We start from the raw sequence: 56,668 nt of genomic DNA, 5'->3' as shown, positions 1-56,668 counted from the left end.
GGCGGCGGGGGACTCCCCGTAGAGCAGCGGGAGTTCGTCGGTCAGCGTCTGCCAGCCGATGCCGTCCACCGACAGCAGGTGCGCCACGAGCAGCAGCAGTCCGGGCTCGTCCGGTCCCGCGTCGAACCAGACGGCCCGCAGCACCCGGGCGCTGCCCGGATCCAGTTCACCGGCGGCCGTCCGGACGGCCGCCGCGACGAGCCGGTCGCGGTCCCCGGCCGGCATCCCGGCGACGGGCACCCGGCGCAGGGTGTCGGCGTCGGTGCAGGCGGGCGCCGCCGAGGCGGGCCGCACCTCCTGGCTCCAGACGCCGTCCGAGCGGTGCAGGGCCAGCCGCAGGGCCGGGTGCCGCCGGGCCAGCCCGGCCAGGGCCCGGCGCAGCGGGGCCGTGCCCAGCCCGGCGGGGACGCCGAGCAGGACGGCCTCGTGCGCCGAGTCCACCGGGCCGCCGGCCGCGCGCAGCCGGTGCGCGGAGGGCAGCAGGGGCAGGGGCCCGGCCTCGCCGTCGGCCGGGACCGGGGCCGGTACGGCCGACGCCGTCGCCGAGCGCCGGGCGGGCCGGTCGGGGGTACGGCCCAGGGCGGTCAGCATCGCGGCGAACCCCCGCGCGTGCTCCTCCAGAGAACCGGCGTCGTACAGGCCCGGGTTGCCGTCGACGTCGAGCCGCAGGCGGCCGTCCGGACCGCAGGACGCGGCCACCGAAAGGTCGTCCACGGGGCCGGAGGCCAGGCTGACCACGTGCCCCGCCGTGCCGCCGAAGTCCAGCTCGGTCTCGAAGGGGCGCAGGTTGACCAGCAGCCCCGGGACGCGCCCCCCGGGCAGGCGCCAGATGTGCCGGGCGAGGACCTCGCCCCGCACCCTCTGGTGGCGGCGCAGGAAGTCCAGTTCCGCCGAGGCTTGCCGGAGCAGGTCGCGGAAGGTGTCGTACGGGCCGGCCGTCAGGCCGGCCGGGAGGATGTTGACGGCGGTGCCGGGGACCCGCAGGGTGCCGGGCGCCGTACGGGCCGTCGTGTACAGGGCCATGGGCGTCCGGCCGCCCTCGCCGTACGGGGCGAGGTGGGCGGCGCACGCCGCGAGCACGGCCTCGCCCCACGTGCCTCCGGCGAGCCGTGCCGCGGCGGCCACGGCTGCGCTGTCCGCGCGGCCGAGGAGGACGGTGCGCCGCACGGTGGCATCGGAAGCGGGGGCCTCCCGCCCGGCGGGACGGACCGGCACGGGCGGTACGGGATGGCGGCGGGACCAGGCTTCCAGGTCGGCCGCGTGGGCGGCGGAGCGGAGGTAGGCCCGTTCCGCGCGGGCCAGTACGGACACCGGGGCGAAGGGTGAGGCGGGCGGACGGGAGCCCGTCACCAGGGCGGTGTAGTGCTCGCTGACGCGGCGGCTGAGCAGGGACACGCCGTAGCCGTCGACGGCGAGCTGGTGGAAGTACTGCACCAGCAGGTGGTGTTCGGGGCCGAGGGTGACGAGCACCGCGCCGACCAGGTCCGGGATGTGCTCCGGCGCGGGCGGGTCGAGCAGCAGGTCCAGGCGGGGCGGGCAGGCGAGCTGTCCGCGCACGAGGTCCAGGGCCGCGGCGACCGGGTCCGGGGCTCCGGAGGTGTCCAGCCGCGGCAGCCGCCGTCCGGCGGGCCGCGCGGTCACCGGGGCCTGGCCGTAGCGGCCGTCGTCGAGGGTGAGGCGGAACCGCAGCCAGGGGGCTTCGCCCAGGGTGAGGCCGAGGGCCTCCTCCAGGGCGGCGGCGTCGAGCGGGCCGACGAGTTCGATGTACTGGCCGACGTGGTGGCCGGCGTACGAGGGGTTCGCGCGCTGCGCGGCGAGTGCGTGGGCCTGGGCGGCCGTGAGTTCCTCGGGGGCCGGGCCCGCGGGGGCGGTCGCGGTGGCGGTGGTCGCGGACACGGGTCAGCTCCGGGAGGGCGCGGTGGGGTGCGCCGACGGGGTCGCCGTGACCGGCGGGCCGGTGCGGACGGCGCGGCCGGAGCCGTGGCCGGACCGGTCCCGTACGGCGGGGTCTTCGTTCCCGGTTCCGGGGTTCGCACGTGGTGCTGACATGCCCATCCTTCCTCTGTCCTGCCCAGGTCGTCAGGCAGGGCGTACCCAAGCTGACTTATGGGGTGATACGTGTCAAGTAGCCCTGAAATCGGCCTAATTGATCGCTCGGTGATTCCTTGGTGGTTCCTCGGTGGCCCCGCCCCGAGCGCCGTCGGGCCGGGTCCGGGCGTGCGGAGAGGACCCTGCGGCCCGTACGGGCGAGGGGGCTCCGGGGCGGGCTCCGGGCGCGCCGTCGCGGCGCGTACGGAACCCGTCGTGGGCAGGGGCGCGGGGGCTTACGGCGGGTCGTGCTCCGCGCCCTGGCCCGGGGTGTCGCGGGGGGAGGTGAAGGATCGTTCCGCCTCCCGGTCGTGACCCGAAGACGGCGACGGGCGTCCGACCAGCCGCGGAGACAGCAGGGGGTCGTCCATGTGCACGAGGCGGTATCCGGCCGAGGACCTGCCCCGGGCGGAACCCGGCCCCGGTCCGGACCCCCGCGCGCGCCTGGCCGTGCCGGCGCGGGCCTTCGGCCGGGCCCGCTGGGCCGCCTCCACCAGGGCGCCGACGGCCGGCGCCTCCTGGCGCAGCCGGTTGAAGCCGCGGATGGAGAACCCGGCGAGCTTCGCCGCGTACGGCCAGGGAGCACCCTGCCGGATGGTCCGCAGCACGAGGTGGATCATGGCCGGTGTGGGGTCGTGTCCCGCGTGCAGGCCGCGCGAGGCGGCCAGGGACCGGGCCGCGGACACGGCGTGCGCGAAGGCGGGATCCTTCTCCAGCCAGTCGTGCAGCATCCGTTCCGTCAGACCGGCCGCCGCTGCGGCCGCCTCGGCGGACAGGCCCTGGGCCGTGGCCTTCAGGGCCTCGGCCATCCGGCTCGCGATGTCCCACCGGTGGCTCGCCATCTCGGGCAGTGCCGCCCGCAGCCGGCCCTCCGCCTCGTCGTGGCCCTCCAGCCAGTCGACCAGGTCCTCCGCCCAGTCCTCAGGTCCGGGCGCCGTGTTCCGATCCGCGTGCACGGCCTACACCCCCACGGGAACGCGGCCGGAGCCGTCCCCGTACGCCCGCCCGCCCCGCTGCCGCCGGTCCGGCGGTGTGCTGTGAACCCTCATGCTTCCTGCCCCCTTCAGGTCCGTCCCGGGTGCCGCGGCGCGGAACCCGGGACGCCACGTCCTAGATGTCGCCGACGGCGGGCGCGAGCACCCACAGCCGGTGGTCCCAGCCGATGTCCCGGCAGTCGCGGACCCGCAGGCCCGCGCCCTCCGCCAGCTCGGTGATCTCCTCCTGCGAGCGCACCGCCGATCCGAACGCCGAGGCAAGGCGCAGGTGGTGCAGGGCGGCCTCGACGTCGTCGGCGTCCGCACCCGTCACCTGCTCGACCAGCAGCAGCGTTCCGCCGGCCGGCAGCGCGGCGCCGCTCTCGCGCAGCACGAGGGCCGCGTCCGCGTCCGGCAGCAGGTCGAGCAGCCGGCACAGCAGGACGGTCTCGTCGCCGGGCGGGACCGGGCCGCTCGTGCCCAGCAGCTCCACCCGGGGCAGCACGTCGGCGTCCAGCACGCGCTCCCCGAGGATCCGCAGGGCCGAGGGCTGGGCGGCGACGGTCACCTTGAGCCCGGGGAAGGCCCGGACCAGGGAGTTGACGACGGCTCCGGCCCCGTGTCCGCCGGCGGTCAGCGAGGCCGTCGACGCCCAGTCGTACCCGCCCACGACACCCGGCGCGATCCACAGCGCCTCGTCCTCGACGGCCGCCCGCGCCGACCCGGCCAGCCGCTCGTCCGATGCCATCGCCTCGGCCAGCGGCAGCCCCGACAGGGTCCGGTAACCCGCCCGCCCCGTCCACAGGCTCTCCGCCAGACCGGCGAGGGACAGGTCGAGCGCCGCCTGCGCCCCGCGCAGGTCGTACTCCTCCAAGGAGTGGTCGTCCTCGACGAGTTCCTCGCCGACCGGGGTCAGCGCGTAGCCGCCCCCGTCCTCGGCGAAGACGTCGAGCGCGACCAGGTACGTCAGCAGCGCGCCGAGCGTGCGCGGCGCCGCCCCGGTACGGGCGGCCAGCTCCGGCGCCGTCCGTACGCCCTGGTAGACCAGGTCCACCAGGCCGAGCGTGACGGCGGCGCGGACGGCCAGGCCCGGCGCGAGATCGGTGAGCTCGTGCAGCCGGTCGTGCGGGTCCTGCTCCTCCGCGGCCACGGCGGCGTCGGCCGGCCCCTGGACCGGGGCGGGCTCGGCGCGGCGCCAGTAGCCGGTGATGTGCGTCCGCTCGCGCGGCACCTGACGGTCCGCCGCGAGGTGGCGGCGGATGCCCTTGAGGGTGACGGCCTCCCCGGCGGCCCAGGCGAAGACCTCACCCGGCAGCCACCGCATGCCGCGCACGGCCCGCTCCAGCAGGTCGGTGCTGCCGGCCGGGGCGCCGTCACGCACCAGCCAGGTGATCTCGGCGTCGGCCCGCGTCGGGAGCTCCTGGCGGTGGCTCTCCTCGGCGACCTCGACGAACACGCGGGCCACCGTCCCGGCCGGCATCTCCTCCAGCCACCGCGCGATGGCGGGCAGGGCGGTCTCGTCCCCGATCACCAGCAGCCAGTCGGCGCCCTCGGGGTGGCCGTGCGACATCTTGGGCCCGGCGATCCAGGTGACGTCACCGGGCTTCGCCGCCTGGGCCCACGACGAGGCGACCCCGCCCTCGTGGTTGACGAAGTCGAAGTCGATCTCCCCGGCCTCCGGGTCGTACCGCACCGGGGTGTAGTCCTTGGTCAGCGGCCGGGCGTCGGGCCAGTCCAGGCTGGAGACGTTCTGCCCGGGCAGCACCGGGTGCTCCGCGCCCTCCTCCGCGAAGAAGAACTTCACGTGGTCGTCGAAGCCCTCGGAGCGCAGCGCCGGCAGGTCCAGGCCGTCCTTGGCGAACGCGCCCAGCTGGGGCCCGCCCAGGGTCAGGCGCCGCATGCCCGGAGTGACGTCCCGGACCCGGAGCACGGTGAGCTCGCGCAGCACGATGGGGAAGGTGACGACCGGACGGGGATTGCGGCTGGACATCGGGAGGGCTCCTCAGGGGTTCGGGAAGGCACGTGGAGTGCGGTGCGCTCGGGGCGACAGCCCCGGGCGCCTGGGGGTGGGGCCGGGCGTCGGCCCCCCGCACCCGCAGGGGTGCGGGGGCCGCCGTACCGCGGGCCGGCTACTGGCCGGCGACCGCCTTGGCGAGCAGCGGGGTCAGCTGCTGGGTGACCCACGGAGCGCTCAGCGGGTCGGGGTAGGCGATCGCCGAGGCGAGGGTGTTGTCCGACGGGACGACGGCGAAGTGCTTGTTCTTCACCGAGTTCAGCGACTGGAAGAGCTTGTTGCCCTCCAGCTCCTTCGGGCTGATGACACCGCGGTCACCGAACGGGTACGTCACCAGCAGGACGTCGGCGTCGAGCTGGTCGAGGTTCTCCAGGCTCACCCCGTTCTTGTCGGGGCCGTAGTTCTTCGCCTTGTCCGTCTTCGTGAAGCCGAGCTTCTCGAAGACGCCCGGGTCCTGGGCCTCGTACGACATGAAGCTGATCTGCTCCGGGTGGACCACCGTGTAGGTGTAGGTCTTCCCCTTGAACTCGGGGTGCGCGGCGGCCGCGTCGTTGGTGGTCTTCTCGTTCGCCGCGATCACCTCGGCGGCCTTGTCCTCCATCCCCAGGGCCTTCGCCGCCGTCTTCAGGCGGTCCTGCCACGTGAGGGTGTCGGCCTGGGCCTTGTCGGTGAAGGTGACGACCGGGGCGATCGGGGACAGCTTCGCGTAGTCCTTGTCCATCTCCCAGGTGTTCATGCCGAGGATGACGTCCGGGGCCTCGGCGGCGATCGCCTCGTAGGCGGTGCCGTCGGTGTCGTCGTACGTCTTGAGCTTGCTCGCGCCGAGCTTGGTGATCGCCGCCTGCTTGTACTCGGCGACCGGGGAGCCGTCCTCGACGTCCGGGGTGATGACCGGGACCAGCCCGAGGGCGAGCGCGATCGCGGTGTCGCCGTCCGAGACGGTGGCCACCTTGACCGGCTTCTTCTTGACCTCGGTGGTGCCCCAGGCGTTCTTGAGGCTGACGGGGGAGAAGGCCTTGCCGCCGTCGGCCGCGCCGCCGGAGGCGGCGGGCTTGCCCGCGGCGTCCCCGGAACCCTCGCCGCAGCCGGCGAGCAGACCGACGCAGACGGCGGTGGCCGCGAGGGCGGTGAGGGTACGGCGTCTGTTCACGCTGTGCACGGGATGTCTCTCCTACTGGATGGTGTGACGGCCCAGGGGGAAGATCTGGGGCCGGTCGGATCGGGGATGGGGGACGACGAGGCAGTCGAGGCCGAACACGTCGGCGACCGTCCGCTCGGTGAGGACCTCTGCCGGAGTGCCCTGCCGTACGATCCGGCCGTCGCGCATGGCGACGATCGTCGAGGCGTACAGGGCGGCCTGGTTGAGGTCGTGGGAAACCAGGACGATGGTCTTGCCGGACTGCTCGTTCAGTTCCGCGAGCAGGTCCATGACCTCGATCTGGTGGGCGATGTCCAGGTAGGTGGTCGGTTCGTCCAGGAGCAGCAGCGGGGTCTCCTGGGCCAGTGCCAGGGCGATCCACACCCGCTGGCGCTGGCCGCCGGAGAGCTGGTCCACCGGGCGGCCGACGAGTTCGGCGGTTCCGGTGGCGGCCAGCGCCCGGGCGATGACCTCGTCCTCGGCGGCCGTACGGCGCTGCCCGAACCGCTGGTGCGGATGGCGCCCCCGCCAGACCAGGTCGGCGACCGTGATCCCCTCGGGGGCGATCGGGGACTGCGGCAGGATGCCGAGCCGCCGCGCCACCTCCCGCGTCGGCAGGGAGTGGATGTCCCGCCCGTCCAGGAGGACGGAGCCGGCGGCCACCGGCAGCAGCCGGGCCATCGACTTCAGCAGGGTGGACTTGCCGCAGGCGTTCGGGCCGACGAGGGCCGTGATCCGGCCCGGCTCGATCGTCAGCGACAGTTCCTCGATCACGTGCCGCCGGTCGTAGCCGGCGCTGATCGCCCGGGCTTCCAGCCCGGGGGCGCAGGGGCCGGCGGCGGCGCGGCCGTGGGCGTCGGGGGTCATGAGGTCTTTCACGAGGGTGCTCCTTGCCGCCGCAGCAGCAGCCGGACGAAGTAGGGGGCGCCGATCAGCGCCGTCAGGGCGCCGGTGGGTACCGGGCTGATCAGCGGACCGTGCTGGGCGAGTACGTCCGCCGCCAGCACGATCACCGCGCCGACCGCGGGCGCCACCACCAGGGCGCGTTCACCGCCGACCAGCCGGACCGCTATCGGCCCGCTGATCAGCGAGACGAAACCGATCGGGCCGGTCACGCCCGTGGCCAGCGCCGCGGCCGCCGCACCGAGCAGCAGGGTGGCGGTACGGGTGGCCCGCACCCGGGATCCGAGTCCGTGGGCCAGCTGGTCCCCGAGGGACAGGGCGCCGAGCGCCCGGCTCAGCGGTACCGCGCAGACCGCGGCGCAGCCGAGGGCGACGGAGAGGACGCCCACTCCGGTCCAGTCGGCGCCCGAGACGCTCCCGACGAGCCAGCGGGTGACCTGCGCGATGCTGTGCTGCCCGGCCGAGGAGAAGAGGTAGTTGACGTACGCGGCGCACACCGCCGACAGGGCGATGCCGATCAGGACGAGCCGGTGGGTGTCCACCCGGCCTCCGCGCCGGCTGAGCAGCATGATGGCGCCGACCAGCAGGAACGATCCGGCGAGCGCGGCGCCCTCCACCCCGTACGGGATGGCCGGGGCGAACAGCAGCACGGTGACGGCTCCCGCGCCGGCCCCCGCGGAGATGCCCACGATGTCGGGGGTGGCCAGCGGGTTGCGGATCAGCCGCTGGTAAAGGGCGCCGGAGAGTCCGAACAGCGCCCCTGCCAGCAGCGCGGCCAGGGCTCTGGGAAGCCTGATGCGGTGGATGACGTAGTCGGCAAGGCCGGTGCGCATCCCGAACGCGGCGGGCAGTACGTCCCCGCCGGGGATCCCGCGCAGTCCGCCGAGCAGCACCGAGGCGACGAGCAGGCCGAGCGACAGGGCGACGAGCACGGCGAGGACGACCGCCGCGCGGCGCCCTGCGGCGAGCCGGTCGCGGCGCAGCCGGGCAGCCGTGGCCGCGAGGGCCTCGGGGCGGGGTGCGGCCGGAGCCGCCGGGGGACGTACGGTCGCGGCGACGGCCGCGTTCCCGGGGGTGAGTTCCGTGTCGCTCATGCCCGCTCCGTCCCGCGGCGCCGGGCCAGCCACACGAAGTACGGGGTGCCCACGACCGCGGTCATCACCGACACCTGGATCTCGCCGTGTTCCAGCACCAGCCGGCCCGCCGTGTCCGCCCCGACGACCAGGACGGCGCCGCAGAGCAGGGACAGCGGCAGCGACCAGCGGTGGTCGCTGCCGACCAGCAGCCGGGCCACGTGCGCCGCGACGAGGCCGACGAAGGCCACGGGCCCGACGGCGGCGGTCGCGCAGGCGCACAGGGTCACGGCGACGGCGGCGGTGGCGAGCTGGGCGCGCTCGACGCGCACCCCGAGCCCGCGCGCGGTCTCCTCGCCGAGGCCCAGCACGTTGAGGGTCCGGCCGAGCGGCAGAGCGAGCAGCAGTCCGACGATCGCGAACGGGGCGATCTCGTCCAGTACCTGGGCCCGTCCGGTGAGCTGCCCGACCGACCAGAAGCGCAGGGAGGAGTACACGGCCTCGTCCCGGACGACCAGGAGGGTGACGACCGAGGCGAGCACGGCGGCGGTGGCGACACCGGCCAGCACCAGCCCTAGGGCCGAACTCCCCGTGTCGGTACGGGTGCCGATCAGGTAGACGGCCACCGCGGTGAAGGCGGAGCCGGCCAGTGCCAGCCAGAAGAAGCCGCCCGCGTCCGAGACGTCGAGGAAGAGGATGCCCACCACCACGAAGAGCGCCGCGCCCTGTTGGATGCCCAGGATGCCCGGATCGGCGAGCGGGTTGAGCGTGAGCGCCTGCATGACGAGGCCCGAGGCGCCGAGCGCCGCTCCCACCAGGAGTCCCAGCAGGGTGCGGGGGATGCGCTCGGTCCACAGGACGTCGTGGTCGTAGCCGCTCGCTCCGGGGTGCAGCAGGATCTTGACGATCTCCAGGGCGGAGATGTCGCGGGCGCCGAGGCCGACGCTCGCGACGGTCACCGCCGCCAGGATCAGGCCGGCGGTCAGCAGGGCGACCGCACCGCGCGAGAACCGGGTTCTCGGCGGCTGCGGTGCGGCTGCGGCCACCGGCAGGGCCGTTTGAGTCATGGGGGTGTGAGAGCTCCTCAGTGCGAACTTGAACTTAGGTTAGCCTTATCTAAGTCCGTCGATCCCTTGTGGAGCTCACGGCGATCGCACTCAGCGGCCGGAATGACTCAATCCGACACCTCTGGTGCCCCGGTGTGAATGCCGGAGGGGTGCTGCCGGGCGCTGCCCGGACATGAACGTACGGCCGCCGCGGACGCGACGGCCGTACGTTTTTCGTGCCCGGTCAGCCGTGGCTGAAGTGCGGCGGGCGCTTGTCCACGAACGCGGACATGCCCTCCTTCTGGTCGGCCGTCGCGAACACCGCGTGGAACAGACGGCGTTCGAACCGGACGCCCTCGGTCAGCGTGGTCTCGAAAGCCCGGTTCACGGCCTCCTTCGCCATCATCGCGACCGGCTTCGACATGCCGGCGACGGTCTCGGCCACCGAGAGGGCCTCGGCGAGGAGCTCGTCGGCCGGCACGATCCGGGACACGAGCCCGGCGCGTTCGGCCTCCTCCGCGCCCATGGTGCGCCCGGTCAGGCACAGCTCCATCGCCTTGGCCTTGCCGACGGCCCGGGTGAGCCGCTGGGAGCCGCCGATGCCGGGGATGACGCCCAGCTTGATCTCGGGCTGCCCGAACTTCGCCGTGTCGGAGGCCAGCAGGATGTCGCAGAGCATGGCGAGCTCGCAGCCGCCGCCCAGGGCGTAGCCGGACACCGCGGCAAGCGTCGGCGTACGGACCTGGCCGAGCCGGTCCCAGGCGGTGAACCAGTCGGAGAGGTACATGTCCATGTAGCTCCGCGGCCGCATCTCCTTGATGTCGGCGCCCGCCGCGAAGGCCTTCGCGGAGCCGGTCAGGACGATGCAGCCGACCTCCGGATCCCGGTCCAGCTCCTCCGCCGCGGCCACCACCTCGGTCATGACCTGGAGGTTGAGGGCGTTGAGCGCCTGCGGCCGGTTGAGGGTCAGCAGGGCCACCCGGCCCTTGCGCTCCAGCAGGATCGTCTCGTAGGACGTGCCGGTGTTCTTCGTTCCGGTGACGGAGTCGGTGTCGGTGTCGATGTCGGCGTCGGTGTTGATGTCGGTGTCGGTCATGCGGTCGTTCCGTTCTGCGGTCGGAGGGTGCGGACGATCGCCGAGAAGTCCAGTCCGGCGCCCTCGCCCCCGGCGAACGCGGCGTACAGTTCGGCGGCCTTCAGGCCCAGCGGCGCGTCCACGCCGCCGGCCCGCAGGGCGTTGGCAGCCAGGCCGAGGTCCTTGGCCATGAGCGGAGCGGCGAACCCGGGCCGGTAGTCGCGGTTGGCGGGACTCGTCGGAACCGGCCCGGGCACGGGGCAGTTGACGGTGAGGGCCCAGCACTGACCGGAAGCCGTGGAGGCCACGTCGTACAGGGCCTGGTGGTCCAGGCCGAGGCTCTCGGCGAGGACGAAGGCCTCGCTGACACCGATCATCGACACGGCGAGGATCATGTTGTTGCAGATCTTCGCCGCCTGTCCGGCGCCCGCCGCCCCGCAGTGCACGGCCTTCTTGCCCATGGCGTCGAGCAGCGGCAGCGCCGCCGCGTACTCCGCCTCCCCGCCGCCCGCCATGAAGGTGAGCGTGCCCGCCTCGGCCCCCACCACCCCGCCGGACACGGGCGCGTCGAGCGCCCGGTGCCCGGCCGCGGCGACGGCCTCGTGGGCGGCCCGCGCGTCGGCCACGTCGATCGTCGAGCAGTCGACGAACAGGGTCCCCGGCCGGGCGGCCGCGAGCAGCCCCTGCTCCCCGTACAGGGCCAGGACGTGACGGCCGGCCGGCAGCATGGTGATCACCACGTCGGCCTCCCGCGCCGCGGCGACGGCCGAGGCGGCCGGCTCGACACCCGTCGCCGCGGCCGCGGCCAGCAGGTCCGGGACGAGGTCGAAGCCGAGCACGCGGTGGCCGGCCTTGACCAGGTTGGCGGCCATCGGGCCGCCCATGTGGCCGAGTCCGACGAATGCGACGGTGCTGCTCACCAGGGCACCTCCTGAGACGACGCGGGTGCGGCGAGGCGGAGTTCGCGCTCGCCGAGCGGGGCGAAGAAGCGGTCCACGTCCGCCGGGGCGACGGCCTCCAGCGTGGCGGGGGACCAGTGCGGATCACGGTCCTTGTCGATGACCTGGGCGCGGATCCCCTCGGCCAGGTCGGGGGAGGAGAGCGCGGCGCGCGAGACGCGGTACTCCTGCTCCAGGACCCGTTCCAGCGGCCCGAGCCCGCGGGCCCGGCGCAGCGCGGCGAGGGTGACCTTCACCGCGGTGGGGGACTTCGTCAGCAGCGTGGCGGCCGCGTCCTTCGCGGCGGGGACGCCCGCCGCCAGCCGCTCGACGATCTCCTCGGCGCCGCCGGCGGCGTAGCAGTGGTCGATCCACTCGCGCGCCCCGGCCAGTTCACCCGCCGGCGGCTCTTCCACGTACCGCTCCAGTACGGCGCGTACGGAGTCGCCCGCCAGGTCCCGCGCCAGCGCGGGCAGCGCCGCCGAGGGGACGAAGTGGTCGGCGAGCCCGCACAGCAGGGCGTCCGCGGCGCCCACGGCGCCGCCGGTCAGCGCCAGATGGGTGCCGAGCTCGCCGGGGGCCAGGCCCAGCAGGTAGGTGCCGCCGACGTCGGGGACGAAGCCGATGCCGGTCTCGGGCATCGCGACGCGGGAGCGTTCGGTGACGATCCGTACGCTGCCGTGGGCCGAGACGCCGACGCCGCCGCCCATGACGATGCCGTCCATGAGGGCCACGTACGGTTTGGGGTAGCGGGCGATGCGGGCGTTGAGCCGGTACTCGTCGCGCCAGAAGTCCAGCGAGGCGGTGCCGCCGCTCTTCGCGTCGGCGTGGATCGCCCGGATGTCGCCGCCCGCGCACAGGCCGCGTTCGCCCGCTCCCTCGATGACGACGGTCTCGACGGCCGGGTCCCGCTCCCAGGCGGCGAGTGCCGCGTCGATGCGGAGCACCATGGGGTGGGTGAGGGCGTTGAGGGCCTTGGGACGGTTGAGGGTCAGGTACGCGGCGTGCCCCTCGGTGCGCAGGAGGACGTGGTCGTCGTACTCGGGGTGTTGGTCGTTCATCGCATGCTCTCCGTCAGTCCGCGGGCGACGATCACGCGCATGACCTCGTTGGTGCCCTCCAGGATCTGGTGCACCCGCAGGTCGCGGACGATCTTCTCGATGCCGTACTCGGTGAGGTAGCCGTAACCGCCGTGGAGCTGGAGTGCGCGGTCGGCGACCGCGTACCCGGTGTCGGTGGCGAACCGTTTGGCCATCGCGCACAGGCGCGGGGCCAGCGGATCGCCCGCGTCCAGGGCCTCCGCCGCCTGGCGGAGCAGCGCACGGGCGGCGGCCAGTTCCGTGGCCATGTCGGCGAGGCGGAACTGGAGCGCCTGCGCGTCGAGGAGCCGGGCGCCGAAGGCCTCGCGGTCGGCGAGGTAGGCCACGCTGCGGTCCAGGGCGCTCTGCGCGCCGCCGAGGGAGCAGGCGGCGATGCCGAGCCGGCCGCCGTTGAGGCCGTTCATCGCGATGCGGAAGCCGTTGCCCTCGCCGCCGAGCCGCCGGTCGGCGGGCAGGCGCACGCCGTCGAGGACCACCTGGCGGGTGGGCTGTGCGTTCCACCCCATCTTGTGCTCGTTGGCCCCGAACGAGACCCCCGGGTCCTCGCGTTCGACGACGAAGGCCGAGATCCCGCCCGGCCCGGGAGCCCCGGTGCGGGCCATGACGACGTAGACGCCGGCGGCTCCCGCGCCGGAGATGAACTGCTTGACGCCCGTCAGGACGTAGTGGTCGCCGTCCCGTTCGGCGCGGGTGCGCAGGGCTGCGGCGTCGGAGCCGGCGCCCGGTTCGGTGAGGCAGTAGCTGCCCAGGGTGTCCGCCGAGCAGAGCGCCGGCAGCCACCGCGAGCGCTGGGCGGCGTCCCCGTAGCGGTCGATCATCCAGGCGACCATGTTGTGGATGGAGAGGTAGCCGGCGATGGAAGGGCAGCCCGTCGCGAGGGTCTCGAAGACGAGCACCCCGTCGCTGCGGCTGAGTCCCGAACCGCCGTGCTCCTCACGGACGTAGACGCCGCCGAGGCCGAGGGCCGCGGCCCTGCGGATGACGTCGACGGGGAAGTGCTTGTCCTGGTCCCAGGCGACGGCGTACGGGGCCAGGTGCTCCTGGGCGAAGTCGAGGGTGACCTCGGCGAGGGCGAGCTGGTCCTCGGTGAAGGTGGTCACGGCGCTCATCCCATCGTGGGGATGGTGAAGCTCGCGCCCTCCTTGACCCCGGAGGGCCAGCGCGAGGTGACGGTCTTGGTACGGGTGTAGAAGCGGATCGAGTCCGGCCCGTGCTGGTTGAGGTCGCCGAACCCGGACCGCTTCCAGCCGCCGAAGGTGTGGTACGCCACGGGCACGGGGATCGGGACGTTGACGCCGACCATGCCGGCGCCCACGCGCCGGGTGAAGTCCCGGGCCGTGTCCCCGTCGCGGGTGAAGATGGCCACGCCGTTGCCGTACGGGTGCTCGGTGGGCAGGCGCAGGGCCTCCTCGTAGTCGGCGGCCCGTACGACGCTCAGCACCGGGCCGAAGATCTCCTCGCGGTAGATCCGCATGCGCGGGGAGACCCGGTCGAAGAGGGAGGCGCCGGCGAAGAAGCCGTTCTCGTGCCCCGCGAGGGTGAACCCGCGTCCGTCGACGACGAGTTCGGCGCCCTCCGCCTCCCCGATGCCGACGTAGCGGTTCACCCGGTCGAGGGCGTCCCGGCTGACCAGCGGTCCGAAGTCGGCGTCGGGATCGTCCGAGCGGCCGATGCGCAGGGTCGCGATCCGCTCCCTCAGCTTCGCCACGAGCGCGTCCGCGGTCTCCTCGCCGACGGGCACGGCCACGGCGATGGCCATGCAGCGCTCGCCGGCGGAGCCGTACCCGGCGCCGATCAGGGCGTCGACGGCCTGGTCGAGGTCCGCGTCCGGCATCACGATCATGTGGTTCTTGGCGCCGCCGAAGCACTGGGCCCGCTTGCCGTGGGCGGCGGCGGTCGCGTAGATGTGCGCCGCGATCGGGGTCGATCCGACGAAGCCGAGGGCCTGGACCCGCGGGTCCTCCAGCAGGGTGTCGACGGCCTCCTTGCCCCCGTTGACCACGTTGAGCACGCCCGGCGGCAGGCCCGCCTCCAGGAACAGCTCCGCGAGGCGCAGCGGCACGGAGGGGTCCCGCTCGGAGGGCTTGAGGACGAAGGAGTTGCCGCAGGCCAGGGCGGGCGCGGCCTGCCACAGGGGGATCATGGCGGGGAAGTTGAAGGGGGTGATCCCGGCGACGACGCCCAGCGGCGCGCGCAGGGAGTGCACGTCGATGCCCGTCCCGGCGTTGTCGGTGAACTCGCCCTTGAGCAGGTGCGGGATGCCGGCGGCGAACTCGACCACCTCCAGGCCGCGTTGCAGGTCACCGTGGGCGTCGGCGACGGTCTTGCCGTGCTCGGCGGACAACAGCCGTGCCAGGGAATCCCGTTCGCCCTCCACCAGCTGGAGGAAACGCAGCATGACGCGGGCGCGCCGCTGGGGGTTCCACTGCCCCCAGTCGGCCTGGGCCGCCTCGGCGTCCGCGATGGCGGCCTCGGTGTCGGCGCGCCCGGCGAGCGGGACGCGGGCCTGGACGGAGCCGGTGCTGGGGTCGTACACGTCGGCGTGGAGGCCGGACGTTCCGGTGACGTGCTTGCCGCCGATGAAGTGGGTGAGTTCGCGGACCATGGGTGCCTGCTCTCGTCAGGTGCGGATCCGGGGATGGCACGGCGGACCGGCGGCCGCGCCCGGTCGGGCGCGTCGCTGGGGAAGGCCGTGGGACTACGAACGCGCGAAGGAGGTGTGCGCGCGCTCCGCCGGATCACCAGGGTCGTGGGTACAAACCGGTGCCATGCGTGTCTTCTCCATCCTCGTGGACAACACGGAACGTTCCGCGGCCGGTATCCTGACTCCCGGATCCCCGCGTGCCACCCGCCTTCCCGACAGCCCTCGTCAGTGGCGTTGGACGGCAGCACACTCCCCGGTCACAGTGGCGGGACCGTGCCGGTTTTTCACCGGCTTCCCTGCACCGCGGACCTTATGGGCACGAACATATAGTTGGACGTCCTAGTAAGTCCACCCCCGCCGGCCGCGCGCCTACAGTCGGTCCATGCGCATCGTCTCCCTCCTCCCCGCGGCCACGGACATCGTCGCGGACCTCGGTCTCGCCCCCGACCTGGTCGGACGCACCCACGAATGCGACTGGCCGGCCGAGGCGGTCGCCTCCGTACCCGTCGTCACGCGGGCCGAATGGGCGGCGGACGAACTCAGCAGCCGGGAGATCTCCGACGCCGTCGGCGGGGCCGCCCACTCCGGCTCCTCGCTCTACACCCTCGACACCGGGGCGCTCGCCGCCCTCGCGCCGGACGTCGTCCTCACCCAGGACCTCTGCGACGTCTGCGCCGTGTCCTACGCGGGCGTCTCCCGCGCCGTGCGCGTCCTCGACGCCGGACCGCGCGTCCTGAGCCTGGAGCCGCGCACCCTCGACGACGTACTGGACTGCCTGGTCACGGTCGGGGAGCTGCTCGGCGTACGGGAGCGGGCCGAGCGGCGCCGGGAGGAACTGCGGGCGCGGCTCGACGGGGTGCGGCGGCTGACCGCGGGCCGCGCCCGGCCCCGCGTGGTGACCGTCGAATGGCTCGACCCGCTCTGGCCCGCCGGCCACTGGGTCCCCGAGCAGATCTCCTGCGCGGGAGGCGAACCGCTCCTCGCCGCCCCGGGCGAGCACACCAAACCGATGACCTGGGACGCCGTCCGCGCCGCCCGCCCCGACGTCGTCCTGGTCATGCCGTGCGGCTTCCCTCCCGAACGCACCCTGCGGGAGCGCGAGTTGCTGACCTCCCTGCCCGGCTGGGAGGAACTTCCCGCCGTACGGGCCGGGGAGGTCTGGGTCCTGGACGGGCCCGCCTACTTCAACCGCCCCGGCCCGCGCGTGGTCCGCGGCGCCGAAGTCCTCGCCCACGTCCTGCACTCCGTACGGGCGGGGGAGCCGGTCACCCCGGCCGAGGCGCGGCGCCTGGACTGACCGGCCGGTCCCCGCTCAGCCACGCCCCGGCCCGGCGGGAGCGCCCGTGACCGGGTACGGGACGAAGGTGCTGCTGTTCTCGTCCACCGCCAGGGCCCGGCCCAGCGGCGGCACGGCCCGCTGCGGGCAGTCCAGCCGCTCACAGAGCCGGCACCCCATTCCGATCGGCGTCGCGGCCGCGGCGTTCCCGAGGTCGAGCCCGTCGGCGTACACGAGCCGCGACGCGTGCCGGATCTCGCAGCCGAGGCCGATGGCGAAGGTCTTCCCCGGCTCGCCCCAGCCGCCGCGGTGGCGGGTGACGGCCCGGGCGGTCCACAGGTGCCGCTGCCCGTCGGGCATGGCCGCCACCTGCACGTGGATCCGGCCGGGCGCGGCGAAGGCCTCGTACACGTTCCACAGCGGGCAGGTGCCGCCCGCGCGGGAGAAATGGAAGCCGGTCGCGGACTGCCGCTTGGACATGTTCCCCGCCCGGTCCACGCGCACGAAGGAGAAGGGCACCCCGCGCAGCCTGGGACGTTGCAGGGTGCTCAGGCGGTGGCAGACCGTCTCGTAGCCGAGACCGAAATGGTCGGTGAGCCGCTCGATGTCGTACCGGAACTCCTCGGCGGCGGTGTGGAAGGCCGTGTACGGAAGGATCAGCGCGGCCGCGAAGTAGTTGGCGATGCCGATCCGCGCCAGAGCGTGCACGGGGGAGCCGGCCGGGAAGTCCTCGGCCGCCAGCCGGTCCAGCTCGTCGCCGTACTCGATCAGCCCCAGCTGGGTCGCCATCCGGAAGGCCTGCTGTCCCGGCCGGAGCCGGTTCGACAGGTGCAGGACGCGCCCGGCGGCGTCGTAGTGGTGCAGCCGGTCGCAGTCCGCGGCGATCCTCACCCCGTGCCGGCCGGCGAGCCGGCGCGTCAGCGCGTGGACGACGTCCCCCGGGCGGATCCCGATCTCGCGGGCCAGCGCCTCGGCCGCGAGGTCGGCGTCGTGAAGGTAGTTCTGCCGCCGGTAGAAGAACTCGCGGATCTCCTCGTGGGGCGACCGGGGCGCGTCGGCCACCACGTCGCGGCCGTCGGCCGCGTCGGCGAGGCGCTCCGCCAGGAGCTGGCCGCGCCGCCCCAGGTCCAGCAGCACCGCGGCCACCGCCGGCATCCGCGTGGCCAGCTCCGCCAGGTCGGAGGAGGACACCCGGGCCTCGGCGACCTCCCCGGCCAGGGCCTCGCGCAGGTCCGCGACCAGCCGGCTCGTGTCCCGCTCGGAGAAGAAGCCCGGATCCACCCCGAAGACCTCGGTGAGCCGCAGCAGCACCGGAACGGTCAGCGGGCGCGAGTCGTGCTCCATCTGGTTGAGGTAGCTCGGCGAGATGGCGAGCACCCTGGCCAGGTCGGCCTGGGTCATCCGCCGCTCCTCGCGCAGCCGCCGCAGCCGCGCCCCCGCGTACGTCTTGCCCACCGTGCTCCCCCTCGCCCCGCATGCCCTCGACGTACGCGTCACCCTATGCGGAACCGCGCCCGCCGAGGCATTGGCAAACATGGCAAAACCGCCTCCGAAGATTCGCAAAGCTTGGCAGACGTACCTCCTTGATGGCACCCAGTGCCAGTGCCAGAGTCAGTCCTGCGGCCCGCCGGAACCGGTAGCCGGGATGGACCAAGGACCCCCGAATCACGCCCTGATGTCGAGGATCACCGCAGTCCCCTCCCGTAGAGCGGCAGCATTGCTCAGCTCCTTCCCGCGGGCGGGTTCGGCGGCCGCACCCCCTTCTCAGGCACAGAGTGCCAATGGCCGGACCGGAGTCCGGGCCCTTGGCAAGACAAGCGACGGATGGAAACGGTGACGGTCATGGCAGAGGCGAACACGACGGCGGCGGCCGAGCAGCTGGAGCAGCGGTGGGCCGACGACCCGCGCTGGGCGGGCATCGAGCGGACCTACACCGCGCAGGACGTGGTCCGGCTCTCCGGCAGCGTCCGCGAGGAGCACACCCTCGCCCGGCGCGGAGCCGAGCGCCTGTGGCGGCAGCTCCACGAGCGGGACTATGTCCACGCGCTGGGCGCCCTGACCGGCGGCCAGGCCGTCCAGCAGGTCCGGGCTGGACTCCAGGCGATCTACCTCTCCGGCTGGCAGGTCGCGGCCGACGCCAACCAGGCCGGTCACACCTACCCCGACCAGAGCCTCTACCCGGTCAACTCGGTCCCGCAGGTGGTCCGCCGCATCAACAACGCCCTCCTGCGCGCCGACCAGATCGCCACCGCCGAGGGCGGCGCCGACACCACCGACTGGCTCGCCCCGATCGTCGCCGACGCCGAGGCCGGCTTCGGCGGCCCGCTCAACGCCTTCGAGCTGACCAAGGCGATGATCGCCGCCGGCGCCGCCGGCATCCACTACGAGGACCAGCTGGCCTCCGAGAAGAAGTGCGGCCACCTCGGCGGCAAGGTCCTCGTCCCCACCTCGCAGCACATCCGCACCCTGAACGCGGCCCGCCTCGCGGCCGACATCGCCGACACCCCGACCGTGATCATCGCCCGTACGGACGCCCTCGCCGCGAACCTGCTGACGAGCGACGTCGACGAGCGCGACGCGCAGTTCGTGACGGGGGAGCGCACCGCCGAGGGCTTCTACCGCGTCCAGAACGGCATGGCCCCGGTCATCGCCCGCGGCCTGGCCTACGCCCCGTACGCGGACCTGATCTGGGTCGAGACCGGCACCCCGGACCTCGCCCAGGCCCGCGAGTTCGCCGAGGCGATCCACGCGCGGTACCCGGACCAGATGCTCGCCTACAACTGCTCGCCCTCCTTCAACTGGAAGGCGGCCCTGGACGACGACCAGATCGCCAAGTTCCAGCGCGAGCTCGGCGCCATGGGCTACCGCTTCCAGTTCATCACCCTCGCGGGCTTCCACTCCCTCAACCACGGCATGTTCGACCTGGCCCGCGGTTACGCCGAGCACGGCATGACCGCGTACGTCGACCTCCAGGAGCGGGAGTTCGCCGCGCAGGCGCAGGGCTTCACGGCCGTCAGGCACCAGCGCGAGGTCGGCACCGGCTACTTCGACCTGGTCTCCACCGCCGTCAACCCGGCCTCCTCCACCACGGCGCTCTCCGGCTCCACCGAGGAAGAGCAGTTCCACTGAGCCCACCCGGCCCACCCGACCTACCCAGCCCACCTGCCCCACCCGAGCCACCTGCCCCACCCGCGTCGCCGGCCCGGCCGGCCGCTCCCGACGGGTGCCCGGGGGACCTCCCCCCGGGCACCCACCGCCCCGCTGAGGAGAACCGCATGCCCCTCCCGCCCCTGACCAGCAGCGTCCAGGTCCTCGGTGCACCGGGTGAGCGCCACGAGGAGATCCTGACCCCCGCGGCCCTGGAGTTCATCGGCCGGCTCGACCACGCCTTCGCGGCCCGCCGCCTGGAGATCCTCAGGGAACGCCGCCGACGCTCGGGCCACCTCGCCGGCGGCACCCCGCTCGACTTCCCGCTCGCCACCCGCGCCGTCCGCGACGACCCCCACTGGCGGGTCGCGCCGCCCGCACCCGGCCTCACCGACCGCAGGGTCGAGATCACCGGCCCCCCGGAGCGCCGCATGGCGGTCAACGCCCTGAACTCCGGCGCCCGCGTATGGATGGCCGACTTCGAGGACGCCACCGCCCCGACCTGGGACAACGTCATCGGCGGTCAGCTCAACCTGCTCGACGCCATCGAACGCCGCATCGACTTCACCACCCCCGAGGGCAAGGAGTACCGCCTCGGCGACGACCTCGCCACCATCATGGTCCGCCCGCGCGGCTGGCACCTGACGGAGGAGCACCTGGAGATCGACGGCCGCCCCGTCCCCGCCTCCCTCGTCGACTTCGGCCTGTACTTCTTCCACTGCGCCCAGCGGCAGATCGACGCCGGACACGGCCCGTACTTCTACCTCCCCAAGCTGGAGAACCGGTACGAGGCCCGCCTCTGGAACGACATCTTCTGCTTCGCCCAGGAGCTGTTGGGCATCCCGCGCGGCACCGTCCGGGCCACCGTCCTCATCGAGACGATCACCGCCGCCTTCGAGATGGAGGAGATCCTCCACGAGCTGCGCGAGCACAGCGCCGGCCTCAACGCGGGCCGCTGGGACTACCTGTTCAGCCTCATCAAGACCTTCGGCCACCGCACCGACTTCCAGCTGCCCGACCGCGCCAAGGTCACCATGACCGCCCCGTTCCTGCGCGCCTACACCGAACTCCTCGTCCGCACCTGCCACAAGCGCGGCGCCCACGCGATCGGCGGCATGGCCGCCCACGTCCCCGGCCGGGACCCCGGAGCCGACGACGCCGCCCTCGCCAAGGTCCGGCTCGACAAGGAGCGGGAGGCCGAGGACGGCTTCGACGGCTCCTGGGTCGCCCACCCCGGCCTCGTCCCCGTCTGCCGCCAGGTCTTCGACGGCGTCCTCGGGGACCGGCCGGACCAGCGTGAGCGCACCCGCGAGGACGTCGAGGTCACCGCCGCCGACCTGCTGTCCGTCCGCAGGACCGCCGCCCCGCCCACCCACGAGGGCGTCCGCTCCAACATCGCCGTGTGCCTGCGCTACTTCGACGCCTGGCTGCGCGGCAGCGGAGCCGTCGCCCTGGGCGGGCTGATGGAGGACGCCGCCACCGCCGAGATCGCCCGCGTCCAGATCTGGCAGTGGATCCGCCACGAACGCGTGGACCGGGCCACCGTGACCGACCTCCTGGACGCCGAATGCGCCGCCCTGGAGGCCGAGGACCCGCGGGCCCGCGCCCTCGAAGCCAGGGAGGTCTTCGTGGACACCGCACTGTCGGTGCGGCTGCCCGCCTTCTTCACCCCCGAGGCCTACACGCGCCACCTGGTCCGCCACGTCACCGCGGGGGTGACCGCGTGAGCGCCCCCGCACGGCCGGCCGGCATCCGGCGCGTCGGAGTCGTCGGCGGCGGCCAGATGGGCGCCGGCATCGCCGAGGTGTGCGCCCGCGCCGGACTCGACACCGTCGTCGCCGAAGCGGACGCCGCCGCGGCCCGGGCCGCCCGCGAACGCGTCGCCGTCTCCCTGGAACGCGCCGTCCAGCGGGGCAAGCTCGACCGGATCTCCGCCGAGGACGCCCTCGCCCGGCTCGTCTTCACCGGAGACCTGGAGGACCTCGCCGACCGGCAGCTCGTCATCGAAGCGGTCACCGAGAACCCCGAGGCCAAGACCGAGGTGTTCACCCGCCTCGACAAGACCGTCGAGGACCCCGGGGCGATCCTCGCCACCAACACCTCCGCGATCCCCGTCATGCGGCTGGGGATGGCCACCGGCCGCGCCGACCGGGTGGTCGGCCTGCACTTCTTCAACCCGGTACCCGTCCTGCCCCTCGTGGAGGTCGTGACCTCCCTCCACACCTCGCAGGACACCCTCACCCGCGTCGAGGACTTCGCCCGCGACACCCTCGGCAAGACCACCGTCCGCTCCCAGGACCGGGCCGGCTTCGTCGTCAACGCCCTCCTGGTCCCCTACCTCCTCTCGGCCATCCGGATGGCCGAATCCGGGTACGCGAGCCCGGCCGACGTCGACGCCGGCATGGAACTCGGCTGCGCCCACCCGATGGGACCGCTCAAACTCGCCGACCTCATCGGCCTGGACACCGTCGCGGCCATCGCCGACTCGCTCTACGAGGAGTTCAAGGAACCCCTGTACGCCCCGCCCCCACTGCTCCAGCGGATGGTGCAGGCCGGGCTGCTGGGCCGCAAGAGCGGCCGCGGGTTCCACACCTACGGCCGGGGCTGAGGGGCCCCGGCACGTCCCCCGGGCAGAGGGTGCGCCGGGGACGCGGGAGTGCGGCGCGGGTACGGCGAGTGGTGTCGCCGCACCCGCGCCGCATCTCATTTCCCCGTCCGGCATGTGGACGGTTGGACCGGTTCTCGACCGGGTCCGCCTACGCTGGCGTCCGCAGCTGGTTCGCCCCGTCCGCCAGACGGGATGCGTCGTAAGAGGGAACCCGGTGGGAATCCGGGACTGCCCCGCAGCGGTGAGCGGGAACGACCGCCGTCATACGCACTGGGACCGGAACCGGTCCTGGGAAGCGACGGCCAGTAGGTGCCCGCCGGGAGACCGGCAGGCGCGCCCGCGAGTCCGAAGACCTGCCCGTTGCCCGTGCGCGAACGACCGCGCACGGTTTCCCGGTGACCTCGTGGGCGGGTCGGCGTGCACCTCAGGCGGATCCTCCCCGTCGCGTACCCCGTCGTACGCGGTCCCGGCGGTCCGCCCGTTCCGGCACCCCTTCGCACCCTCGGACCGCCACCGGGTCCATGGAGACACGCTCGCGAAGGAGAGTTCCGTGACCACCGAATCCGCAGCCGCGGCAGTACGGGCCACCGTGTACGGCTACCCCCGCCAGGGCCGCAACCGCGAACTGAAGAAGGCCGTCGAGGGCTACTGGAAGGGCCGCGTCAGCGCCGACGCCCTCCGGGAGACCGCCCGCGACCTGCGCCGCACCAACTGGGCCCAGCTGGCCGACGCCGGCATCACCGAGGTTCCGACCGGCGACTTCTCGTACTACGACCACGTCCTGGACACCACGGTCATGGTCGGCGCGATCCCCGCCCGCCACCGGGCGGCCGTCGAAACCGACGCCCTCGACGGGTACTTCGCGATGGCGCGCGGCACGCAGGACGTGGCCCCGCTGGAGATGACCAAGTGGTTCGACACCAACTACCACTACCTGGTCCCCGAACTCGGCCCCGACACCGTCTTCACGGCCGACTCCGCCCAGCAGGTCGCCGCGCTCCGCGAAGCCCTCGCCCTCGGCCACACCGCCCGCCCGGTCCTGGTCGGCCCGGTCACCTACCTGCTGCTCGCCAAGCCCGCCCCCGGCGTGGCCGACGACTTCGAACCGCTCACCCTCCTGGACCGGCTGCTGCCCGTCTACGCCCGGGTACTGGCCGACCTCAAGGCGGCCGGCGCCGCATGGGTCCAGCTCGACGAACCCGCCCTGGTCCAGGACCGCACCCCCGCCGAACTGAACGCCGCCGCCCGCACCTACCGGGAGCTCGGCGCGCTCACCGAACGCCCCAAGCTCCTCGTCGCCACCTACTTCGACCGGCTCGGCGACGCCCTGCCCGTCCTGGCGAAGGCGCCCGTCGAGGGCCTCGCCCTCGACTTCACCGACGCCGCCGACGCCAACCTCCGCGACCTCGCCGCCGTCGGCGGCCTGCCCGGCAAGCGCCTGGTCGCGGGCGTCGTCAACGGCCGCAACATCTGGATCAACGACCACAAGAAGTCGCTGGCCACCCTCGGCACCCTCCTCGGCCTCGCCGGCTCCGTCGACGTCGCCGCGTCCTGCTCCCTGCTCCACGTCCCGCTCGACGCCACCGCCGAACGCGACATCGACCCGCAGATCCGGCGCTGGCTCGCCTTCGCCCGCCAGAAGACCACCGAGATCACCACCCTCGCCCGCGGCCTCGCCCAGGGCCCCGGAGCGATCACCGCCGAACTCGCCGCCAACCAGGCCGACCTCGCCTCCCGGGCCACCTCCCCGATCACCCACGACCCGGCCGTCCGCGCCCGCACCGCCGCGATCACCGACGCCGACGGCCGCCGGGCCCAGCCCTACGCCGAACGCGCCGCCGCCCAGCACGCCCACCTGCGCCTGCCGCTGCTGCCCACCACCACCATCGGATCCTTCCCGCAGACCGACGAACTGCGCGTGGCCCGCGCCGACCTGCGCGCCGGACGCGTCGACACCGCCGGGTACGAGGAGCGCATCAAGGCAGAGATCCGCGAGGTCATCGCCTTCCAGGAGAAGACGGGCATCGACGTCCTGGTGCACGGCGAGCCCGAACGCAACGACATGGTCCAGTACTTCGCGGAACGGCTCACCGGCTACCTCGCCACCCAGCACGGCTGGGTGCAGTCCTACGGCACCCGCTACGTGCGCCCGCCGGTCCTCGCCGGGGACATCTCCCGCCCCGAACCGATGACCGTCCGCTGGACGGCGTACGCCCAGCAGCAGACCGCCAAGCCCGTCAAGGGCATGCTCACCGGCCCCGTCACCATGCTCGCCTGGTCCTTCGTCCGCGACGACCAGCCGCTCGGCGAGACCGCCCGCCAGGTCGGACTGGCCCTGCGCGACGAAGTGGCCGACCTCGAAGCGGCCGGGACCTCCGTCATCCAGGTCGACGAGCCCGCCCTGCGCGAAACCCTGCCGCTGCGGGCCGACGGCCACGCCGACTACCTCGCCTGGGCCACCGAGTCCTTCCGCCTCACCACCAGCGGCGTCCGTCCCTACACCCAGATCCACACGCACATGTGCTACGCCGAGTTCGGCGACGTCCTCCAGGCCATCGACGACCTCGACGCCGACGTCATCAGCCTGGAGGCGGCCCGCTCCCACATGCAGGTCGCCGGCGAACTCGCCACCGCCGGCTACCCCCGCGAGGTCGGACCCGGCGTCTGGGACATCCACTCCCCGCGCATCCCCTCGGCCGCCGAGGCGGCCGCGCTGCTGCGCAAGGGGCTGGAGGCCATCCCGGCCGAGCGGCTCTGGGTCAACCCCGACTGCGGCCTGAAGACCCGCGGCTGGACCGAGACCCGCACCTCCCTGGAACACCTGGTGGAGGCGGCCCGCGAGGTCCGCACCGAGACCGCCTGATCCGACCGCTCCGATCCGGCTGATCCGCCCGCCGGCCGGAACGGCCCTTCCCGGCCGTTCCGGCCCCCTCGCGCGCGGCCCCCGGCGCCGGTCGCGCCGGTCCGGGGGTCGCCGTAAGACTTCCGTCATCATGCCCGCCCTGTCGGCGCGGGCGCCGGCACCGTTGAATGGCGGGAGACGGAACACGAGGAAAGGCAGCATCCGGTGGCCATGAAGAAGCGGCGCACGACACTGATCGCGGCGGTACTGGTCGCCGCCACTGCCGCGCTGGGCGCGGGCCTGTACTGGTTCCAGCCGTGGAAGCTGTGGCAGGACGACACCGTCCGCGAAGCCCTGCCGGCCGTCGCGGCCGCCGCGCCCTCCCCGGCCCCCCGGGGTTCCGCGCCGTCCTCGCCCGCCGGCCCCCGCACGGTCGCCGAAGGCGCCCTGATCAGTCACGAGCACGCCACCACGGGCACGGCCAGGGTCATCCGCCTCCCCGACGGCACCCACACGCTGCGCCTGGAGGGCCTGGAGACGAGCAACGGCCCCGACCTGCGGGTCTGGATCACGGACGCGCCGGTGAAGGAGGGGGTGGCGGGCTGGCGCGTCTTCGACGACGGGAAACACCTCAGCCTCGGCAAGCTCAAGGGCAACAAGGGCGACCAGAACTACGAGATCCCCGCCGGAGTGAACCCGGCCGAGTACACCAGCGTCACCATCTGGTGCGACCGCTTCGACGTCTCCTTCGGCGCGGCCCCCCTCGCCGCCGTGTGACCGCGCCCTGACCGCTCCGGCGGGGGCGGCTCAGCCCAGACCGCGAGCCGCCTCACGGTGGACGTGCACCGACCGCTCCAGGTCCTGGACGAGCTGCGCGGCGGAGGGCATCCGGTGCACCTCGTCCCGCAGCCGCCCGGCCGCCTCGCGGTAGGACGGGTTCCCGAGGAGTTCCCCGACGGCGCCGGCGATGTTCCCGGTGGTGTTGTCCGCGGGCAGGATCTGCACGCCCGCCCCGTACGCGGAGATGCGCGCGCCGTGATCCTCCAGGCCCGGCATGTTGGGGACGAAGACCTGGGGAATGCCGTACGCCAGGCAGGTCAGGGTGATGTTCCCGCCCGCGTGATGGACCATCAGGTCACAGGTGGGGGCGAGGACGTCCACGGGGAGCCACCCGGCGCGGCTGCCCGCCGGGAGGAGGGGCTCCAGCTTGGCCGCCACGTCGTCCGGGGTCGCCACGAGCAGCTCGACGTCCAGGGAACCGACCTTCTCGACGAGGCCGCTCAAGGAGTCGAAGTCGTCGTCCGGCGTGACCCGGCTGCCCGCGCTGACGAGCACGCGGGGGCGGCTGCCCTTGGCGTACATCCAGGGCTCCAGCGGCAGTTGCGTGCTGCACGCGATGTGGCGCAACGACAGGGCCGCGGGCGCCGTGGCGGGCCGCACGCTCGACGGCATGACGCTGATGGAGAAGTCCGGGGCGGGCGGCGCCTGGAGACCGAGCGCTTCGAGCTCCGGCGCGAGTTCCGACACCGCGGCGAGGTCGACGGACAGGGGTTCGCCGATGTCGGTCGCGAAGCGGACCCAGGGCACGCCCGCGTGGTGGGCCGCGAGGGGGCCCGCGTACGCGAGGACGTTCGAGACGACCAGGTCCGGCTGCCACCGGTCCACGAGCTCCAGCAGCCCGGGAAGGGAACTCGCCGCCAGCCGGCCGAACATCCGGCCGATGGCGATGTTGCGCTCCGGGCCGTCCGCGGGCGTCTGGACCAGGTTGCCCTGACGGTCGTAGCGGCAGTCCTGGATGGTGCTCCGGGTCACGGAAACGGCGGGGATGCCTGAGTTGATGATGGCGGACATGGTGACTTCCGGGCCCGTCATGATGACCTCGTGGCCCGCGTTGCGCGCCGCCTGGGCCAACGGGATGTCGGGGAAAATGGTTCCGGCGCCGTTACCGCCTACAAAGAGAATCTTCATGTACCGAGGTTCGATCAGGAAGCTCGAGCCCGGCTAGAAGGAATCCTGATGTCCCGCCATTCGATCAGGAGACCGGCGGCCCGTACCTTTCTCAGGCTCGGGGCGGCGCGGTCCTTGTCGGAAATGAGCGGAGGCTCGGTGTACCCCCACGGGACCGCCAGTTCCGGATCCAGCGGGTCGATGTCGATCTGGGTACCGGGCACGTAGGTGCTGTCCACGGCGTAGCTGGTGCAGGCCTCCTCGCTGAGGGCGAGGAAGCCGTGCCCGACGCCTTCGGGGACGTACACCGACGTTCCAGAGGCGGCGTCGAGCACGGTGCTGTGCCAGCGGCCGAACGTGGGGGACCCGATCCGCAGGTCCACGACGAAATCGCGGATGATCCCGCGCACACAGGTGATGAATTTCGTCTGCCCGGGCGGACTGGTCACGCTGTGGATTCCCCGGAGGGTATTCTTCCGGGACACGGAGTAATTGATCTGACGGGTCACGAACCGTTCCCCCGTGACGCGCTCGAATTCATCGGTGCGCATCACTTCGTAGAACGATCCCCGTTCGTCCACGATGGCTTCGGGCGTGACTACGTAGGCCCCCGGTATGGGCGTCTCCTCGATGCGCACGCCGTCACCCCGCCCGTGTGGACAGTTCGGCGGACAGCAGGTCGCCCAGTGACTCGTCCAGGCTCCTGCGCGGGGACCAGCCCAGCACCCGGCGGGCCCGGGAGATGTCCGACTGCTGCCACTCGACGTCCGTGCGGCCGGTGTCGCCCGCCCGCTCCTCGACGATCCGCACGTCGAGCCCGCTGGAGGCCACGAGACGGTCCACGAGGTCCCGCACCGGCACCGCGGTCCCGCGTCCCACGTTGATCGTCGCGTCCTTCGGCCCGAGGGGTACGGAGGCCGCCGCCAGAACGGCGTCGCAGACGTCGCGCACGTCGACGTAGTCGCGGCGCGCCCGCAGGGGGGCCAGCCGCAGTTCGAGCTCCGGGGTACCGGCCCGCACGGCGTCGGCCAGCCGGGCCCCGACCGACCCCAGCAGACTGCCCCGGGCCGTACCCGGGCCGCAGACGTTGGCCACGCGCAGGACGACGGCGTCCAGCCGGCCGGCTTCCACGGCCCGCAGGACGGCCAGGGATCCGCGCAGCTTCGACTTCCCGTAGGGGGTGACCGGCGCGGGCTCGTGCTCTTCGGGGGTGCCGGATCCGACCGTGCCGGGACCGTACTCGTGGATGGTGCCCAGGTGGACGAGGCGGGGCCGGCCCGGCGCGGCGGCGAGCGCCTCGACCAGGTCCTCGACGGCCAGGGCGTTGGCCTCCAGCATGTCCTGTTCCGTGGCCTGCCAGGCGCGTCCGGCGGCGTTCACCACGAGGTCGGGCCGCAAGTCGTCCAGCAGGGCGGCGAGTTCGCCGGGCGCCGTCGCGGTGAGGTCGAGGCGGACCGGGCCGCCCGTGCGCGAGGCGGTGGTGACCCGGTCTCCCGCGGCGTCGAAGGCGGAGTGCAGACGGGTGCCCAGGAACCCGGTGCCGCCCAAGAGCAGGACATGTCGAGGTGCAGTCGTCATCACTGGTCCGTTCGCAGGGAGGGGAGGAATCACCAGACTTGGCCATTTCTCATCCCCTGCCAAGCAAGTTGACGGGCAAATGACGTTGCGTTCGCTGCGAATTGTGATGGGGAGTGGCGCGAAGCCATGAGACCGCCGTGTCCGGAACCCGACGTTCGCTCCAACGAATCTCCATCGGCGTGGCCAAGAGTCACGCCACGGGCGGGAAAGGTACCGCTCCGGTTTCGTGAGAGAGAGGAACTCCAGTGCAGAGCAAGTGGAAGCTGACGGGCGGAGCGGTCGGTTCGCTGGGTCTGGCCCTGACCGCGTTGATGGCCACGTCCGGCACCGCCGCCGCGACCACGGCCCCCGGGGTCACGACGACGAGCACCCTCCCGTACGTCTGCCAGACCCGGGTCTCCGGCCAGTGGATACCCGTCGAGTACAGCAGAAACTTCACCACCACGGCTCCGGCCAAGGTGGCGCCGTTCCACACCTTCAAGGTGACCTTCGACTCGGCGCCCATCAAGGCGATCGCCGACTACAACAAGCTGCTGAACACCATCTCGTTCAACTACAAGGTTCCGGCCAACGCCAAGATCGTCAGCTACAGGCTGACGGGCGGCAGCAACCTGGGCACCGCCCACCAGTGGGTCGAGCGCAACGGCAGCGACCTGCGCGTCAAGTCCGACGGCGAATGGGCCGGCGGCGTCGAGTTCGACTTCCCGAACCTGGAGGTCACCCTCCGCGCCCCGGGCAGCGGCACCCTGACCACGGGCGCCGGCGGTTCCAGCTTCACCGACACCGCGTTCGGCTGGAACCGGCTGCAGCCGGTCACCAACGAGTGGGACCCCTTCCAGTGCTACGCCGACCCGGCGAAGCCGGTCGCGTTCTCGACCACCACGGTCGGCTACTGACGGGTCCGGTCACACAGCCGTACGGGCCGGCCGGGGAACACCCGGCCGGCCCGTACGCGCACGGTCAGACGAGGTCGAACCGGTCCAGGTTCATGACCTTGTCCCAGGCGGCGACGAAGTCCTTCACGAACTTCGCCTTCGCGTCGTCGCTCGCGTAGACCTCCGCGAGCGCGCGCAGCTCGGAGTTCGAGCCGAAGACGAGGTCGGCGCGAGTGCCGGTCCACTTGACCTCGCCCGTGGCGGAGTCGCGGCCCTCGAAGGAGTTGCCGTCCCCGGCCGTGGCCGACCACGTCGTGCCCAGGTCCAGCAGGTTGACGAAGAAGTCGTTCGTCAGGGTCCCCGGAGCCGTGGTGAGGACCCCGTGGCGCGACTGCTGGTGGTTCGCGCCGAGGACGCGCAGGCCGCCGACGAGGACGGTCAGCTCGGGGGCGCTCAGGTTCAGCAGGTTCGCCCGGTCGATCAGCAGGTACTCGGCCGGCAGGCGGTTGCCCTTGCCGAGGTAGTTGCGGAAGCCGTCGGCGCCCGGCTCCAGCGCCGCGAACGACTCCACGTCGGTCTGCTCCTGCGTGGCGTCCACGCGGCCCGGGGTGAACGGGACCTCGACGTCGAAGCCCGCGTCCTTCGCCGCCTGTTCGACGGCGGCGGCTCCCGCGAGGACGATCAGGTCGGCGAGCGAGATCCGCTTGGCCCCCGACTGGGCGGAGTTGAAGGACTCCTGAATGCCCGTCAGGGTCCGCAGGACGGTCGCCAGCTGGTCCGGTTCGTTGACCTCCCAGCCGGCCTGCGGCTGGAGACGGATCCGCGCGCCGTTGGCACCGCCGCGCTTGTCGCTGCCGCGGAACGACGAGGCCGAGGCCCAGGCGGCGGAGACCAGCTGGGACACGGACAGTTCGGAGCCGAGGACCCGCGCCTTCAGGGAGGCCACGTCGTCGGCGTCCACGGTCTCGTGCGTCAGCGCGGGGAGGGGGTCCTGCCACAGCAGCGTCTCGGCCGGGACCTCCGGGCCGAGGTAGCGCACGACGGGCCCCAGGTCGCGGTGGGTCAGCTTGAACCAGGCGCGGGCGAAGGCGTCCGCGAACTCCGCCGGGTTCTCGTGGAAGCGCCGGGAGATCTGCTCGTAGGCCGGGTCGACGCGGAGCGAGAGGTCGGTCGTCAGCATCGTCGGCGCGTGGGTCTTGGACGCGTCGTGGGCGTCGGGCACGGTACCCGCCCCGGCGCCGTCCTTCGGCCGCCACTGGTGCGCGCCGGCCGGGCTCGTGAACAGCTCCCACTCGTAGCCGAAGAGGATGTCGAAGAAGCTGTTGTCCCAGGTGATCGGCGTGTTCGTCCAGATCCCCTCCAGACCGCTGGTGATCGCGTCGGCGCCCTTGCCGGTGCCGTACGAGTTCTTCCAGCCGAAGCCCTGCTGCTCGATCGGGGCGGCCTCGGGGTCGTCGCCGACGCTCTCCGCCGGGCCCGCGCCGTGGGTCTTGCCGAAGGTGTGGCCGCCCGCGATCAGGGCGACCGTCTCCTCGTCGTTCATCGCCATCCGGCGGAACGTCTCCCGGATGTCGCGCGCCGCGGCGAGCGGGTCCGGATTGCCGTTCGGGCCTTCCGGGTTGACGTAGATGAGGCCCATCTGGACCGCGCCGAGCGGGTTCTCCAGCTCGCGGTCGCCGGTGTAGCGCTCGTCGTCGAGCCAGGTGGTCTCCGGACCCCAGTAGACGTCCTCGTCGGGCTCCCACACGTCGGCCCGGCCGCCGGCGAAGCCGAAGGTCTCGAAGCCCATCTGCTCCAGGGCGACGTTGCCGGTGAGGATCATGAGGTCGGCCCAGGAGAGGCTCTGGCCGTACTTCTTCTTCACGGGCCACAGCAGGCGGCGGGCCTTGTCGAGGTTGCCGTTGTCCGGCCAGCTGTTGAGCGGGGCGAAGCGTTGCTGCCCGGCCCCGGCGCCGCCGCGGCCGTCGCTGATCCGGTAGGTGCCGGCGCTGTGCCAGGCCATCCGGATCATGAAGGGGCCGTAGTGGCCGAAGTCGGCCGGCCACCAGTCCTGCGAGGTCGTCAGCACCTCCGCGATGTCCCGCTTCACCGCCGGGAGGTCGAGGGTCTTGAACGCCTCGGCGTAGTCGAACTCCTCGCCGAGCGGGTTGGCGACGGCCGGGTTCTTGGCGAGGATCTTCAGGTTGAGCCGTTCCGGCCACCACTGGCGGTTCCCGCCACCCTGGGTCGGGTGCGGGGCCCGCTCGTGCGCGACCGGACAGCCACCGCCGCCCCCGTCCTTCGCGTCTACGACGATTGCATCATGGTTCTCAGACATGGGAATCCTTCCGGACCGAGCGGATCACGGTGCTAAGGAACTGCATGTACGGGGAACAGTCGGGGCACAGGACGCGGGCCCCTCTGGAATCGGCCTCGGCCGCGTCGGTCTCCTCGACGCCGAGGTGGTCACCGTCCCGGACGGCTCTCCTGCCGCTCTGGAATCTTCCTGTCCCTTGGCTGCCAACGAATCCGATCCTACGATGGACAGGGTCCAAGTCAAGATGAACACCAAGCTCCGTGCCGTGGGCCCGGCCGCCCTCCGGCGCCGTGCGGGCCTCCCGCCTCGACCCGAACAGGTGATCCGACATGAGTGACCTGCTGGAGCGGCTGCGAGGGCGCGGCTGGAGGATGACGTCCCAGCGGCGCGTGGTCGCGGAGGTCCTCGACGGCGATCACGTGCACCTCACGGCCGACGAGGTGCACGCCCGTGCGGTGCGCAGACTCCCGGAGATCTCCCGGGCGACCGTCTACAACGCCCTGGGCGAGCTGGTCTCCCTCGGCGAGATCGCCGAGGTCACCACCGACGGCCGGGCGAAGCGCTACGACCCGAACGCGCACCACCCGCACCAGCACCTGGTGTGTACGGGCTGCGGCCTGATCCGCGACGTCCACCCGGCCGGCGACCCGCTGGCCGGCCTGCCGGACGAGGAGCGGTTCGGCTTCGCGGTCGCCGAGGTCGAGGTCACGTACCGGGGGCTGTGCCCGGCCTGCGCGTAGGCCGGAGCCGGCGGGCGGGGGAGGGCGGGGCCGAGGTGTCCGGGGCGGCCTCCGCCGTCCCGGAACCGGCAACGATCTTTGCCGTACGCGCAGCCCCGCCCGCACGCTCCGCGCATGAACCCGCACAGCCGTACCCCGAACGCCCCGGTCCGCTCCGGCGCCGCCACCGGGCCGGGCCCGCGCTCGGTCCGCGGCGCCCTCGCAGGCCTGTCGCTGTCCGTCCTGCTGCCCTCGCTCGGCACGAGCGTCGTCCCCGTCGGACTCCCCGCGCTGGCCGGGGCCTTCGACGCCTCCTTCCGGGCGGTCCAGTGGATCGTCCTGGCCTACCTCCTCGCCCTCACCACCCTCGTCGTCGGCGCCGGCCGCCTCGGTGACCTCCTCGGCCGCCGCCGACTGCTCCTGGGCGGGACCGCCGTGTTCACGACGGCCTCGCTGCTGTGCGGCGCGGCGCCGACCCTGTGGCTGCTGATCGCCGCCCGGGCCGCGCAGGGCTTCGGGGCCGCCGTCATGACGGCCCTCGCCATGACCTTCGTCGCCGAGACGGTGCCGAAGGACCGGACCGGCGGCGCCATGGGTCTCCTCGGCACCGCCTCCGCGGTCGGCACCGCCCTCGGTCCCTCGCTGGGCGGCTTCCTGATCTCCGGATCCGGCTGGCAGGCGATCTTCCTCGTCAGTGTGCCGCCGGGCCTCCTCGCCCTGTTCCTCGCCCACCGCCACCTGCCCGCCGACCGGCCGCGGCCCGAGCCGGACCGCCCGGGCTTCGACCGCCCGGGCACGCTGCTCCTGGTACTGGCGCTCGCCGCGTACGCCCTCGCCATGACGCTCGGGCGCGGCTTCGGCCCGGTGAACGCGGCGCTGCTGCTGGCGGCCGTCTGCGGAGCGGCCCTGTTCGTACGCGTCGAGGCGCGGGCGGCGTCCCCGCTGATCCGGCTGTCCGCGTTCCGCGATCCGGCGCTGAGCGCGAGCCTCGTCACGAGCGCCCTCGTCTCGACGGTGATGATGACGACGCTGGTGGTCGGGCCGTTCTACCTCGCCCGCGGACTCGGCCTCGAACAGGCCCTCGTCGGACTGGTCCTGGCGGCCGGTCCGGTCGTCGCCGCGCTGACCGGCGTTCCGGCCGGCCGGGTCGTGGACCGTTTCGGCGCGGGGAGTACGACCCTCGCGGGCCTCGCGGCCATGGCGGCCGGCGCCACCGCCCTGTCCGTTCCCGGGAACCCGGGGGTGTTCGGCTACGTGGCCCCCCTCGTGGTGGTCACGGCCGGCTACGCGGTGTTCCAGACGGCCAACAACACCGCCGTCATGGCCGACGTCCCCCCGGACCGCAGGGGCGTCGTGTCCGGGGTGCTCAACCTGTCGCGCAACCTCGGGCTCGTCACCGGCGCGTCCGTCATGGGCGCCGTGTTCGCCCTCGCGACGGCGTCCGCCGACATCGCGACGGCGGACGCCGCCTCCGTCGCCGCCGGCACGCGGATCACGTACGCGGTGGCGGCCGGGGTGACCGTCGCCGCCCTCGCCGTCGCCGCCGCCGGCCGCGCCCTCGCACGGAGCGCCCGGCGCGCGTGAGGAGGTTCACCGGCACCTCGCGCGTTGCGCAGGATGCTCCGTCCGGTCACAGAGTGGTGGAGACCACTTGTCCCCGGGTTTGAAGTCGTTCTAGCCTCCTCCAAGTTGTGCAGTACGAAACAGGCGTTGCGCACAGTGCAACGCATTCGCACTCTCTCCCGGGGACCGCCCATGAAGCTCCGCTCCCGCATAGCCGCACCCCTCGCCGCGCTCGTCCTGGCCGGACTGACGTCCACCGCCTGCGCGCCCCAGACCTCCGTCAACTCCGCCTCGAAGGACGAGAAGTCCGGCACCCTGCGCGTCTGGCTGTTCCAGGAGGTCAACAACGACCCGAAGAAGAAGGTCGTGGACGGGGCCGTCGCCGCCTTCGCCCAGCAGCACCCGGGCGTCGAGGTCGAGGTCGAGTACATCCCGGTCGAGACCCGCGCCCAGCGCGTCAAGGCCGCCTTCAACGACCCGAAGAGCGCCCCCGACCTGATCGAGTACGGCAACACCGACACCGCCGGATACGTCAAGGACGGCGGACTCGCCGACATCGGCGCGGAGTTCGGCGACTGGGCCGAGGCGAAGGACACCGACCGGACCGCCGCCCGGTCCGTCACCGTCGGCGGAAAGGTGTACGGCGCCCCCTTCTTCGTCGGCGTGCGCGCCCTCTACTACCGCACCGACGTGTTCACCGAACTGGGACTGCGCCCGCCGAAGACCCAGGACGAACTGGTCGCCACGGCCAAGCAGATCCGCAAGGCCAGGCCCGAGCTGTACGGACTGGCCGTCGGAGGCGCGTACACCTACGGCGCGATGCCCTTCGTCTGGGCGAACGGCGGCGAACTCGCCGAAGAGGACGGAGCCACCTACAAGTCCGCGATCGACAGCCCCGCCGCACGCAAGGGCATCGAGACCTACACCTCGCTCTTCGGCGACGACAACTGTCCGGCCGCCAAGTGCGCGGCCATGGGCGGCAACGCCACCGTCACCGCGTTCGCCTCGGGCAACGCGGCCATGGCCATCGGCGGCGACTTCAGCCACCAGGCCGTGGAGGCGGGCGCCGTGAAGGGGAAGTACGCCGTCGTCCCGCTGCCCGGGCTCAAGGAGGGCGAGATCGCCCCGGCCTTCGCCGGCGGCAACAACATCGGCGTCCTGAAGAGCAGTTCCCACCGCACCCTCGCGGTCGGCCTGATGAAGCACCTCGCGGGCAAGGACACCCAGCGCAAGCTCTTCGACGCCATGGGCTTCCTGCCCACCTACACCGACGTCCGGGCCGAGGCGGCGAAGAAGGACCCGTTCGTCGAACCGTTCGTCCAGACGCTCGCGGCGGGCACCAAGTTCGTACCGGCCTCCCCGGGCTGGGGCCAGATCGACGCCTCGACCGTCCTGCCGACGATGTTCCAGGAGATCGTCAGCGGCAAGAAGGACGTGGCCGCGGCCGCCGGGGACGCGGCGAAGAAGATGGACGCGGCCTTCACCAGCGCCGGCTGACCGGCCCCCGTCACCATGACCGACACGACGCACGAACCGGCAGCCCGCGCGCCCCGCGCCACGACCTCCCCCGAGACCACCCCGGCCCGTACCCCCCGATCCGGACGGCCGGCACGGACCGGACGGGCCCCGCGCGGACGCCACGGAAGCCGCCGGACCCCCTGGCTCTACCTCGCACCCGCCCTCCTCGTCCTGGCCGCGCTGCTGGTCTACCCGATCTACCAGCTCGGCCTGATCTCCTTCCTCGAATACACCCAGGCCCAGGTCAGCGGCGGCGAACCCACCACCTTCAAGGGCCTCGGCAACTACCGGACCCTCTTCGAGGACGCCCAGTTCTGGCAGGTCCTCCTCGCCACGGTGCTCTTCGCCGCCGCCTGTGTGATCACCACCCTCGGCGTCGGCTGCGCCCTCGCCGTCCTCCTGACCAGGATCAGAGCCCTGCCCAGGCTCGCCCTGATGCTGGCCGCGCTCGGCGCCTGGGCGACCCCCGCCGTCACCGGGTCCACCGTCTGGGTCTTCCTCTTCGACCCGGACTACGGACCGGTCAACCGGCTGCTCGGCCTCGGGGACTTCTCCTGGACGTACGGGCGCTACAGCGCCTTCGCCCTCGTCCTCTTCGAGGTCGTCTGGTGCTCGTTCCCGTTCGTCATGGTGACCGTGTACGCGGGCATCAAGGCGATCCCCTCCGAGGTGCTGGAAGCCGCCTCACTGGACGGCGCCTCCCAGTGGCGCACCTGGCGCTCCGTCATCGCACCCATGCTCCGGCCCATCCTGATCGTCGTCACCATCCAGTCGATCATCTGGGACTTCAAGGTGTTCACCCAGATCTACGTGATGACCGCGGGCGGCGGCATCGCCGGACAGAACCTCGTCCTCAACGTCTACGCCTACCAGAAGGCCTTCGCCTCCTCGCAGTACAGCCTGGGCTCGGCGATCGGCGTCGTCATGCTGCTGATCCTGCTGACCGTCACCCTCGTCTATCTGCGCCTGATGCGACGGCAGGGAGAAGAACTGTGACCACCACCGGTAGGCTCCCCGCCGCCCGCTTCGGGATCCGCCGCCCCTGGCGGCTCGCGGCCGAGGCCTCCGCACTCGCCGTCGCCCTGATCGTGGCGTTCCCGCTCTACTGGATGGTGCTCTCCGCCCTCAAACCGGCGGGGGAGATCCAGTCGACGCAGGCCCGCCCGTGGACCCTGTCCCCGTCCCTCGACTCGTTCCGCCGCGTCTTCGAACAGCAGGAATTCGGGCGCTACTTCCTCAACAGCCTCGTCGTCGCGGGCACCGTCGTCCTCGCCTCCGCGCTGATCGCGTTCCTCGCGGCGACCGCCGTCACCCGCTTCCGGTTCCGCTTCCGTACGACGCTGCTCGTCATGTTCCTCGTGGCGCAGATGGTGCCGATCGAGGCCCTCACGATCCCGCTGTTCTTCCTGATGCGGGACGCGGGCCAGCTGAACACCCTGTGGTCGCTGGTCCTGCCCCACATCGCCTTCTCGCTGCCCTTCGCGATCTGGATGCTGCGCGGCTTCGTGAAGGCGGTTCCCGAGGCCCTGGAGGAGGCCGCGTACATCGACGGCGCGAGCCGGACGCGCTTCCTCTGGCAGATCCTCTTCCCCCTGGTCTTCCCGGGGCTGGTGGCGACGAGCGTCTTCTCCTTCATCTCCACCTGGAACGACTTCCTCTTCGCCAAGTCGTTCATCATCAGCGACACCTCGCAGTCCACCCTCCCGATGGCGCTGCTGGTGTTCTTCAAACCGGACGAGAACGACTGGGGCGGCATCATGGCCGGCTCGACGGTCATGACGGTCCCGGTGCTCGTCTTCTTCGTCCTCGTCCAACGCCGCCTGGTCTCGGGCCTCGGCGGCGCGGTAAAGGACTGACCACCCCAAGGCCCCTCCCGCCCCAGGCGGGAGGGGCCGCGTTCGTGCGTCTGCGCTCAGTCCAGCGGAAGCGCCTGGTGCGCGGCAACGATCGCGTCGATGCGGTGCGCGAGGTCGAAGTCCGCACGTGTCAGACGGTTCCCGGCATCGTGCGTCGTGATCGAGGCACGCAAGTGATCGATACGAAGGTCGAGATCCGCGTGGTGCTGGATACGCCGGGACCGATCGGCGATCGTGACGATCGCGGCCACCGCCGCGTGGTAGCGGATCGGGTAGGTACGGATGATCGCGTCGCCTTCCTGCGCCCAGCCCGGCAGGCCGGCCAAGTGCTCGGCGATCTCCTCGTGCGTCATCGGCGTCGGCACACCCATGTCATACCCCCTCGGTCACGGGCGCCAGGAGCTCGGCAAGGTCCCGGCCCACGGGCGCATCCTGCCACGGGCGCATGACCCGCTCCAGGGTGGCCAGTTCCCGGAGCATTCGGGCGGACCTGGTCACGGCTGCGATCTCCGCCGCCTCCCGGGCGATCTCCAGGGCCTGTTCCGGTTCCCGAGCTCCGGCTGCTGCGGTGGCGTACCGGGCGAGGTAGACCCCGCGGTCCCGGCGGGCGGTCGCGGGGACTTCGGCCAGGACTCGAGACCACAGCGATGCGGCTTCGCGGCCGAGACGGAGGCGGCCGTAGCAGGTGGCGCGCTGCACCTCCAGGTAGCCGGGAGTGCGGCGGCACGCGTTGCCCCAGGGCAGGTCGTCGTCGACCCGGGAGAGCAGGCCGCTCGCGGTGTCGATGAGCTGGTCGACGGCGGTGCGGTCGCCGGTGAGGCTGGCGCCGTGGGCCTGCTGCTGCATCGCCATGATGCGCACCTTCGGAAACAGGCGGTCATCGTCGAGGGCGGCTTCGCACAGGTCGATGACGCCGTGTCCGTCTCCGAGGTCGGTCCGCACGTGGGCGAGGTTGACGAGGCTGTAGCCGATGAGGTGCGGGTCTCGGGACCTGACGGCTGTTTCCTGCGTGATCCCCCGCCAGAATGCGGCGGCGCCGAGGTCTCCCGCATCTTGGTAGAGCCAGCCGACGAGCGCGGCGTAAGCGGCTCCGACGCGGAGGAGACCGCGGCGGGTCTCGCCCTGCGCGGACCGGACGAGCTTGTCGATGAGCTGGTACTGGGCGGACACGGTGCCGATGAGATCGTGCGGGCCGAGAAACATGTCGGCCCGGTAGTGCCCCTCCAGCTGCTGCTGGAAGTAGTCGATGAGCGCGGGGTCGACGTGCTGCCGGGCGGTAGGGCCGGGCATGAGCGCGGCGGCGGTGACGTTGGCGATGGTCCTGCGCTTCGCGTCTTCCTCTTCGTGCGCCTCGGGACGGATCCAGCCGGCGGGCGCCGTGAATCCCAGCTCCTCAGGCCACCGGCCGAGCGCATCGTGCAGCACGGTCGCGGTCTCTTCCGGCGGCCAGCCGGGCGCGCCGCCTTCCCACCGGCGCCACGTGCGCGCGCTGACGGTGAAATGGGGATCGTCAAGGAAGCGCTGGCCGTGCGCCTGTAGCGCGCCGGCGGCCTGATCGATGCTGCGCCAACCGACCCTGAGTCGGGCGGCCCTGAGCGCGTCGTTTCGGGGGCTCATGGCCCCAGTGTGAGGTGTCATCGCGTCTGTCCCCAGCCGTGGCCGCTACGCGGCCACCGATGGCCACGCGATGGCCTATCTGCCCCACTGCGTGTCAGCCCATCATCCTCGTGTGGCCCGGATCTCCGCAGCTGAACGGGCCCAACCCGCTGACGATGGTAGGGAGCCAGGCTGATGGCCGAGGTGTACGAGTACGTCCCGCACGCGCTCCTGCGCAAACAGGTTCGGGACATCGCGTCCGGAGCCGAGGGCGAGCTCATGGCAGTCATCCACGAGAACGTGTCGGACACGGCCATCGAGCACTGGATGGACCTCGCCTACATCCGCCTCCCGTCCGGCTGCGAGTTCTCGACCCTCGTCGACAACATCGAGGCGGCATGACCGCCCCCGCCGGCCGCATCTGCGCGCGCTGCCAGCGGCCGCTCGACGCCGACTTCGAGACGGTCACCGGCCACTCGATGTCCGGAGCCCGGCCGGATCAGCACCGGCACCGGGCGAACGACCCGAAGTGCAAGCCGATCCGCCAGGCCGAGCGCGAGCGCGGCCACTGAACTCCCGGCCGTCTGTGGTCACGGCGGAGCACAGACGGCCGGGTCCCCCACTCCGCACCGTCCTGCACACGACCAAGGGAGAAGCCTGTCCACGCCCGTACCGCCGCCCTGCCAGTCCGGCCCGAAAACCCCGTCCCTGAAAACGCTGGAGGCACCATGACCCTCACCATTCAGGACCCCCGCATCCTCATCACCCGCGCCGAGTTCGAGGCCGTCGCCGCGACGGTCGGCAGCAACAACCCGGACATCGGGCAGGCAGTGCTTCGCCGTCGACGCCGCGCTCTGGCGGGGGCCGACTGAGCTACGCTGACGGGTCATGACCTCGTGGGAGAGCCCCGATCACGGACCGCTGATCAACCACCTTCGGGAGCTGCGCCGCAAGGGCAACGTTCCGCGGCGCCGCACTGAGGTGAGAGGGTGCGCCGCGTGCCGCGGCATCCGGCGCACGATCCTCGTCGACGGCGAGCAGCGCGTCGTGTACAGCGAGCCGTGCCTGGCCTGCCAGGGCGGCGGCTCCACCGAGAAGACTCACACCCCGGCCTGACGCTCCGCAGGCCCAGCTGGAGCGCGACAACGCTGCGCCGGCGGTGATTTTGCGCCAGTACCCAAACGGTGGCGTCGGGCACGCCGAGGCCCCGGCCGGCGTTGGACGGTCGGGGCCTCGAGGTGGGCCGGCAGCGGCGGCTCAGGCGCTTTCGGCCTGGAACATCCAGTGGTGCTTTTCCAGGTCGCCCGTCAGGCCGATCAGGATGTCCTCGGTGACGGGGTCGGCGTCGCCGGTGGACTGGATGCGCTCGCGCATGCGGGTGATCACCGCGGCGAGGGCGTCCACGATGATCCGTACCGCGTCCACGTCCTTCACCCAGCCCTCCGGCACGCCGGCGATCGCGCTGGTCGACGCCACCGTGGCGGCGCGGCCGTCGGGGGCCACACCGAGGGCGGAGGCGCGTTCGGCCACCACGTCGGAGTGGGTGCGGGCCGAGGTGACGACCTCGTCGAGCTGGAGGTGGACCGAGCGGAAGCGCGGGCCCACGACGTTCCAGTGCACCTGCTTGGCGACGAGAGAGAGGTCGACGAGGTCCACCAGGGCGCCTTGCAGGGCTTCGCCCACGATCTTCAGGTCGGCGTCCTTGAGGGAGCTCTTCACGATGGCCACTGGGGGTCTCCACTTCGCGATGTCGCCGACGGCGGGCCCCCTGCCACTCCGGGGCGTGCCGTCGACGAGCACGTTGTCTCGGTCAGACCCTCGCCTACCCGTCTGAGTCGGGAGGAAACGGCCAGGATCCCGTCATTCGGTGTACGCCGGAGGCGCCTACGGTCCCGGCGGGTGATCCCCGCCGCGCTGGAGTTCCGCGTTGAACTGCGCGCCGACGAGCAGCGACAGGTTCGCGAGCCACAGCCAGACCAGGAAGACCACGAGCCCGGCCAGGGATCCGTACAGGCGGCTGTAGCCGCCCAGACCGCTCTCGCTGTACAGGGTGAACAGCAGGGACGCGCCCAGCCACAGCAGCGCGGCCAGTACACCCCCCGGCAGGCCCCGCCGGGTCCGGCCGGAGGCCGCCGGCTTCGGGCCCGTGCGGAACAGCACCAGGACGAGGGCCGTCACCACGACCAGCAGGGCCGGCCAGCGGGCGAACGTCCACGCACCGCTCACGTCGTGTCCCAGCATCCGCGACAGCCCGCGCGCCGCCGGGCCGGACAGCAGCAGCAGCGCGGCCCCCGCCAGCAGGAGGGCGAGCAGGGCCAGCGCGGTCAAGACGATGGTGTGCGCGGTGCGCAGGGGCGGCCGGGTGTCGGGCACGCGGTGCATGGCGTGCAGGGCCCGGCGGAACACCGCCAGGTAGCTGGACGCCGACCACAGCGCGCTGAGCAGTCCGCTGATCAGCAGGGCCCAGGTGGAGGTGTGCGAGTCGGCCAGGCCGGTCAGGACCTCGCGGAGCAGTTCCGCGGACTGGTGCGGCAGGTAGGAGGTCAGGCCCGAGACGACCCGCTCGCGGGTCGCCGCCCCCGCCAGGCCGTACAGGGAGACGGCCACCAGCAGGGCGGGCAGCAGCGCCAGGACGGAGTAGTAGGTGAGGGCGGCGGCGCAGTCGGCGAGGTTGTCGTTCCAGCCCCGGACGGCGGTGCCGCGCAGCACGGCGCGGAGCCGGCCGCCGAACGGGCCGGCGGAGCGGGCGGAGCCGGAGGGGGAAGAGGGAAGAGAGGAGAAGGAGGGAAAAGAGGACCGTGGGGAGCCGGGGGGCCGGGTCCGCGCCGCTGGAGGCACGGCCGTTCAGATCTCGCGCCAGCGGGCCGAGGCCCACGAGAACGCGCCGAACGCGACGAGCCCCACGGCCATGACGCCCAGCAGCCAGGGCCCGGCGGGCGTCTCGGCGAAGGACCGCAGGGTGTCGTCCATCCCCCTGGCCCGCCCGGGCTCGTGCCGGACCCCGGCGGCGACAGCGAACCCGCCGGCGGCGGCGAACGCCCCACCGCGGGCGACGCCGCCGACGACGCCGAGCACGTCGACGGCGCGCCGCGTCCCGGGCGTCATCCGCCCCGACTTCAGGTGCTTGCGGAAGCTCCGCCGGGCGGCCTGAACCATGATCCACACGCCCGCGCCCGCCAGGGCGGCGCCCGCCGCCACGACGATCCACTGGCCCGCCGGCCAGCCCATCACGGTGGCCGTCACATCGTCGGACTGCTGGTCGGAGGAGCCGCTGCCACTGTCCCCGGACCCGGCCGCGTAGGCCAGTACGGAGAAGGAGACGACGCCGTAGAAGACGCAGCGCGCGGCGGACAGGGCGCGCTTGCCCGGTTCCGTGCCGTCTTCACCGGCCTGCCCGAACAGGGCTTCCGACAGCCTCCAGAGGGCCATGCCGGCCAGGGCGATGCCGATCAGCCACAGCAGGACGTTGCCGAACGGCTGCCCGGCGACTTCCGCCAGGGCCCCGCCCCGGTCCGCCTGCCGGTCGCCGCCGCCGTCGTCGGCGAAGGCGATCCGCAGGGCCAGGACGCCCACCAGTGCGTAGATGACCCCGCGTGCGACGAATCCGCAGCGGGCCCCCGTCTCGACGGCACGGCTGCCGGCGGCCCGGGCCGACCGCGAGCGGTTCCCGGGGCGGGTGAGTGAGCGTACGAAGGATGACATGCTCCCGCGCTTACCCGGGGACGACCGCCGCATCCTTGGGCCCGATGGGCGAGTTGACGGAACAGCAGGAGCGGCCCTGGACGGAGCGCTGGGGCGGAGTCCCTGGGGTGCCGGGGCGGTGTCACCGGGGTCCGGGCATGCGGGCAACCGTACTCGCGGGTACCCTACGGCCGTCCCGGCACGGACAATGGCGGCCGGTGTGACGCGTCACCGACTGCGACGCGTCACTGACCGCGACGCGTCACCGACGACGGAAGGAACCACCGCCATGGGCCGTACTCCCGCAGTGGGGGACATCGTGGGCGACTTCTCCCTGCCCGGGGGAGTCCTGCGAGAGGACCGCTTCGAACGCTCCGACTACTCGCTGGGCGAGCAGCGCGGAAAGCCCGTGGTCCTCGCGTTCTACCCCGGCGACAACACGCCCGTCTGCACCAGACAGCTGTGCTCGTACTCCGACGGCCTCGACGCGCTCCGGACGTCCGGCGCGACCGTCTGGGGCATCAGCCCGCAGGACGTCGACAGCCACGAACGCTTCGCCCGCGACCGCGACCTGCGCATTCCGCTGCTGGCCGACCCCGGACGCACCGTCGCGCGGGCCTTCGGCATCGACGCCCCGCTGATCGGGCTGCGCCGTTCCGTGTTCATCGTCGCGCCCGACGGCAGGCTCCACTGGAAGCGCGTCGGCGCGGTGGGCGCGACGTTCCCCGCGCCCGAAGTCCTCGGCAGGCACCTGGCCGGCATCCGGTAGGCGCGCGTGCGCGGCGGCCGGCACCCGGCGCCGGCCGCCGCGCTCCACGGAGGACTGGTCCGTGACGCCCCGGTCCCTACCAGTAGTGCTTGCGTCCGCCGACGGCGTGCCCCATGGCTCCCACGATCCACAGGATGGCCCCGACGACGAGGAGGATCAAGCCGATGGTCCACAGGATGCTGATGCCGGTGACGAAGCCGATGATGAGCAGAATGAGGCCGATGACGATCATGTTGCCCTCCGATTTCTCTTGATGCTTCTTCCGGGTGGTGGACACGTCCGGAGCGGTCACGGAGGTGATCACGTGCTGCGCCTACCCGCAATCGGCACCCGCACACCCCCGGATCGCCGCACCCCCCGGACGGCCCACCACACCGGCCCCTCCCGCATCAGCCGACCCACTGCCGCCAGGTGCTCTCGTTGCGCTCGACCCACTTCTTCGCCGCCGCCTCGGGCGCCAGCTTCTCCTCGGCGATCATCAGGGACACCTCGTTCTGCTCCTCGACCGTCCAGCGGAACTTCTTCAGGAAGGCGGCCGCGGCACCGCCCCGCTCCGCGAAGCGCGCGTTCAGGTACTTCTGGAGCGGGGTGTGCGGGTAGGCGCAGGCCACCTTCTCCGGGTCGGCGTCGCAGCCCTCCTTGTACTCGGGCAGCTTCACCTCCGTCATCGGGACCCGCTCGAAGAGCCACTGGGGCTTGTACCAGTAGGTCAGGAACGGCTTGCGCTCCTTCGCGAACTGCTTGATCTGGGTGATCTGCGCGGCCTCGGAGCCGGCGAAGACGACCTCAAAGTCCAGGCCGAGGTTCTTCACCAGTGCCTTGTCGTTCGTGACGTACGAGGGGGAGCCGTCCATCAGCTGCCCCTTGCCACGGCTCTCCGCGGTGCCGAGCCGGTCGGCGTACTTGTCGAGGTTCTTCCAGTCGGTGACGTCCGGATGCTCCTCGGCGAAGTACGTCGGCACGAACCAGCCGATGTGACCGGTGACGCCGAGGTCGCCGCCCGGGGTGATCGTCTTCTTCTCCTCGACGTACCGCTTCTCCTGCTCGGGGTGGCCCCAGTCCTCCAGGATCGCGTCGACCCGGCCCTGGCTGAGCGCGTCCCACGCGGGGACCTCGTCCACCTGCACGGTGTCGACGCGGTAGCCCAGCTCGTGTTCGAGGAGGTAGGCGGCGACGGCGGTGTTCGCCTGGGCGCCGACCCAGGACTGGACGGACAGGGTGACGGTCTTCGCGCCCTGCGCGGCGGCGTACGGGGAAGCCTGGCGGGTCATGTCGGCCGCGCCGCAGCCGGTGAGCACGGCGAGGGCCGTACCGGCGGCGAACGCGGCGACGGCCCGCCGGCCCCGGCGCCGGCCGGGGCCGGGGTGGGTGAGGTCGTTCATGTCAGGCCTCCTTCGCGGGCTGGGTGACGCGGTCGAGCATCAGGCCGAGGCAGACGATCGCGGCGCCGGCGACCAGACCGGTGGCCAGGTCGCCCTGGGCGAGGCCGAGGACGACGTCGTAGCCGAGCGCGCCGCCGCCCACCAGACCGCCGATGATCACGACGGCGAGTACGAGGACCACCGCCTGATTCACCGCCAGCAGCAACGCGGGCCGTGCCAGGGGAAGCTGGACCTGACGGAGCTGCTGCGAGCCGGTCGCGCCCAGCGAACGCGCCGATTCCACGGCCGCCGGACTCACCTCCAGCAGCCCCGACGTGGTGATGCGGACGACGGCGGGCAGCGCGTACACGACGGCCGCGGCCGCGGCGGGTGCCCGTCCGACGCCGAACAGCGCGACCACCGGGATCAGGTAGACGAACTGCGGCATGGTCTGGCACACGTCGAGCACCGGGCGCAGCAGACGTTCGACGCGGGGGCTGCGGGCGGCGCCCACGGCGATCGCGAAACCGAGCACGAGGGTGACGGCGACGGCCGCCAGCACCTGCGAGAGGGTGTCGAGGGAGGGCTCCCACACCCCGAGGACGCCGATCGCGGCGAGCGCGAGGACGGCGGTCAGCGCGGTCCGCCAGGTGCCCACGAGGACGCCGATCGCGCCGGTCAGCAGCAGGAGCGCCCACCAGGGTGCGGCCTGGAGCCCGCCGCGCAGCGGGTCGAGGATCCAGCCGGTGAACCGGGCCGCCCAGTCGGCGGTGCCGCCGACCACGGGCACCCCGGAGTAGAGGTGGTCGGTCATCCAGGCGACCGCCCGGTTGACGGGCTCCGCGATCGTCACGCTCCACGACCCGGGCCACTGGGTGGTGCCGGCCATGTGGCCCACGACCGCCGCGGCGACGGCCGCGAGGACCGTGAGCAGCCGCCCGTACCAGCCGGCGAACACACGGCGCAGCAGGGGCTGTTCCTCCGGGGGAACCGGGGCGCTGCCCAGCCGGCGGCCCGCCGCGTCGGTGGTCCGGTCGAGGACCACGGCGAGCAGCACGATGGGGATGCCGGCGGCGAGCGCCGCTCCGACGTCGACGGAGGCGAGGGCCTGGTAGACGCGGTCGCCGAGGCCGCCCGCGCCGATCACCGAGGCGATGACGGCCATGGACAGGGCCATCATGATGGCCTGGTTGACGCCGAGCAGGAGCTGCCGGCGGGCCAGCGGGAGCCGTGCGGTGAACAGCCGCTGGCGGCCGGTCGCGCCGAGGGAGGCCGCGGCCTCCAGTACCCCGGCGTCCGCCTCGCGCAGGCCCAGCGCGGTGAGCCGGGCCATCGGCGGGGCGGCGTACACCACGGTCGCCAGGACCGCGGCGGGCACGCCGATGCCGAAGACCAGCACCATCGGCAGCAGGTAGGCGAACGCGGGCAGCACCTGCATGGTGTCCAGGACCGGCCGCAGCGCGCGGTCGGCGCGCGGCGACAGCCCGGCGGCCAGGCCGAGCAGGGCGCCGACCACGACGGACACGGCGACGGCCACGACCATCAGCGCGAGGGTCTGCATCGTCGGCACCCACATGCCGAGGAGCCCGCACGCGGCGAAGGCCGCCACGCAGGTCACGGCGAGCCGCAGGCCGGCCAGGCGCAGGGCGACGAGTCCGGCCAGGGCGGTGACACCGGTCCAGCCCGCCGCGAGCAGGACGACGTACACGGCCCGGACGGACACCACGACGACATTGCTGACGTGCCCGAAGAAGTACAGGAAGAGCGGGTGGCCGTCCCGGTTGTCCACGATCCAGTCGCCGGCCCGGCCGAGGGGCCCGGACAGGTCGACGGACAGGGCCGCCGGCCAGCTCCCGGAGCCGGGGAAGAGGACCGCGAGGGGGATCAGCACCAGCGCGGCGACGGCGAGGGGCAGGACCCTGCGGCCGGCGCGGTGGCGCAGCAGCGCCGCCCGGAGGCGGCCGGTCCGGGATGCGGCGGGGCCGCTACCGGGGCGGGCGGCGGGCCCGCCCCCGCCCGGCCGGTCCGGGCTGGCGGGGCGCTCCCGGCGGCCGGACTCCCGTACGGGTCTGGTCGTCGTGGTCATCCGTCCCACCTCCCGGTGCCGGTCCGGCGGCTTCGGCGCGTCATGCCGCCACCCCCCGCCCGGCCGGGGACGGCAGGCCGGCCACCACCGCGAGCAGTGCCGCGTCGTCGACGACGCCCAGGCACCGGCCGTGGTCGACGACCCGCGCGGGTCCGCCGCTGCGGGCGACGGCCTCGATGGCCTCGACCACGGTGGTGGCGGGCGCGAGCGCCGGCCCGCGGCTGTCCTCGCCGTCCGTGGCGGGCCGCATCGCGCTGCGCACGGTGAGCACCTGCTCGCGCGGCACGTCGCGGACGAAGTCCCGTACGTAGTCGTCGGCGGGGGAGCCCACGATCTCCTCGGGGGTGCCGACCTGGACGATGCGGCCGTCGCGCATCAGCGCGATCCGGTCGCCGAGGCGCAGCGCCTCCGCCAGGTCGTGGGTGATGAAGACCATCGTGCGGCCCTCCTCGTGGTGGAGCCGGGCCACCTCCTCCTGCATCTCGCGCCGGATCAGCGGGTCGAGGGCGCTGAACGGTTCGTCGAACAGCAGCACTTCGGGGTCGGCGGCCAGCGCGCGGGCGAGGCCGACGCGCTGCTGCTGGCCTCCCGACAGCTGGCCGGGCCGGCGGCCCTCAAGCCCTTCGAGGCCGACCTTGGCCACCATCTCGGCGGCCCGGGCGCGACGGCCGCTGCGGCCCATGCCCTGGATCTCCAGGCCGTAGGCGACGTTGTCCAGGACCGTGCGGTGCGGCAGCAGCCCGAAGTGCTGGAAGACCATGGCGGCCCGGTGGCGGCGCAGTTCGCGCAGCCGGCCCGGATCCATGGCGAGGACGTCCTCGCCGTCGATGGCGAGCGATCCGGCCGTGGGCTCGATCAGCCGGGTCAGACAGCGCACGAGGGTGGACTTGCCCGAGCCGGACAGGCCCATCACGACGAACACCTCGCCCTTGCGGACGTCGAAGGTGACGTCGCGGACGGCGGCCGTGCAGCCGGTCCGCTCGCGCAGCTCGGCGGCGGGCAGCGCGGCGTCCTCGGATCCGGGGACGCGGGCGGCCTTGCGCGAGGGGCCGAAGACCTTCCACAGGCCCTGGACCCCGAAGACGGGCGCGGCGGCGGTATCGGGAGCGGTGGTGGTCACCGGACCTCACCGCCCAGCAGCTCGGCGGCCTTCTCGCCGACCATGAGGACTCCGATCATAGGGTTGACCGCGGGCATCGTCGGGAAGACGGAGGCGTCCGCGATGCGGATGCCGTCGAGGCCCCGCACCTTCAGGTCCGGGCCCACCACGGCGTCCCGGTCGTCCGCGGCGCCCATCTTGCAGGTGCCCGCGGGGTGGTAGACGGTGTGCGCGACCGAGCGGGCGTACGCGCTGAGCGCCTCGTCGTCGGTGACGTCGGGGCCCGGGCACACCTCGCGGCGCAGCCATCCGGCCAGCGGCTCGGTCGCGGCGATCCGGCGGGCCAGCTTGATGCCGTCCACCAGGGTCCTGCCGTCGTAGTCGTCCTCGTCCGTGAAGTAGCGGAAGTCGAGGGCGGGTTTGACCTCGGGGTCCGCGCTGGTCAGGTAGAGGCGGCCGCGGCTGCGGGGCTTGGGGATGTTGGGCGTCAACGAGACACCGTGCGCCGGGCGTTCGTAGCCGATCCGCTCCGGGTTGTCGGTGAACGGGATCTGGTAGAAGTGGAACATCAGGTCGGGCCCGGGGGAGTCCGGGTCGCGCCGCACGAACAGGCCGGCGTCGCTGTCCATCGCCGAGTTCTCGGGTATCGGCCCGTCCGTCTCCCAGACGATCACGGACTCCGGGTGGTCGAGGAGGTTCTCGCCGACGCCGGGCAGGTCGTGGACCGGGGGGATGCCGAGGGCTTCGAGGTCGGCGCGCGGGCCGATGCCGGAATGCAGCAGCAGCCTCGGGGTGTCCACGGCGCCCGCGCACACCACCACCTCGCGGCGGGCCGTGACCAGCGACTGCGTGCCGTCCGCGGCCCGCACGTGGACGCCGCGCACCCGCGTGCCGTCCAGCTCCAGGCGGTACGCCCAGGTCTCCAGCAGGATCCTCAGGTTGGGCCGCCCGTCCATCACCGGGTGCAGGTACGCCACCGAGGCCGAGGACCGCTTGTTGGTCTCCGGGTGGTAGGCGAGGTCGAAGAACCCGGCGCCCTCGTGGAACGGCTTCTTGTTGAACCCCTCGACGAGCGGAACCCCCAGAGCGTCCTGGGCGGCGTCCACGAAGTCGCGGGCGATGGCGTTACGGTCCGCCTCGTCCACCGGCACGATGTTGTTGAGGAGCCGGTCGAAGTACGGGTCCATGGCCGCCGCGTGCCACCCTTCGGCGCCCGCCTCCGACCATTCGTCCCAGTCGGAGGGGAGCGGCCTGAAGGCGATGAGGGTGTTGTGCGAGGAGCAGCCGCCGAGGACGCGGGCCCGGCTGTGCCGGATGTGCGAGTTGCCGCGCGGCTGCTCGGTGGTGGGGTAGTCGTAGTCGAGTTCGCCGCCGAGCAGGCCCATCCAGCGGCGCAGCGTCAGTACCTCGGGGCGGTCGACGTCGCTGGGTCCGCCCTCGATGACGGCGACGGTGACGTCCGGGTCCTCGGTCAGCCGGGAGGCGATCACCGATCCGGCGGTGCCGCCGCCGACGACGACGTAGTCGTACTCCTGGACGGGCGCGGCCTCTGCGGCCGCCGGCCGGGCATGGGTGTGGGGGGTGGTCATGTGCTCTCCTGACTCCTTCAGCCCGCGAACCAGCGCACGGGGCGCGGGGCGAGGTTCTGGTACACGTGCTTGGTCTCGCGGTACTCCGCCAGCCCGGACGGGCCGAGCTCGCGGCCGACGCCGGACTTCCCGAAGCCGCCCCACTCCGCCTGCGGCAGGTAGGGGTGGAAGTCGTTGATCCAGACGGTGCCGTGCCGCAGCCGGCCGGCGACCCGGCGGGCACGGCCCGCGTCCGCCGTCCAGACGCCGCCGGCGAGCCCGTACTCGGTGTCGTTGGCGAGGGCCACGGCCTCCTCCTCGCTGCGGAAGGTCTCCACGGTCAGCACCGGCCCGAAGACCTCCTCGCGCACCACGCGCATGCGCCGGTGGCAGCGGTCGAGGACGGTGGGCCGGTAGAAGTAGCCGGGTCCGTCGGGGCGTTCGCCGCCGGCGCGGAGCACGGCGCCCTCGGCGAGCGCGCCGGCGACGTAGGACTCGGTCCGCTCGCGCTGCGCGGCGGAGACGAGCGGGCCGCATTCGACGCCCGGGTCGGTGCCGCGGCCGAGGCGGATCCGCTCGGCCCGGCGGGCGAGCTCCGTGACGAACCGCTCGCGCAGCGACTCCTCGACGATCAGGCGCGAACCGGCCGAGCAGACCTGGCCGCTGTGCATGAAGGCGGCGTTGAGGGCCTGGTCGACGGCGGTGTCGAAGCCCTCCTCGGTGGCGCAGGCGTCGGCGAACACGACGTTCGGGTTCTTGCCGCCGAGTTCGAGTGCGACCTTCTTGACCGTGTCGGCGGCCGCGCGCATGACCTTGGTACCGCTGACGAGTCCGCCGGTGAAGGAGACCAGGTCGACGTCGGGATGCGCGGCGAGGCGCGCGCCGGCCGGGTCGCCCGCTCCGGTGACCAGGTTGGCCACCCCGTCGGGCAGGCCCGCCTCAGCCAGCAGTTCCAGGAGCGCCACGGTGGTCAGCGGGGTGATCTCGCTCGGCTTGATGACGAGGGTGTTGCCCGCCGCGAGCGCCGGTGCGACCTTCCAGCTCGCCTGGAGCAGCGGGTAGTTCCACGGCGTGATGAGGGCGCAGACCCCGACCGGTTCGTGGACGACGACGCTGTGCACGTCGGGGGTACCGGCGTCCACGACCCGGCCCGGGTCCTCGGCGGCGACGAGGCCGGCGAAGTAGCGGAAGGCGTCGATGACGCAGTCCACGTCCGTGCGGCCCTCTTCGAGGGTCTTGCCGGCGTCCAGGCTCTCCATGAGGCCGATGCGCTCGCGGTCCCGGCGGAGCAGGTCGGCCGTGCGGTGCAGGAGCGCGGCCCGCTCGGCGGCCGGCGTGGTGGGCCACGGGCCGCGGTCGAAGGCGGCACGGGCGGCGCTCACGGCCGCGTCGGCGTCGGCGGTGCCGCCCTCGGAGACCACGGCGAGGACGGAGCCGTCGGCCGGGTCGAGGATCTCCCTGGTCGCTCCCGAGGCCGCGGACCGCCATGTCCCGGCTGTGTAGATGGTCTTCTGCTCCGACACGACGCGCTGTACCTCCGCTTGTGCCACCGCGGCGGACCCGCGATGAGCTGGCAAGGTCCGCGCATGCCCCCTGCCCCGGAGGTCATGTCCCATCCGTCACTGGAAGTGACGGGCATCACGCGGCCGACGGGCGGCGGCCCGGTCAGCGCAGGGCGACGCCCGAGCCGTCCAGCTGCATCTGCGGACGCCCGCTCACCAGCAGCCAGGCCGGCAGCAGCGCCACGCACAGCAGCGGCAGCAGACCCGGATCCGGGGCGAGGATCGCCGCGGCGAACAGGCTGAGCCAGCCCTGCCGGGTGACGGCCAGCAGCACCCCGACCACCGCGCAGGTCACCGCGACGGCCGGCTGCACCGAGGGCACCAGGCCGGTCACCGCGAAGCCGAGGGCGGTGCCCGCGAAGATGGACGGGAAGATCCGGCCGCCCCGGAACCCGGACCCGCAGGCCACCAGGACCGCGGCCAGCTTCACCACCGTCATCAGGACGAGCGACCCGGCCGAGTGCGCACCCGGATCGGCGGCCAGCTCGCCCATCTGGTCCAGGCCCTTGAAGAGGGTGAGCCGGCCTCCGAGCGCCCCGAGCAGACCGAGCGCCACCCCGCCCAGGGTCAGCGCGAGCACCGGGTGCGGCAGCAGGTGGAAGGCGCGGTGGACGTACGGGAACGCGTAGACGGCGGCCAGGGCGATGACCGCCGCCACCGAGGAGACCACCAGCGCGGCGACCAGGTCGGGCCAGTGCGGCCCCTTCAGCGGGGGCAGGGGCAGCCCGAACTGCGGGGCCTCCAGCAACCTGCTCGTCAGTCCGCCCGCCCCCGCGGCGATCAGCGGGGCGAAGAGCTGGTCCCACAGGGTGGGCGGCCGCCCGCCCGGGACGGCCGAGGGCTGCCGGGGCGCGGACACCATCGACTCGGTGAGGATCAGCACGGCGGCCACCGGGGTGCCGAACAGCGCTCCGACGGTGCCCGCCGCGGCCAGCCCCACCCACAGCTGCGGCGGGCCCGCGGGCATGAACCGCCGGCCCAGCCAGAAGGCGAGGGCGATGTTCGCGGCGGTGATCGGGTTCTCCGGACCCAGGCTCACGCCGCCCGCCAGGGCCAGGGCGCTCGCCAGCAGCAGGCCGGGGACCACCGCGGGCGGCAGCGGGGGGTCCACCAGACCGGTGGTGGCCGGGTCCGGCCCGGCGTGCCCGTGCACCTTCCACACCACGAGGCCGACGGCGAGGCCGGTCGCCGTCAGGACCGCCAGCATCCAGGCGACGGACCAGGGGCCGATCCCGATCGCGTCGGGCAGGGTCTCCCACAGGAGGTCCTTCAGCAGGTCGGACGCCTCGCTCACGGCGATCAGCGACAGGCTGGTGCCCACGCCGACCACGAGGGCCGGCAGGACGAGGGGGAGCAGGTCCCTGGCGGGGGAGGCCGGCGGGGGCGCGGCGGGCTGCGCGGGGGCGGTCACCGGATCAACGTAACGGGAAATCATCCTGAAACCTGTCAAATCGGTACACCGCTGCGGGTCCTGTCCCCGGGATCAGGAGTTCCGCGCCATGCGTAGCCGCAGGCTGTCGTAGACCGGCACGCTCCCCATCCGGTCCGCCGTCAGCGTCGCGGCGAAACAGGCGGCGAGCAGCGGAACGAGCAGCGACGTCGCCCCGGTCATCTCGACCACGAGCACGATGCCCGTGACGGGCGCCCGCACGACCGCCGAGAACAGCGCCGCCATACCGACGACGGCGAACGCCGCCGCGCCGGTCCCGTCCAGGAGCGCGGGCGCCGCGAGACCCTGTACGAGCGCTCCCCACAGGGCGCCCAGCGCCAGTACGGGAGCGAACAGCCCGCCCGGCGTACCGGCCGCGTAGCTCAGCGGACCGGCCACGAACCGCACCACCAGGTACCCCGCGAGTACGGTGACCACCGGTACCTCGCCGCCCAGGAGGCGCGCGCCCAGCTCCTCCCCGCCGCCGGCCAGCCAGGGGTCGATGCCGAGCAGCAGGCCCACGACGGCCCCGATCGCGGCCGCCCGGGCGACCGGCCCCACCCGGGTGACCCCGTCACAGAAGGCCAGCGTGCCGACGACGAGCCGGTTGTAGCCCGCCCCCAGTGCGCCCGTGGCCGCTCCGAACAGCAGGAACAGCGGCAGCAGGGCGACGGACGGGGTGGCCGGGCCGGGCATCGCGAAGACCGGCCGGTCGCCCAGCATCCACTGCGCGCATCCGGTGGCCGTGGCGCTGCCGATGAGGGTGAGCAGGACCAGGCGGGGCCTGACCGTCCTCGTGACCTCCTCGCAGACGAACACCACCGAGCCGAGGGGGGCGCCGAAGGCCACCGCGAGCCCGGCCCCGGCCAGTGAGGTGTGCAGCAGGGTGACGTCCGGCGCGCTCATCCGCGTGCGGCGCCCCGCCTCCGCGCCGATCACCGCGCCCATGTGCACCGTAGGGCCCTCACGGCCGAGCAGCAGGCCCGACCCCATGGCGAGCAGACCGCCCACGAACTTCGCCGGCAGCAGCCGCAGCGGCTGCGGTTCCCGTTCCCCGCGCCACACGGCCTCGACGTCCTGGATGCCGCTCCCGGCGGCCGTCGGGACCCGCCGGGCGATCGCGCAGCCGAGGGCGGCGCCCGTCGCCGCGAGCGCGACCGGGAGCAGCCAGCCGGCGGCCCCGAGGCGCTGCGAGGTGTCCAGCAGCTCGCCGCGCAGCTCGCCGGCCTGCTCCAGGCACCAGCGGAAACTCCCGCCGACCAGCCCCACGAGGCAGCCGGCGAGCGCCCCGACGAGGTAGAGGGCCGCCGTGCCGCGGGGAGCACCGGGCATGCGCAGACCTCCGCCGAGCCGTGGTTCCCGTCGGTCAGAGACTGACCCGCGGCCGCCGCGCCGCACCGGACATCGGGGCGGCCGCGCCGAAACCCGCCCCGACTGGGCCAACGGCCGGGCGCAGTGGCTCACGACGGCGGAATGAGCCCGGTTCATCGGCTGATGCGTGATAAGTCAGGTATCCACGCAAACGTTCCTGCGTGCCCGCGGCCCACGGGGTCACGCGTGAAAGGGGACTTCGTTGTCGAAAGATCCACCGGCCGGCCCCCGCTCCCGTACGGACATGGTGGTCTTCGGCGTCACGGCGGTCCTGACCCTCGCCTTCGTGCTCTGGGGCGCCATCGCCACCGACTCGCTGGAAAGCGTGTCGAGCAGTCTGCTCAAGGGGCTCATCCACAACGGCGGCTGGGCCTTCATGCTCGCCGCCACCGGCTTCGTCGTCTTCGCGCTGTGGCTCGCGATCAGCCGCTACGGACGCATCAGCCTCGGCCGCGAGGACGAGGGGCCCGAGTTCCGCACCGTGTCCTGGGTCGCGATGATGTTCAGCGCCGGCATGGGCATCGGGCTCATGTTCTACGGCGTGAGCGAGCCCCTGGCCCACTACGGGAAGCCGCCGCCCGGCACCCACCCCGTCGACTCCGCCGAACGCATGCAGACGGCGATGGCGACGACCCTCTTCCACTGGACGCTCCACCCCTGGGCAATCTACGCCGTCGTCGGGCTCGCCATCGCCTACAGCACGTTCCGGCGCGGCCGCCGCCAGACGATCAGCGCCGTGTTCGAGCCGCTCATCGGCGAACGGCACGCCCACGGCGCGCCGGGCCGGGTCATCGACATCCTGGCCATCTTCGCCACCCTCTTCGGCTCGGCCGCCTCCCTGGGCCTGGGTGCCCTGCAGATCGGCAGCGGATTCCAGGAACTGGGGTGGATGGAGACGGTCAGCACCGCACTCCTGGTCGGCATCATCGCCGTGCTCACCGTCGCGTTCGTGGCCTCCGCGGTCTCCGGCGTCGAGCGCGGCATCCAGTGGCTGTCGAACATCAACATGGTGCTCGCCCTCGTGCTGGCCGTCTTCGTGTTCGTCGCCGGCCCGACGATCATCGTGCTCGACCTGCTCCCCACCTCCCTGGGCGCCTACCTCGGCGACCTGCCGCAGCTCATCGGCCGCACGGAGGCCACCGGCACCGGAGAGGTCGCCACCTGGCTGGGCAGCTGGACCGTCTTCTACTGGGCGTGGTGGATCTCCTGGACGCCGTTCGTCGGCATGTTCATCGCCCGCATCAGCCGCGGCCGCACGATCCGCCAGTTCATCGGCGGGGTCATCCTCGTCCCGAGCAGCGTCAGCCTGGTGTGGTTCGCGGTCTTCGGCGGTACGGCGATGAAGCTCCAGGAGGGCGGCCGGCTCGGCGGCGAGACCACGCCGGAGGGGCAGCTCTTCGGGCTGCTCCAGCAGTTCCCGATCCCCACCGTGATGAGCCTGCTGGTGATGGTCCTCGTCGGCATCTTCTTCGTGTCCGGAGCGGACGCCGCGTCCATCGTGATGGGAACGCTGTCGCAGAAGGGCACCTTCGAGCCGGCCCGGCTGGTCGTCGTCTTCTGGGGCGTGGTCACGGGGGCCGTCGCGGCCGTCATGCTGCTCATCGGCAACGGCAAGGGGGACGCGCTCGCCGGACTGCAGAACCTGACCATCCTCGTGGCGGCCCCGTTCACCGTGGTGATGATCGGCATGTGCGTGGCGCTCATGCGCGACCTGCGCCGGGACCCGCTGATCGTCCGCGGGGAGCGCGGCGACGAGGCCGTCGCACAGGCGGTGGTCGCGGGCCACGAGGAGTACGACGGACACTTCGAGATCCGCATCGGGCCGGGCACCGGACCGGAACCGGACGACGCCAGGCCGTCCCCGCTGGAGGAAGGGCCGTAGAGCGTCGCCGACGCGACCCGGCCGCCCCGGGCCTCCTCAGGCGGCCGGGGCGGCCGGCGGCTCCGTCATGCGGCGGACGGCCTCCACGACGGCCGCGCGGTGGCGGGCCAGCAGCTCGGCCGGCCAGCCCGTGCCCGCGTCCCCGGCGGCCGGCCCGCCCACCGCGCCGAACCAGGCCTGCGACAGGCCCATGACCAGCACGAGGAGGTCGACGGGGTCGATCGCCGCGTCGATCCGCCCGGCCCGCTGCGCCCTCTCCACCACCGCGATCTTCGCGGCGTACGATTCCGCCTCCGCGGGCGCGGAGCCCGGGCGCTCCAACTGCTTCCACAGCACGAGCCGCATCAGGTCCGGCCGCTCGACGAGGTGGTCGAAGACCGCGCCCGCGTACCCGGGCAGGTCCTCGGCGGTGAATGGAACCGTCTCCGAGCCGGCCTCCAGCGCCCGCTGGAGCACGACGTCGAAGAGCTGTTCCTTGTTGCCGAAGTACACGTAGATGAGCCGCTTGTTCGCCTGGGCCGCCTCGGCGATCCGGTCGACGCGCGCTCCGGCGATGCCGTAGGTCGCGAACTCGGAGAAGGCCGCGTCGAGCAGCCGTGCCTTGGTTGCGCTGGAGTCCCTTGCCATACGGGGCAGCCTAGCAAGTAACTATCTGGTTATTGACATCCCGCGATGAGGATGTGCATGGTTGACCTATCCAGTTAGTTACTTACTTGCTCACGCACCGGACACCCCGAGGAGAACACCGTGGAGATGCGCGCACTGGGCGGCCAGGGCCTGAAGGTCGGCGCCGAAGGACTCGGCCTGATGGGAATGAGCGCCCACTACGGCGCCACCGACGACACCGAGTCGCTCGCCACCATCGACCGGGCCCTGGAACTGGGCGTCACCCTGATGGACACCGCCGAGGGCTACGGCCCCTTCCTCAACGAACAGCTGCTCGGCAGGGCGCTCGCGGGCCGCAGGGAATCCGCCGTCGTCGCCACGAAGACGGGCGTCGAGTTCACCGACGAAGGTTCCTTCCGCGGCCACAACGCCACCCCGGA

The 56,668-nt window shown here is 72.9% G+C and carries 51 protein-coding genes and 2 riboswitches (2 of these 53 only partly in view); of the genes, 19 read left to right on the top strand and 32 right to left on the bottom strand.

The window, feature by feature from the left end; translation table 11 throughout:
• From AC07B0_RS34775 to AC07B0_RS34715, 13 genes are all read right to left on the bottom strand, one after another.
• Positions 1-1,896, bottom strand: the 5' portion of a protein-coding gene (locus AC07B0_RS34775; protein WP_478899920.1) for a condensation domain-containing protein. It extends 894 nt beyond the left edge of the window; 1,896 of the gene's 2,790 nt are visible here — the first part of the coding sequence; its start codon is at positions 1,894-1,896; its stop codon lies off the left edge, out of view.
• Positions 1,897-1,899: 3 nt separating this feature from the next.
• The gene (locus tag AC07B0_RS34770; protein ID WP_478866287.1) at positions 1,900-2,049 is read right to left on the bottom strand and encodes a hypothetical protein; all 150 of its coding nucleotides are present in this window, start codon (positions 2,047-2,049) and stop codon (positions 1,900-1,902) included.
• A 275-nt stretch (positions 2,050-2,324) separates the two neighbouring features.
• Positions 2,325-3,044, bottom strand: coding sequence for a hypothetical protein (locus AC07B0_RS34765; protein WP_478899918.1), 720 nt, complete (start codon positions 3,042-3,044; stop codon positions 2,325-2,327).
• A 154-nt stretch (positions 3,045-3,198) separates the two neighbouring features.
• A complete protein-coding gene (locus AC07B0_RS34760) occupies positions 3,199-5,052 on the bottom strand; it encodes an SIP domain-containing protein (RefSeq protein ID WP_478899916.1) in 1,854 nt (617 codons plus the stop codon).
• Between the two features lie 139 nt (positions 5,053-5,191).
• Positions 5,192-6,226 carry an ABC transporter substrate-binding protein gene (locus tag AC07B0_RS34755; protein ID WP_478899915.1) on the bottom strand — a complete coding sequence of 345 codons (1,035 nt, stop codon included), beginning with the start codon at positions 6,224-6,226 and terminating at the stop codon, positions 5,192-5,194.
• 21 nt (positions 6,227-6,247) lie between these two features.
• Entirely contained in the window at positions 6,248-7,081 is an 834-nt protein-coding gene (locus AC07B0_RS34750; protein ID WP_478899927.1) for an ABC transporter ATP-binding protein, read from the bottom strand.
• Positions 7,082-7,089: 8 nt separating this feature from the next.
• The gene (locus AC07B0_RS34745; protein ID WP_478899914.1) at positions 7,090-8,211 is read right to left on the bottom strand and encodes a FecCD family ABC transporter permease; all 1,122 of its coding nucleotides are present in this window, start codon (positions 8,209-8,211) and stop codon (positions 7,090-7,092) included.
• A complete protein-coding gene (locus AC07B0_RS34740; RefSeq protein ID WP_469381847.1) occupies positions 8,208-9,257 on the bottom strand; it encodes a FecCD family ABC transporter permease in 1,050 nt (349 codons plus the stop codon). The genes AC07B0_RS34745 and AC07B0_RS34740 overlap by 4 nt, the downstream gene beginning before the upstream one ends.
• A 223-nt stretch (positions 9,258-9,480) precedes the next feature.
• Positions 9,481-10,332, bottom strand: coding sequence for an enoyl-CoA hydratase (locus tag AC07B0_RS34735; RefSeq protein WP_469381849.1), 852 nt, complete (start codon positions 10,330-10,332; stop codon positions 9,481-9,483).
• Entirely contained in the window at positions 10,329-11,231 is a 903-nt protein-coding gene (mmsB, locus tag AC07B0_RS34730) for a 3-hydroxyisobutyrate dehydrogenase (protein WP_469381851.1), read from the bottom strand. The genes AC07B0_RS34735 and mmsB overlap by 4 nt, the downstream gene beginning before the upstream one ends.
• On the bottom strand, positions 11,228-12,310 hold the full coding sequence (locus AC07B0_RS34725) for an enoyl-CoA hydratase/isomerase family protein (protein ID WP_469381853.1): 1,083 nt from the start codon (positions 12,308-12,310) through the stop codon (positions 11,228-11,230). The genes mmsB and AC07B0_RS34725 overlap by 4 nt, the downstream gene beginning before the upstream one ends.
• Entirely contained in the window at positions 12,307-13,458 is a 1,152-nt protein-coding gene (locus tag AC07B0_RS34720) for an acyl-CoA dehydrogenase family protein (RefSeq protein ID WP_469381855.1), read from the bottom strand. The genes AC07B0_RS34725 and AC07B0_RS34720 overlap by 4 nt, the downstream gene beginning before the upstream one ends.
• Entirely contained in the window at positions 13,455-14,954 is a 1,500-nt protein-coding gene (locus AC07B0_RS34715) for a CoA-acylating methylmalonate-semialdehyde dehydrogenase (protein WP_356877080.1), read from the bottom strand. The genes AC07B0_RS34720 and AC07B0_RS34715 overlap by 4 nt, the downstream gene beginning before the upstream one ends.
• Positions 14,955-15,144: 190 nt before the next feature.
• Positions 15,145-15,314, bottom strand: a riboswitch (cobalamin riboswitch).
• 61 nt (positions 15,315-15,375) lie between these two features.
• Here AC07B0_RS34715 and AC07B0_RS34710 point away from each other — a divergent pair.
• Positions 15,376-16,290 (top strand): cobalamin-binding protein, encoded by a 915-nt coding sequence (locus AC07B0_RS34710; protein WP_469381859.1) that lies wholly within the window; start codon positions 15,376-15,378, stop codon positions 16,288-16,290.
• Positions 16,291-16,305: 15 nt separating this feature from the next.
• On the opposite strand, the gene AC07B0_RS34705 is transcribed toward AC07B0_RS34710, so the two are convergent.
• A complete protein-coding gene (locus AC07B0_RS34705) occupies positions 16,306-17,724 on the bottom strand; it encodes a short-chain fatty acyl-CoA regulator family protein (RefSeq protein WP_478899911.1) in 1,419 nt (472 codons plus the stop codon).
• 387 nt (positions 17,725-18,111) lie between these two features.
• Here AC07B0_RS34705 and aceA point away from each other — a divergent pair, with 387 nt between their 5' ends.
• The 5 genes from aceA to AC07B0_RS34680 all read left to right on the top strand — a co-directional run bounded on the left by aceA (position 18,112) and on the right by AC07B0_RS34680 (position 25,643).
• A complete protein-coding gene (gene aceA / locus AC07B0_RS34700) occupies positions 18,112-19,398 on the top strand; it encodes an isocitrate lyase (RefSeq protein WP_467291631.1) in 1,287 nt (428 codons plus the stop codon).
• A gap of 146 nt (positions 19,399-19,544) precedes the next feature.
• On the top strand, positions 19,545-21,143 hold the full coding sequence (gene aceB / locus AC07B0_RS34695) for a malate synthase A (RefSeq protein ID WP_478899909.1): 1,599 nt from the start codon (positions 19,545-19,547) through the stop codon (positions 21,141-21,143).
• Positions 21,140-22,024 (top strand): 3-hydroxybutyryl-CoA dehydrogenase, encoded by an 885-nt coding sequence (locus AC07B0_RS34690; protein ID WP_356877070.1) that lies wholly within the window; start codon positions 21,140-21,142, stop codon positions 22,022-22,024. The genes aceB and AC07B0_RS34690 overlap by 4 nt, the downstream gene beginning before the upstream one ends.
• Before the next feature lie 150 nt (positions 22,025-22,174).
• Positions 22,175-22,399, top strand: a riboswitch (cobalamin riboswitch).
• Between the two features lie 175 nt (positions 22,400-22,574).
• Complete coding sequence (gene metE / locus AC07B0_RS34685; protein WP_478899906.1) at positions 22,575-24,887, top strand: 5-methyltetrahydropteroyltriglutamate--homocysteine S-methyltransferase; 2,313 nt, start codon at positions 22,575-22,577, stop codon at positions 24,885-24,887.
• 210 nt (positions 24,888-25,097) lie between these two features.
• Positions 25,098-25,643, top strand: a complete 546-nt coding sequence (locus AC07B0_RS34680; protein WP_478899904.1) for a DM13 domain-containing protein — start codon at positions 25,098-25,100, stop codon at positions 25,641-25,643.
• A 30-nt stretch (positions 25,644-25,673) separates the two neighbouring features.
• Here AC07B0_RS34680 and AC07B0_RS34675 read toward each other — a convergent pair whose 3' ends face one another.
• Genes AC07B0_RS34675 through AC07B0_RS34665 form a run of 3 tightly spaced genes read right to left on the bottom strand, consistent with a single transcriptional unit; the run spans position 25,674 to position 28,391 of the window.
• Entirely contained in the window at positions 25,674-26,834 is a 1,161-nt protein-coding gene (locus AC07B0_RS34675; protein ID WP_469381868.1) for a nucleotide disphospho-sugar-binding domain-containing protein, read from the bottom strand.
• A 14-nt stretch (positions 26,835-26,848) separates the two neighbouring features.
• Positions 26,849-27,451 carry a dTDP-4-dehydrorhamnose 3,5-epimerase family protein gene (locus AC07B0_RS34670; RefSeq protein WP_356877064.1) on the bottom strand — a complete coding sequence of 201 codons (603 nt, stop codon included), beginning with the start codon at positions 27,449-27,451 and terminating at the stop codon, positions 26,849-26,851.
• Between the two features lie 4 nt (positions 27,452-27,455).
• The gene (locus AC07B0_RS34665) at positions 27,456-28,391 is read right to left on the bottom strand and encodes an NAD-dependent epimerase/dehydratase family protein (protein WP_469381870.1); all 936 of its coding nucleotides are present in this window, start codon (positions 28,389-28,391) and stop codon (positions 27,456-27,458) included.
• Positions 28,392-28,636: 245 nt separating this feature from the next.
• On the opposite strand from AC07B0_RS34665, the gene AC07B0_RS34660 reads away from it, so the two are divergent.
• Positions 28,637-29,287, top strand: a complete 651-nt coding sequence (locus AC07B0_RS34660) for a hypothetical protein (RefSeq protein WP_478899903.1) — start codon at positions 28,637-28,639, stop codon at positions 29,285-29,287.
• A gap of 64 nt (positions 29,288-29,351) precedes the next feature.
• Here the strand turns inward: AC07B0_RS34660 and katG are convergent, their stop codons facing one another.
• The gene (katG, locus tag AC07B0_RS34655) at positions 29,352-31,583 is read right to left on the bottom strand and encodes a catalase/peroxidase HPI (protein ID WP_478899902.1); all 2,232 of its coding nucleotides are present in this window, start codon (positions 31,581-31,583) and stop codon (positions 29,352-29,354) included.
• Between the two features lie 308 nt (positions 31,584-31,891).
• Between katG and AC07B0_RS34650 the strand changes: the two genes are divergently transcribed.
• The 5 genes from AC07B0_RS34650 to AC07B0_RS34630 all read left to right on the top strand — a co-directional run bounded on the left by AC07B0_RS34650 (position 31,892) and on the right by AC07B0_RS34630 (position 37,218).
• The gene (locus AC07B0_RS34650) at positions 31,892-32,302 is read left to right on the top strand and encodes a Fur family transcriptional regulator (RefSeq protein WP_356877056.1); all 411 of its coding nucleotides are present in this window, start codon (positions 31,892-31,894) and stop codon (positions 32,300-32,302) included.
• A gap of 114 nt (positions 32,303-32,416) precedes the next feature.
• The gene (locus tag AC07B0_RS34645; protein ID WP_478899901.1) at positions 32,417-33,865 is read left to right on the top strand and encodes an MFS transporter; all 1,449 of its coding nucleotides are present in this window, start codon (positions 32,417-32,419) and stop codon (positions 33,863-33,865) included.
• A gap of 171 nt (positions 33,866-34,036) precedes the next feature.
• The gene (locus AC07B0_RS34640; protein WP_356877052.1) at positions 34,037-35,341 is read left to right on the top strand and encodes an extracellular solute-binding protein; all 1,305 of its coding nucleotides are present in this window, start codon (positions 34,037-34,039) and stop codon (positions 35,339-35,341) included.
• 15 nt (positions 35,342-35,356) lie between these two features.
• Entirely contained in the window at positions 35,357-36,358 is a 1,002-nt protein-coding gene (locus AC07B0_RS34635) for a carbohydrate ABC transporter permease (protein ID WP_478866270.1), read from the top strand.
• Entirely contained in the window at positions 36,355-37,218 is an 864-nt protein-coding gene (locus AC07B0_RS34630; protein WP_478899899.1) for a carbohydrate ABC transporter permease, read from the top strand. Before AC07B0_RS34635 ends, AC07B0_RS34630 begins: the two co-directional genes overlap by 4 nt.
• A 56-nt stretch (positions 37,219-37,274) precedes the next feature.
• Here AC07B0_RS34630 and AC07B0_RS34625 read toward each other — a convergent pair whose 3' ends face one another.
• Both AC07B0_RS34625 and AC07B0_RS34620 read right to left on the bottom strand, forming a co-directional pair.
• Complete coding sequence (locus AC07B0_RS34625) at positions 37,275-37,589, bottom strand: 4a-hydroxytetrahydrobiopterin dehydratase (RefSeq protein WP_469381880.1); 315 nt, start codon at positions 37,587-37,589, stop codon at positions 37,275-37,277.
• Between the two features lies 1 nt (position 37,590).
• Entirely contained in the window at positions 37,591-38,835 is a 1,245-nt protein-coding gene (locus tag AC07B0_RS34620) for a Twin-arginine translocation pathway signal (protein ID WP_478899897.1), read from the bottom strand.
• A 174-nt stretch (positions 38,836-39,009) separates the two neighbouring features.
• On the opposite strand from AC07B0_RS34620, the gene AC07B0_RS34615 reads away from it, so the two are divergent.
• From AC07B0_RS34615 to AC07B0_RS34600, 4 genes are all read left to right on the top strand, one after another.
• The gene (locus AC07B0_RS34615) at positions 39,010-39,216 is read left to right on the top strand and encodes a hypothetical protein (protein WP_467291654.1); all 207 of its coding nucleotides are present in this window, start codon (positions 39,010-39,012) and stop codon (positions 39,214-39,216) included.
• Positions 39,213-39,386, top strand: a complete 174-nt coding sequence (locus AC07B0_RS34610; RefSeq protein ID WP_478899895.1) for a hypothetical protein — start codon at positions 39,213-39,215, stop codon at positions 39,384-39,386. The genes AC07B0_RS34615 and AC07B0_RS34610 overlap by 4 nt, the downstream gene beginning before the upstream one ends.
• Positions 39,387-39,542: 156 nt before the next feature.
• Positions 39,543-39,686, top strand: a complete 144-nt coding sequence (locus tag AC07B0_RS34605) for a hypothetical protein (protein WP_356877042.1) — start codon at positions 39,543-39,545, stop codon at positions 39,684-39,686.
• A gap of 16 nt (positions 39,687-39,702) precedes the next feature.
• Positions 39,703-39,930: a hypothetical protein gene (locus AC07B0_RS34600; RefSeq protein WP_469381886.1), complete on the top strand. Its 228-nt coding sequence runs from the start codon at positions 39,703-39,705 to the stop codon at positions 39,928-39,930.
• Between the two features lie 141 nt (positions 39,931-40,071).
• Here AC07B0_RS34600 and AC07B0_RS34595 read toward each other — a convergent pair whose 3' ends face one another.
• The 3 genes from AC07B0_RS34595 to AC07B0_RS34585 form a co-directional block, all read right to left on the bottom strand.
• A complete protein-coding gene (locus tag AC07B0_RS34595; protein WP_356877038.1) occupies positions 40,072-40,542 on the bottom strand; it encodes a Dps family protein in 471 nt (156 codons plus the stop codon).
• 156 nt (positions 40,543-40,698) lie between these two features.
• Positions 40,699-41,523: a YihY/virulence factor BrkB family protein gene (locus tag AC07B0_RS34590; protein ID WP_356877036.1), complete on the bottom strand. Its 825-nt coding sequence runs from the start codon at positions 41,521-41,523 to the stop codon at positions 40,699-40,701.
• A gap of 135 nt (positions 41,524-41,658) precedes the next feature.
• Positions 41,659-42,516 carry a DUF1206 domain-containing protein gene (locus AC07B0_RS34585; RefSeq protein WP_469381889.1) on the bottom strand — a complete coding sequence of 286 codons (858 nt, stop codon included), beginning with the start codon at positions 42,514-42,516 and terminating at the stop codon, positions 41,659-41,661.
• A 268-nt stretch (positions 42,517-42,784) separates the two neighbouring features.
• On the opposite strand from AC07B0_RS34585, the gene AC07B0_RS34580 reads away from it, so the two are divergent.
• Positions 42,785-43,264 carry a peroxiredoxin gene (locus AC07B0_RS34580; protein ID WP_356877032.1) on the top strand — a complete coding sequence of 160 codons (480 nt, stop codon included), beginning with the start codon at positions 42,785-42,787 and terminating at the stop codon, positions 43,262-43,264.
• 76 nt (positions 43,265-43,340) lie between these two features.
• On the opposite strand, the gene AC07B0_RS34575 is transcribed toward AC07B0_RS34580, so the two are convergent.
• The 8 genes from AC07B0_RS34575 to AC07B0_RS34540 all read right to left on the bottom strand — a co-directional run bounded on the left by AC07B0_RS34575 (position 43,341) and on the right by AC07B0_RS34540 (position 53,701).
• A complete protein-coding gene (locus tag AC07B0_RS34575; RefSeq protein ID WP_356877122.1) occupies positions 43,341-43,496 on the bottom strand; it encodes a DUF6131 family protein in 156 nt (51 codons plus the stop codon).
• A 157-nt stretch (positions 43,497-43,653) separates the two neighbouring features.
• Positions 43,654-44,535 (bottom strand): ABC transporter substrate-binding protein, encoded by an 882-nt coding sequence (locus tag AC07B0_RS34570; protein ID WP_467292368.1) that lies wholly within the window; start codon positions 44,533-44,535, stop codon positions 43,654-43,656.
• Positions 44,536-44,647: 112 nt separating this feature from the next.
• Positions 44,648-46,711, bottom strand: coding sequence for an ABC transporter permease subunit (locus AC07B0_RS34565; protein WP_478899893.1), 2,064 nt, complete (start codon positions 46,709-46,711; stop codon positions 44,648-44,650).
• A 40-nt stretch (positions 46,712-46,751) separates the two neighbouring features.
• Positions 46,752-47,831: a quaternary amine ABC transporter ATP-binding protein gene (locus AC07B0_RS34560; protein WP_356877028.1), complete on the bottom strand. Its 1,080-nt coding sequence runs from the start codon at positions 47,829-47,831 to the stop codon at positions 46,752-46,754.
• Positions 47,828-49,399: a GMC family oxidoreductase gene (locus AC07B0_RS34555; protein WP_356877026.1), complete on the bottom strand. Its 1,572-nt coding sequence runs from the start codon at positions 49,397-49,399 to the stop codon at positions 47,828-47,830. Before AC07B0_RS34555 ends, AC07B0_RS34560 begins: the two co-directional genes overlap by 4 nt.
• A gap of 17 nt (positions 49,400-49,416) precedes the next feature.
• Entirely contained in the window at positions 49,417-50,901 is a 1,485-nt protein-coding gene (locus tag AC07B0_RS34550; RefSeq protein ID WP_356877024.1) for an aldehyde dehydrogenase family protein, read from the bottom strand.
• 142 nt (positions 50,902-51,043) lie between these two features.
• A complete protein-coding gene (locus tag AC07B0_RS34545) occupies positions 51,044-52,375 on the bottom strand; it encodes an ion channel protein (protein WP_478899892.1) in 1,332 nt (443 codons plus the stop codon).
• Positions 52,376-52,423: 48 nt separating this feature from the next.
• Positions 52,424-53,701: a ClC family H(+)/Cl(-) exchange transporter gene (locus tag AC07B0_RS34540; protein ID WP_478899891.1), complete on the bottom strand. Its 1,278-nt coding sequence runs from the start codon at positions 53,699-53,701 to the stop codon at positions 52,424-52,426.
• 283 nt (positions 53,702-53,984) lie between these two features.
• Here AC07B0_RS34540 and AC07B0_RS34535 point away from each other — a divergent pair, with 283 nt between their 5' ends.
• Entirely contained in the window at positions 53,985-55,622 is a 1,638-nt protein-coding gene (locus AC07B0_RS34535; RefSeq protein WP_478899925.1) for a BCCT family transporter, read from the top strand.
• Positions 55,623-55,658: 36 nt separating this feature from the next.
• Here AC07B0_RS34535 and AC07B0_RS34530 read toward each other — a convergent pair whose 3' ends face one another.
• The gene (locus AC07B0_RS34530) at positions 55,659-56,249 is read right to left on the bottom strand and encodes a TetR/AcrR family transcriptional regulator (protein WP_478899889.1); all 591 of its coding nucleotides are present in this window, start codon (positions 56,247-56,249) and stop codon (positions 55,659-55,661) included.
• Positions 56,250-56,369: 120 nt separating this feature from the next.
• On the opposite strand from AC07B0_RS34530, the gene AC07B0_RS34525 reads away from it, so the two are divergent.
• On the top strand, positions 56,370-56,668 hold the beginning of the coding sequence (locus AC07B0_RS34525) for an aldo/keto reductase (protein ID WP_356877016.1). It continues 685 nt past the right edge of the window; only the first 299 of its 984 coding nucleotides appear in the window; its start codon is at positions 56,370-56,372; its stop codon lies beyond the right edge, outside the window.

Source organism: Streptomyces sp. NPDC044704 (assembly GCF_056433525.1).
The sequence above is the reverse complement of the archived record's forward strand: the minus strand, read 5'-3'. Positions and strand labels throughout refer to the sequence as shown.

Excerpts from the sequence above, each read along its gene's own strand:
- AC07B0_RS34585 (WP_469381889.1), bottom strand. The coding sequence starts at position 42,516 with ATGTCATCCTTCGTACGCTCACTCACCCGCCCCGGGAACCGCTCGCGG.
- AC07B0_RS34680 (WP_478899904.1), top strand. The coding sequence starts at position 25,098 with ATGAAGAAGCGGCGCACGACACTGATCGCGGCGGTACTGGTCGCCGCC.
- AC07B0_RS34750 (WP_478899927.1), bottom strand. The coding sequence starts at position 7,081 with ATGACCCCCGACGCCCACGGCCGCGCCGCCGCCGGCCCCTGCGCCCCC.
- AC07B0_RS34540 (WP_478899891.1), bottom strand. The coding sequence starts at position 53,701 with ATGCCCGGTGCTCCCCGCGGCACGGCGGCCCTCTACCTCGTCGGGGCG.
- AC07B0_RS34580 (WP_356877032.1), top strand. The coding sequence starts at position 42,785 with ATGGGCCGTACTCCCGCAGTGGGGGACATCGTGGGCGACTTCTCCCTG.
- AC07B0_RS34620 (WP_478899897.1), bottom strand. The coding sequence starts at position 38,835 with ATGAGCCCCCGAAACGACGCGCTCAGGGCCGCCCGACTCAGGGTCGGT.
- AC07B0_RS34555 (WP_356877026.1), bottom strand. The coding sequence starts at position 49,399 with ATGACCACCCCCCACACCCATGCCCGGCCGGCGGCCGCAGAGGCCGCG.
- AC07B0_RS34625 (WP_469381880.1), bottom strand. The coding sequence starts at position 37,589 with ATGGGTGTGCCGACGCCGATGACGCACGAGGAGATCGCCGAGCACTTG.
- AC07B0_RS34760 (WP_478899916.1), bottom strand. The coding sequence starts at position 5,052 with ATGTCCAGCCGCAATCCCCGTCCGGTCGTCACCTTCCCCATCGTGCTG.
- AC07B0_RS34570 (WP_467292368.1), bottom strand. The coding sequence starts at position 44,535 with ATGACCCGCCAGGCTTCCCCGTACGCCGCCGCGCAGGGCGCGAAGACC.
- AC07B0_RS34650 (WP_356877056.1), top strand. The coding sequence starts at position 31,892 with ATGAGTGACCTGCTGGAGCGGCTGCGAGGGCGCGGCTGGAGGATGACG.
- AC07B0_RS34740 (WP_469381847.1), bottom strand. The coding sequence starts at position 9,257 with ATGACTCAAACGGCCCTGCCGGTGGCCGCAGCCGCACCGCAGCCGCCG.
- AC07B0_RS34745 (WP_478899914.1), bottom strand. The coding sequence starts at position 8,211 with ATGAGCGACACGGAACTCACCCCCGGGAACGCGGCCGTCGCCGCGACC.
- AC07B0_RS34610 (WP_478899895.1), top strand. The coding sequence starts at position 39,213 with ATGACCGCCCCCGCCGGCCGCATCTGCGCGCGCTGCCAGCGGCCGCTC.
- AC07B0_RS34645 (WP_478899901.1), top strand. The coding sequence starts at position 32,417 with ATGAACCCGCACAGCCGTACCCCGAACGCCCCGGTCCGCTCCGGCGCC.
- aceB (WP_478899909.1), top strand. The coding sequence starts at position 19,545 with ATGCCCCTCCCGCCCCTGACCAGCAGCGTCCAGGTCCTCGGTGCACCG.
- AC07B0_RS34720 (WP_469381855.1), bottom strand. The coding sequence starts at position 13,458 with ATGAGCGCCGTGACCACCTTCACCGAGGACCAGCTCGCCCTCGCCGAG.
- AC07B0_RS34735 (WP_469381849.1), bottom strand. The coding sequence starts at position 10,332 with ATGACCGACACCGACATCAACACCGACGCCGACATCGACACCGACACC.
- AC07B0_RS34575 (WP_356877122.1), bottom strand. The coding sequence starts at position 43,496 with ATGATCGTCATCGGCCTCATTCTGCTCATCATCGGCTTCGTCACCGGC.
- AC07B0_RS34770 (WP_478866287.1), bottom strand. The coding sequence starts at position 2,049 with ATGTCAGCACCACGTGCGAACCCCGGAACCGGGAACGAAGACCCCGCC.
- AC07B0_RS34605 (WP_356877042.1), top strand. The coding sequence starts at position 39,543 with ATGACCCTCACCATTCAGGACCCCCGCATCCTCATCACCCGCGCCGAG.
- AC07B0_RS34600 (WP_469381886.1), top strand. The coding sequence starts at position 39,703 with ATGACCTCGTGGGAGAGCCCCGATCACGGACCGCTGATCAACCACCTT.
- AC07B0_RS34710 (WP_469381859.1), top strand. The coding sequence starts at position 15,376 with ATGCGCATCGTCTCCCTCCTCCCCGCGGCCACGGACATCGTCGCGGAC.
- AC07B0_RS34615 (WP_467291654.1), top strand. The coding sequence starts at position 39,010 with ATGGCCGAGGTGTACGAGTACGTCCCGCACGCGCTCCTGCGCAAACAG.
- AC07B0_RS34535 (WP_478899925.1), top strand. The coding sequence starts at position 53,985 with ATGGTGGTCTTCGGCGTCACGGCGGTCCTGACCCTCGCCTTCGTGCTC.
- katG (WP_478899902.1), bottom strand. The coding sequence starts at position 31,583 with ATGTCTGAGAACCATGATGCAATCGTCGTAGACGCGAAGGACGGGGGC.
- aceA (WP_467291631.1), top strand. The coding sequence starts at position 18,112 with ATGGCAGAGGCGAACACGACGGCGGCGGCCGAGCAGCTGGAGCAGCGG.
- AC07B0_RS34545 (WP_478899892.1), bottom strand. The coding sequence starts at position 52,375 with ATGATTTCCCGTTACGTTGATCCGGTGACCGCCCCCGCGCAGCCCGCC.
- AC07B0_RS34565 (WP_478899893.1), bottom strand. The coding sequence starts at position 46,711 with ATGACCACGACGACCAGACCCGTACGGGAGTCCGGCCGCCGGGAGCGC.
- AC07B0_RS34665 (WP_469381870.1), bottom strand. The coding sequence starts at position 28,391 with ATGACGACTGCACCTCGACATGTCCTGCTCTTGGGCGGCACCGGGTTC.
- AC07B0_RS34640 (WP_356877052.1), top strand. The coding sequence starts at position 34,037 with ATGAAGCTCCGCTCCCGCATAGCCGCACCCCTCGCCGCGCTCGTCCTG.
- AC07B0_RS34715 (WP_356877080.1), bottom strand. The coding sequence starts at position 14,954 with ATGGTCCGCGAACTCACCCACTTCATCGGCGGCAAGCACGTCACCGGA.
- AC07B0_RS34635 (WP_478866270.1), top strand. The coding sequence starts at position 35,357 with ATGACCGACACGACGCACGAACCGGCAGCCCGCGCGCCCCGCGCCACG.
- AC07B0_RS34725 (WP_469381853.1), bottom strand. The coding sequence starts at position 12,310 with ATGAACGACCAACACCCCGAGTACGACGACCACGTCCTCCTGCGCACC.
- AC07B0_RS34675 (WP_469381868.1), bottom strand. The coding sequence starts at position 26,834 with ATGAAGATTCTCTTTGTAGGCGGTAACGGCGCCGGAACCATTTTCCCC.
- AC07B0_RS34530 (WP_478899889.1), bottom strand. The coding sequence starts at position 56,249 with ATGGCAAGGGACTCCAGCGCAACCAAGGCACGGCTGCTCGACGCGGCC.